Below are 55,615 nucleotides of genomic sequence, written 5' to 3'. Positions count from 1 at the left end.
ATCACCACCGTGCGGCTGTCCGTCGCCGCGCCCGAGCTGGCGGCCGCGCTGGACGCGGTCCGTTTCGCGGCGAGCACTGATCCGGAACTGCCCGTGCTGGGCGGGGTCCTGTTCGACATCGAGGGGGAGAGCCTCCATGTCGTGGCCACCGACCGGTACCGCATGGCTGTCGCGCGGGCCCACGTCGCCGGACACGACGGGAGCCGAGTGCAGGTCATCGTGCCCGCCCCGCTCGTCGACGCGATGCGGGCGCTGTCGGACGGCGAGGGACCGGTGCGGCTGTGCGTCGACGGTGGCCGCGTGACGCTGGAGGCCGGGGACAGGCAGGCGGCCGGCCAGTGCCTTGACCACGGCTTCCCCGACTACCGTCGTCTCCTGCCGGCGGCCGGCGGACGCCGCGCCCTTGTCGAGGTGACGGCCTTCCGCAAGGCCCTGGAGAGCGGTCCTGTCCGTGCCGGCGAGAGGGGAGCGCCCGACCTCAGCGTGCTCAAGGTGGAGGACGGCGGCAGGGTGACCCTCTGCGCGGACAGCGACGACGACCCGAGGCGCGTCGCGGTCAACCGTGAGTTCCTTGTGCACGCGCTGGCCGCCGGAGGCCGGGACCGACTGTTTGTTGAGCTCGGGGCCCCCACGGCGCCGCTCGCGATCCGCCGGCCCGACGACGAGGACACTTTCTCGATCCTGATGCCGGTCCGCCTGGAGGACTGACGGTACGTTCGCGCTGGGCCCCGGACGGCAACCAGAACGATGTCGTCGGGATTCCTCATCGCAGAGGGTCGTCGGGAACAGGTCACAGGAAGTGCCCGCTGGCCAGGTAGGGCTCGGGGACGGTCATGTCGCGCACGGCGACGTAGCCCTCTTGGACGATGTCGAGGCCGGCCGCCAGGCCGACGTCCATCGCCCATTCGTTGGCCGCGGTGATCGAGGGGACGAAGGCTTCCTGCGGGCAGGAGGCCAGGGCCTCCCACAGCAGGGCCTGGGCCGTGTCGGGACGGGCGGCGGCCAGCAGTGCCACGTGGCCCCGCTCGTCGAGGTAGGCGTATCCGGGCCGGTGAGGGGAGCGGGACACGATCAGCCGCAGGGTGGACAGCATGAACGTGTGGTCGGGTCCGTGGCCCGCGCCGCGCAGGTTCGCATCGAGGCGGTCCATCCAGCCGAAGTCGCCGCTGTCGCCCTCGTCCAGGCCGGTGACCGCGGCGAGCGCGGACCGGTTGACGGGGCCGGTCATCCGCACCTGGGAGTGGAGTGAGAACCCGGCCAGCCGGTAGCGGCGGGTCGCGGCGGGGTGGACGCTGGAGATGAACAGGCCCGGGCGGTCCCCGGCGTGCGTGAGCGCGGCGTCCATCAGGCCCTTGCCGACGCCTCGTCCTTGCCGGCCGGGCAGTACGCCGTAGGTCGCCAAGTACCAGAGGCGGCCGCGGTTTTGCGAGACCGCGAAGCCCACGACCTCCTCCTCGCCCTCGTGCTCGTCCACTGCCACCCAGCAGCCTTGGGGGTCCACGGTGAGGAAGAAGGCCATCCGGTCGATCCACTGGGCGCAGGCCTTGGCCGAGCGGGGCTGCGCCGGCGGTTCGACGGCTCGCCTGTTGAGCTCCTCGGCCTTCAGGAACGTCGCCTTGGAGGCGCGTTCCGCGCGGGGAAGGTCGTCTGGCCTCATCGGTCTGATCTGCATGTGCGCTCCTGGATTCCTGAACGTTGCGGCTCCGCACGTCCTACCTGAGAGGGCGGTTCGTGAGTTGATGCCCATTTCCGGGTGAGGCTGGGCAGGCTGCCGTGCCTGAATTCCTCACTTGGCCAGTTGAGCGGGGGCAGCGGCTGCTCCAGCGGTTCCTGACCGACGGTGTGATCACTTGGCGCTGGGCGACGGGATCGCCTTGTCGGTGGTGCGGCATAGGGTGCACCCGACGATCACTGTCTTATGGGTGGAGGGCGAAGACATGCGCGACGGGATTCGGTGGCTGGTCGATCTGGAGCACTGGATGTCCAGCGTGGTGTTCGTACGAGGGATATCCGCGCAGCAACTGGCGGTGCGCATGGGAGGCGACCGGGACGGCGCGACCGAGCCGATCACCGACGCCGAAGCCTGGGACCTCGGTGAGTGGTACCGACCGGGCGCGGAAGGCGACGGTGTCGTACGCGTCGGAGAGCAGGAGGGTTGGGCATTCGCTCTGGAGTACGGGGACTCGACCGGCGGGGAGCGTTTGGCAGAGATCTCCCGGAGGGGCGTCGAAGCCGTCCACTACGTGCCGATGCAAGAGCACCCGCCGGCAACGGTCTTCTACGCTCGGGACGGCGTGGAACTGTGTGGCTTCGGGCTAGGCGAGGAAGTGTGGCGATGGGGCCGGGAGCCTGACCTGCTGCTTCCCGACCTCGTTAGTGGGCACGTGCTGCAGCCCGATGGGAGAACGCTCATCGCCCCCGAAGGTGAGCGCTACACGGATACCTATCGGCGCACCCTCGGCGTCATCGAGCAGCGGTTCGGCCTCTCGCTCTCCCCGGCCTACCTGAAGGAATCCCGCCTGCCGGCGTATGCAGTTCGCGGCACCCCAGACATGCACGTCTGAGCGATCGCAGGGGTCGCCAACTCATCTGCTCACACTCGTCAACTGAAAGCACAGCTGCTGGCCGTGCTGCTCGGTCGGCTACTGCTTCCTGGTGAAGCTGCCGGTGCCGGCTTCGGTGAGGATGCCGAGCTTGACCAGGCGTTTCAGCTTGGCTCGGGTGCCTTCGATGTTGTTCGGCAGCAGTTCGTGGTCGAGGGCATCGCAGACGTCCCGGGCCCGCAGCGGTCCGGTTGCGTCGTTGAAGACGGCGAGGATGCGGGGGTAGTCCGGGTGCTCGGGCAGGTCCGGCAGGGCGGCCGGGAGCCGGTCGGCCAGGCCGGTGACGGTCTTGGGCGGGGCGGTAGGACTCGGTGCCGGTCATGGTGATCGTGCTGTTGAGGGTGGGCCGGTCGACGGGTGACGGGGTGACGGTGTGCCGGGGTGACTGTCCGCTGTCGCTGAACCCCGGGTTGATCGCAGTCCCTGGTGGACCTGCGACCTGAACTGGTCGGACAGCTCCGTTGTTAGGGTCCGGTCCTGTGACTCTTTCAAATCCCGCAGTCAAAAAGCGGTTTCTCGTCCTGCACGACTATGGGATGGGCGGTTCATGGTGGTGGGTCCACGCGCGGTCGGCCCGGGAGATCCTGGAAACGTTCGCATGGACCGAGGTGGTCACCAGGCAGGAGTCGGTGACCTGGGCCGAGGGCGGCAAGATCGAAGAAGTCGACATCGATGCGCCACTCATGCCTCCAGGTCTGGACGACCTGCGGGCCGAACGCGACCTGCAGCGCGGGCTTGCGGGCTTCGGCGCACTCGCGGACAGAACCATCGTGTACGTGCGCCGTCACTGGGACGGCGAGGACGACGGCGGCCCGGTCTACCTCATGGAGGTGGGATCGGACGGGCGCCGGACCCGCGAAGTGGAGCTGGCTGAGGACGGGAGCGGCCGCATCAGGAGCGGACCTGACGACTGGCCCTTCAACCCGCCGGTCGTCGACTTCTTCGACCCGGAGCTGGCAGGCCAGGAGATCACCCGGGAAGAGTTCGAGGAGCAGTGGGAAGGGGCCGTACCCGCTTGTGGCCTGTAGCCGGCCACGGAACGTGATCCTGCTTCGATGGCAAACGGTCCACGTCGGGTGACGGAGAACGGTGGGGGCGTGGCGGTGTGGCCGCCGCCCCGGGCCGCACACCGCCCGCTCCGTCCGCAAGGGGCGCCCGGTGCCCGCCCGTGTCCGGCGGCCTGCCGGGCGGCGTCCGGGCGCAGCGGTAGGGCTTTGCCGGCCGCGCGCACCCGGCTGTCCGTGTCGTGGCGGCCGAGGGACGAGGAGCTGCGGGGGCGGGTCTGGGGAGGGGCGGTGATCGCGCCGACGATCGTCTCCGTGGTGTCCCGTCTTCTGGTCCTCTCCGGAACGGGGCAGCCTTGGAGGCGCCGGTGCCGCATGGGGCAGGCCATGGTGTGGGCGTACTGCCGAATGTGCTCAGGCGGGGGGAGGTGAACCTCAGTTGAGGTCAGTCGTGGACGCGAGGAAGGATGTGACCGCGGGGTTGAAGAGTGCCGTGCTCTCGAGGTTGATCATGTGGGCTGCCGAGGCGAACCGTTGGTGCCTGGCATGGGGAACGGTGTGGGCGATGGCCTGAGCGTTTGACGAGATGTCACTGCTGTCGAGTTCTCCGTCGAGAACCAGGGTGGGCACGCCGATGGAGGCCAGCCGGTCCGCTGCACCGATTTCTCGTGGTATCCCGGCGCCGAGCCCGCGGGCGTGGCGCATGACGTTGGCGGTCGCCGACGCATGCATCCGCTCGCGCAGTGTGCGGCTGACCTGGGACGGTTCACGGTACGGCCCGTCGACCCACATCCGGAGAAAGTGCTCCACGAACCGCTCCGCTCCCCCGTCCCGGTCGCCTATCGCGGCCATCTGCTGTGCGGCGTGGTGCGTGAGGTACGGGTCGGCGAAGGGCCGCCCGCTCACCCCGGGCGAGGCAAGGATCAGTGCCGACACGGACTTGGGACGGGCTATTGCCGCATCGAGGGCGGTCCGCGCCCCGAGGGAAAGCCCTAGGAGCGTGGCGCGCGGGACATCGAGGTGGGTGAGCAGAGCGTGCAGATCGTCATGGTGGGCGTAGTTCCCAGCCACGGTGGAGGAACGCCCGTGGCCGCGGGCGTCATAGCGGATGACGCGGTACCCCAGGCCCGCGAGCCAGGAGAACTGCTCGTCCCACATGGTCAGGTCGAGCATGCCGCCGTGGAGCAGGACGACCGGGGGGCCTTCGCCGGCCGACTCGCAAAACAGCTCGCCCGCCTCGACCGGTACGGTGGCGGCCGTGACCGTGTGTGTCCGCGCGTGCGTCATCGTGGGTCGTCTCCTCGATCCGCGGGGTGTGGCGGGGCATCCTGCGCGAGGTCCCGAAACTCCTCTGCGAGGCGGCGCAGTACGCGCAGAGCCGTCGTGACGTCACCGGAGCTGAGATCGGACAGCCGCCGCCGCAGTTCGGTTTCCTCGGTTTCCTGGATGCTCCTGATGGTGGCTTCCCCTTTCGGGGTGAGCCGGATCAGGCGCGAGCGCCGGTGCTCCGGGTTGGGCGCGCTCTCGGTCAGCCCCAGGGCTGTCGCATCGTTGACCAGACGCTGGACCGGCTGGCGGTCCAGGCCCAGCAGGCGGGCCAGCTGAGGAACCGTTCGGGGGCCGCCCCTGCGCAGTTCGTCCATCACCGCATGCTGACCAGCCGTCATTCCCGTGCCCGACAGCTCCCGCTCCACGGCACGGACGACCGTGCGGTGCAGCGGCCACAGACCGCGGATCACTTCGTACAGCGCAGGCCCCGGCGGGGGTTCATGCTTCGCACGCTCATCGACACTCACGATGTCATCATGACACCTTCAGTGTCTATATGGCCGCCGGTTCAAGCGGTTGAGCCTGCACACCACCCCACGTACGCGACGGGGCATGTCGTCGTACGCCGACACGCCTTGCCGGGCCCCCCGGCGGGCCGCAGGCGCCATCGCGTGACAGCGGGCAGCGGGCAGCGTCCTGAGGATGACGGAACCGCGGTGGACAAGCTCCGCAGCCCATCGCTGCGCCGCGCCCATCCCGCGCCGTGGATCCGCTGGCACGGAGCGCTGCGCGCCGGACTCCCGGCAGTGTCGCCCGGACTCCCAGGTGTCGCCCGCCTGCAGCTGCCCCTCCGGTCGGCCCGATCCGCCATCCGGTACGCGCTGGCCCCGGTCACCGATGCGGCAGTGATCACCCACGGCCGACGGTCGCGCTCTGGTACGGCCGACGGTCGCGCTCTGGTACGCAGGGTCGATCCCGCAGCCGGAGGAGGCTTTGAAGGCAGCAGACCAGCCGGAACGCGGTTCTGCCTGCCGGCACCTCGGTCAGGCGATGGATCTCGCCTACGCCCTTCACCCTGAATCTGGTGAGGCCTACAGCGAGGCGGTCAAGGCCGTGGAATGCGCCCTGCACGCGGTGCCCGCCGCGCGAGATGAGCGTCCCAAGCCGCCTGGCCGCACGTACCAGCAGACGCCGGCGTCGCCGTACCGCAGTTCGCAGATCCGGCCGAGGGCACCGTGCGCGGCCCCACGGCGCTCCCTGTCGTTCCTCAAGGGCAACCCATGCGGATCCCGGCGGTATACGCGCGCACGGAGCGCGCGATCGCCGGCCGGCATCACAGGGACCTCGGCCGCGTCGTCGTCCTGGCCGTCGGGGTCAAGCGGCAGCGACGCCGTCGTACGAGAGGGCACCGGCGCCGCCTTGGGCCGCGCGGCGTTCGGCTAAAGCAACTGCATGGGCCCTCACCGGCCCCCGGCAGCGGCACCGGCCCCGGGTTGATGGAACGCGCCACCCGGCAGGTCCTCGGTCCCGGCGCAGGCGACGTGGTGGCCAGGCTCGTTGACCGGACCGAGGACGGGACGGACGAGGGCGGGACGGACGAGGACGGGACGGACGAGGACGGGACACAGAGCGTCGTGGCGGCGCTGGCGGGGCAGGCCCGCGAGGGCGGGCCGGCTAGTGATCTTGGGCGGCCGGCCCTCGTTCGGTCGACGGCGCGGGCGGCGCCTGGCTCGTTGTGCGGGCTCGTTGTGCGGATGTGGACGACGGACGCAGGGTCCCGGACCGGTGGCCATAGGGGGCGGGGCAGCACCGTCGCGCGCTGCGGTTGCGTACCGAGTCCGCCCTCGCCCGGCGCCTGGGGGTGATGACGAGGCCGTTGGTGTGGCCCGGCCTGGTGGGCTCCGGCGGGCCCAGGCGGTGCGACGGCTGGTGCCGACTCGTAGGCTGCCGCCATGACCGAGATCCAGAACCCGACGCCCCGCGACGCCTTCGAGCTGCTCATGGCCGGTAACCAGCGCTTCGTCTCGGGCACCCCCGAGCACCCGAACCAGGACGCCATACGCCGCACCGAGATCGCACCGTCCCAGCAGCCCTTCGCCGTGCTGTTCGGGTGCTCCGACTCCCGGCTGGCCGCGGAGATCATCTTCGACCGCGGCCTGGGCGACCTGTTCGTGGTGCGCACCGCGGGGCATGTCGCCGGTGCAGAGGTCCTCGGTTCCGTCGAGTACGGCGTGAGCGTGCTCGACGCCCCGCTCGTCGTCGTGCTCGGCCACGACTCGTGCGGGGCCATCGCAGCCGCCCGTGCCGCAGCCGACGGTGGCAAGGTGCCCGCCGGCTTCGTCCGTGATGTTGTCGAACGGGTGACTCCGAGCGTGCTGGCAGCCCGCGCCGCCGGACGCGACCAGGCCGACGAGATCCTGGCCGAGCACATCGAGCACACGGTGGACCTGCTCCTCGAACGCTCCCGCGTCCTGGCTGAGCGGGTGGCCGACGGCCGCCTGGGGGTGGTGGGGCTGTCCTACCGGCTGGCCGACGGCAGTGCACAGCTCGTCGCTTCTCGCGGTCTCGGTGCGGGGGTCCCTGCCGCGTCCTGACCCTCCCGGCCGTGGCTGCCCCTACGTAATGTGCGGCGGTCGCAGGGGCCCGTATACGGGGAGGGATACGGGAAGGGGGAAACCCGCCGGGTTCAGCGCTCGATCAGCCCCGGAGGGCATCGCCCGATGGCTCACGGAGCCGACCGCGCACCCGGCACCGCCCCCCGCGCCGACCTGGCGCGGGCCGCGGGCCGCGAGGTGCGGGCCGCGGGCCGCGAGGTGCGGGCCGCGGGCCGCGAGGTGCGGGCCGCCGGCTGCGAGGTGCGGGCCGCCGGCTGCGAGGTGCGGGCCGCGAGGTGCGAGGTGCGGGCCGCGAGGTGCGGGCCGCGGGCCGCGAGGTGCGGGCCGCCGGCTGCGAGGTGCGAGGTGTGGGCTGCGAGGTGCGAGGTGTGGGCTGCGGGCTGCGGGCTGCGAGGTGTGGCGGGGAAGGGCAACGGTCCACCGGCGACGGGCGGCGCGAGCTGTGCCCGGCCTGCCGGACCGACGCAAGCTCAGCCGAATCCGCCACGCATCCTTACGGCTCCCCCATCCGGGAGCCGTAAGGGCATGGCGTCGGCGCTGGTCACACGGTGGTGCGGGGTCCCGCGGCGCGGCGGAGCCGGTTGGCGATCGCCAGTCCCAGCCCCTCCTGCGCCGGCAGTGACGCGACGATGAGGTCGCACCCTTGCTGGTCGAGCTCGCGCAGGAAGCCGTACAGTCCGCGCGCGTAGGCGGCCATCGAACCGGGGACCGTCACCACCGCGTGCGCCTTCACCTCAGCGCCGGCGAAGGCGGCCGGAAGGAAGACGCCGACCCGGTGCCCCAGTTCCTGCGCCAGCTCGGCCTCGGCGACGACCTTCTCCGGCTCGACCAGGACGACCCGAGCACGCGGCGCATAGTGCGACGGATGCTGGCCCGGCACCCGGATGTTGCTGGCCGCAGGGACCGCGAGCGGGCATCCCAGCACCGCTTCGAGGTCCTCGCGCGTCACCCCGCCGGGCCGCAGGATGGCCGGGATCTCCCCGGTGGCGTCGACGATGGTCGACTCGACACCGACCTCACAGGGGCCGCCGTCCAGCACGAAGTCGACGGCGTCGCCGAGCTCGGCACGGACGTCGTCCGCGGTCGTGGGGCTCACCGAGCCGAAGCGGTTGGCGGACGGGGCCGTGACACCGCCGCCGAAGACCGACAGCAGCGCGAGTGCGGCGGGGTGGTCGGGCACGCGCACGGCCACCGTATCCAAGCCACCGGTCGCTTCAAGGGGCACCCGGCGGCCGCGCCGCAGGACCAGCGTGAGGGGCCCCGGCCAGAAGCGTTCGGCCAGTAGGCGGGCCGTCGCGGGTACCTCCTGGACCCAGTCGTCCAGGTGCTCGGCGCCGCTGATGTGGACGATCAGAGGGTGGGAAGCCGGGCGCCCCTTGACCTGGAAGATACGCGAGACGGCGGCGGGGTCCTCGGCGTTCGCGCCCAGTCCGTAGACGGTCTCGGTCGGCAGAGCCACCAGGCCCCCGGCGCGCAGCACACCAGCCGCCTTGTCGATGTCACTGGTTTTTACCCTCACCCTCGCCATCCTAGGGGTCTCAAGGACCGGCGACAGCCGTGATCCATCTCAGCCCTGGCGTGCCAGCCTCTCGGCGCGGCGCGCCGCCCACACCCCCTTGATCCTGGAGTCGCACCGGCGAGCCGTCCCCACTCCAAGCCCATCCGATGGCCCGTTGTGACGTCTTGCCCTTCGCATCGTCGTTCGCGGCTCCCATCCTTGGCTTTCTTGACGGGTCGCGGTTCTGGCTCGACGTGTGTGGAGCTGCAGCATCTGCTCGAAGACGGGTGCGGCCAGGGGGGTTTGAGCCTCGCGCAGGGTCCGGCCGCTGAGCTCGTGGCAGTCAGGCAGGGTGCGCAGGCACAGCGTGCGCGCCGTCGCCTCCGCCTCCGCCTCCGCCTCCAGCAGCCGGTCCGGCAGGAGGTACAGCCCGAGTACGGGGTGGGGCAGCGGGTGCGCGTGGACGGACACGTGCTCGACACGATCCTGGGGCAGGGCCTGGCCGAGGACGAGAGCACGGGTGTCGGAGGGAAGGGCTGCGGCGCCACCGAGCGCCTTGAGGCTCGCGTGGATGAGGTGCATACAACGGCTCAGACAGGGATGCGGGCCGGGCGGCACCACTGGGGCGCGGGCCCCTTTGGGCCCCTGGCCCCTTCCCGGCATGCGCTGAACGGAGGGTGACCGCTCAAGAACCGCTACGGCACGATCACGGACCCCGAACAGGATTGCTGGTGAAGTCTCCTGCGGGTGGCTGGAGATGCCGGCCGCACTCGGTCTCGGCACACGTGCGGAATCCGTCTAGCGCGCCCTGCCGGCCCGTCCGCCGGACGGTGTGGCCGCTCTGGCGCAGTACACGGGTCACGCCGAGGAGCAGGTGCGGGACACGCTCGGCCTGCTGAGCGAGCTGGCGCTCGTACGGCCGTCCGCCGAGCAGGAGGGCCGGCTCCAGGCCGTTTTCTCCGGGCCGTCTCCGGGCCGTCTCCGGGCCGGCTCCGGGCCGTCTCCGGGCCGTCTCCGGGCCGTCTCGCCGGACATCGGGAGGGAGATCCTGATGGCCCGCCAGCAGGCGGAACTCGCCGCCCGGCAGCAGCGGGTTCAGGCCTCGCGAGCTGCCGCGGCGCAGCTGATCGCCGAGTTCGCCGACCTGCGGCGCCGCAGGCACCGAGCCCCGCCGTGGAGCAATGGGACGGCCTCGACCAGATCAGGGATTGCCTGGCCCGGCTCACCCGTGAGACGACCACCGAGGCGATGACCTTCGCGCCCGACGGTGCCCCCACCCCCGCAGTCCACGACGGTGCCCACACCCCGCAGTCCATCGCGGCGGCCCGCTCGCTCAACGCGGAGCTGCTGGAGCGCGGGATCCGGATGCCGGCGATCTGCCTCGACAGTGCCCGCAACAGCCCGCACACAGTCGGGTACGTCAACTGGCTGTCGGAGCGGGGCGCGCAGATCCGTACCGTGCCCGTCCTGCCCGCCCGGATGATCACCACGGACCGTTCGGCCGCCGTCATTGCGGTCAACAGCCACGACACGGCCGCCGGGTCCGTGGTCCTGACCGGGCAGGGCACGCTCACCGCGCTGTGCGCGCTGTTCGAGACCCGCTGGGCGGCCGCACAGCCGCTGGGGCAGGCGGGAGTGCGGGATTCCCAGGGCCTGACCAGCCCGGAAACCACCACCATCCGGCTGCTGTCCGGGGGCTCCCGGACGAGGCGATGGCCAAACGGCTCGGCGTTGGGCAGCGGACGGCGCGGCGGATCGCCACCGATCTGACGGAACGGCTGGGGGCGCGCAGCCGGTTCGAGGCGGGGGTGCGGGCGGTGCAGCACGGGTGGCTGCCGGCACAGCCCTCACACAGCCATTTGGGCTTGGCCCTCCAGCGCTCCAGCGCTCCACCCCTCCAGCCCTCCGGCTGGTCCGCCGGGTTCCCGAACCTGTGCGCGGGACAAGCGCAATGACACGACGGACGAGTCGGACTCCGGGATCACAACCGCGCACACGTGCGACAGGCCGGGCCTCCTGGCGGCCGGCGGTGATCGTGCTGGCCTGCGGCCTGCGGGCGCCGGGGCGGGGGCTGCGGCAAGGGCGCATCCGCGTGGCGGCCGGCCGTGACCGCCTGGGGGAACCCCGGCCGTGCGCCGGCCGGGGTTCGGTGTCCTGTGCCCCGGGCGCGCTGCGCCGGCGGTGTCAGCGGCGGCGTACCGGCGCGGGTCAGGGCTGGGGGTCGGGGCGCTCGGGAGGGGCCGGGTTGGCCAGGGAGCGGCACCACGGGCAGCCGTGGGCGTCGCTGGTGACGCGTGCTTGCCGGGGCAGGTGCAGGGGGAAGCCCGCCCGGTACTCATCGTGGAGGGGACCTGCCGGTCCCGTGTCCCGCGGGGGTGGGGCGGCGGCTTGCGCTGCGCCCGCAGCGAGGCGGCGCGTCACCCGCACCAGCGCCGCTCGTAGCGTGCTGGCCATCCGCGCTGCCGCCGGCCGGATGCGGCGGCGGGCGGCCGGCCGTGGACCGCTGTCGGGCAGTTCACCACAGGGGTCGTGCTGGCTTCCCTTCACGAAACGAGTTGCTCCTTGCGGAAAAAACAACAGGTGGATGATACTTTTTTTACTTTGGGCACTTCTCACCATTTCGCCGACGATTAGCGCGGAGGTGCATCGAACGTGAATTACATGGGTCCGTCATTCGAGACCGGCACTGTTGCGAGATCCGGCAATGTACGGATTGCCGGGGTTTTTGCGCAGCCGGAGTTGCATGGATTGCCGGGGTTTTTAAGGGATGCGCGATATCGGGCACACTTTTCGACTGGGTGCACTATCTGCCGGGGTGAGGATTTCGCGGCATTGCGGCCGGGCGCCCCGGCGCATGGCCGTGGCGCGGCAGCGGCGCGCACGTCACAGGTGGGGGGGCGCCGCCCACGGCTCGTGGACGGCCCCGAGCGGCTCCGTGGGCAGGCAGGCCGATACGCGGGCGGGCCTCTCCAGGGGTGCCGCGCCTTGCCGGCGGGCCAGGCGGACGGCGTCGACATGGCAGGACAGGACGTGCCGGAAGCGCTGCTGGCGCCTCAGTTCGACCGCGTCCACGTGCCACAGACAGCCGGTCCCTGATGAGGTCAAAGCGGTGCAACCTGTGCCCAGGGCGGCGGAGATCAGCACGATCCACAGGAGAAGGTGTCCCACAGCTGGTCCTTTCGAAGGCAGATGCCGGAGGGGACCCACACGTTCGGGCCCCGTCGAGTGCCCGGCATAACGCAGCGGCATATGCAGAGTTGCGCCCTGCCGTCGGATTGCAGCCATGCGCAGCAATCCGCCCGCCTTGGCCTATCAGCCTCTTTGCCGATGATCAGCCGACGTCAGGGGCCGCGCCTGGGGCCGTCGTGCCTTTGTGGGGCGGTGGGGCCGTTGGATGCCGGAAGGCGGCACGGGGCGATGAAAATATGGGTATGAAAATATGGAGAGCCGGCGGCGTGCGCGGAGGCGTCCGGCCGGGGAGAGGGGCGCCGGGCGGACCGGCGCGCGCGGCAGCAGGGCGCCGCGGGCTCGCCTCTACCGGCGCTCACCGCTCGCCGAGCTGCGGATTGCCGGGACGCGATGGCGTGACTGCCGAGTTCTTGTCGCGTTGCAGAAACGGAAAGGGGCGCGGTCACACTTGTTCATCCGCCCCCATCACCCGGATGGCGCATACCCAGACCAACATCGGCAGCGTTTATGGAATATGACAACAGCAAAGCCCCCCTTCTTCTTCCGCAGGCCTCCAGGAGAAGACGGACGGGGAGGTGGTTTTCGAACCGGGCCTACCCGGATCGGAAAGTGGACATTCACCCCGGGATCAACCGGCGGCGGCGAGGTCAGGAACGCAACGCTGGGCGACGAGGGCCGGGAGATCGACCTGCGCTACACGTCCTCGGTCTTCGAGGACTTCCTCCACACGATGAGAACGATCCAGGCCGAGTTCGACCGGAGGTCGGCGACCACCGCGCCGTCGGCGACGGCCCTTTGCGAGCGCCCGGGCGGCAGCTCCCGTGTATGAGCCGTACGGATACCCGGACCTGCACGGCTCCCACCCCCCGCCGGACACCACCGTGTTCTGGCGCCGGCCGGAGCCCGGGGAACCGCTCGGCGGGACCGGAGAGGACAACCGGCCCTGGGATCCGGTGGAGGAGCTCGCGAGCCTCCTGCAGGAGAGCGCCGCGCCCGGCCCGACAGAGCCGCCCTTCACCCGCGCCGGCTACGACGGCTACGACGGCTACGACGGCACCGGTGAACCCGTCAGCGCCATCGGGCTCGTCGCGGGACTGAAGCAGAGCCCCGCCGAGCCGCCGCCCACACGAGCCGTCAGCGGCCACCGCCGCAACGCCTCACGGACGCCGGTGACCACCCTGCTGCAGACCGGCAGCCTCTTCACCGCCGTGCTGGTCGCCGTCATCGCAGCCGTGGTGAGCGTCCTGAGCGGGCTGGTCATCTGCGACGCACTGCGCCACAGCGCAGGACCCCACACCGCCAGCGAAGTGGTGAGCTGGTGGCCCCTGCTGGTCTACGGACCATGGATGGTCGCCTCCCTGTCCATCCTCAGGTCCGCCCTGCACCAGCGCCGCGCGCTTCACTCCTGGTCGATCGTCCTGCTCTTCTCCACCCTGGCGACGCTCCTGTGTGTAGCCCAGGCACCCAGAACACTCGCCGCCGCAACCTCCTCCGCGCTTCCCGCCGTCGCGGCACTGGCCTGCTTCCAGCAGCTGGTCCGCCAGATCACCCTCACCCGGCCACCCCGCCAGGCCGCTCCACGACACCGCACCCCCTCCCCCTCCGTCCTGCTCGGAGCGGGACCAACACCCGCCGCCCGACGCAGCCCGGAAGGCATCCGGCCCGCCCGCTCCGTAACAGACAGAGGAACCGACCACTCCGCGTCCAGCAGCCCCAGATTCGGATACGGCGCATGAGAGCCGTACCCGGACGGCGGTGTCCTTCCCACAGGCCGAAACTACAGCTACACACCCGGCAACAGGCACACAGGCACGGGCAGGGACACGGGCAGAGGAAGGGGCAGGGACATGGCCAGCGAGATGGGCAGGGACAGGGACACGGGCAGGGGAAGGGGCAGGGACAGGGAGATGGGCAGGGGCAGGGAGATGGGCGGGGGCAGGGGCAGCGAGCCGTGTCGTGGCGGCGGCCCGGGGGTAGCCGCGGCGTTCCTCCGCTGTCCGCCCGCCGCGAGCCGGTGAACTCCCCCCGCAGGACCGGGCCCTCAAGTCCCTACCGCCGGTGGCCTCTGACCGGCCGCCAGCCCCGCCCCCAGTCCAGATCCAGATCCAGATCCAGGTCCCGACGAGACGAGGTGCTGATGGGGACGCTCAATACAGGTGACACGCGGCGGGGTTCTGCCGCCCACCTGACGGCAGCCACCGTCCCGCCGGACCACGAGACCGCAAGGCCGGGCGTCCCGTGCGCGGCGACCGCCAAAAGCACAGGCGGTGACAGCCGCTGACTTCCTGGACAACCCGGGTCCTTCCACACGATCAAAGGGAACGCACGCCTGCACCTTTGAAACGAAGATCGAAACCGATGGTCACGGGCCGGACACAGACTCTGCCCGACAGTGTTCGCCCAGCCAGAAACCCGCCCACAAGGCTGTGACCCCAGGGTCTGCCCCGCATGGCGGACATCCCGATGCCGCGAAGCGGTCCGACAGCTGCGGCGAGGACGCCCGCAGCCCGCCGAGCGACCGCCGCCGCCCAGCAGACCCGTGCACCCACGGGCCAGTACCGGTGTACCCAGGGACCGGTACCGGTGTGCCCAGGGGCCGGTGTGCTGGCACTGGGGCCACACCTCGACGGACCAAGCCCGGCCGACCCACAACGCGCTCCGGCCCCTACCCCCACCTCCCACGCCTACCACGAAAGGCAAGAAACACCGTGTACGAAATGACCTACACCGAACGGATCCAGTACAAGCAGCGCCAGGACGCCGCCTACCAGGCCGGCGAAGACGCCGTCACCAACCTCCGCACCGCCCTCGCCCTCGCCGGCATGACCCTCCCCTCCCTGCACAACGACGGACCAGTAGCCGGCCACGGATTCGTCCGGCTCGGAGGATGCAACGCAGCCTTCGCCAACCAACTCGCCGAACTCATCACCGCAGGAGCCAGCGCCCTGCAACACCAACGCTAAAAAGACGAACAGCCCCCTAAACCACAGGCAGGGGAGCCCCTGCCAGCACCCGCTCACAGTGCCGCCACGAGGACACTCCCAGCCGGGAAGCGTCCACGGGCGGCCAGTGGGAACACAAGAACGGTCACCGCCCATCCGGTCCATCAGGAGATCCCCGACGCCGGACACGGACAAGAACACCGCACACACGGGCCACGTCGAAGCCAAGACCGAGGAAAGTGGAGGCGACCGAAGCCAGAGGTGGGTGGGGACGATCGCCTGCCGGAGGGAGGGGCGGCCGACCGAGCAGGCGGACAACTGGCTCCGGGTGATCCGGTCCCCCCCGGACGCCGGATAAGCCATCGGATCCCCGGCAACGCAACGGCGGGGCCAAGGGGGCGCACCACGCCCTGGCCCCGCCGTGTTCCCGCGCCTCGGGGGCTCGCACCCGGCTTCCCACCTGTCCCTGGCTGGGAGGATGGGCAAGGTGCCGGGGAGGCTGGTGTTCGCCCCCACCGAGGCCGGCGGTCAGACTTCGCCGCGCCAGGAGCCGCTCTCGCGGCCGCGGTCCTCGATGTACTCCTTGAACCGCTTCAGGTCACCGGTGATCTGGCGCTTGACGACCCCGAGCTTGTCGCCGACGTTCTCCGCGAAGCCCTCCGGATCGTAGTCCAGCTGCAGCATCACCTTGGTCTTGTTCTCGTCCAGGCGGTGGAAGGTGACCACACCGGCCTGCTTCACATCACCGCCCAGCGTGGTCCACGCGACCCGCTCGTCGGGGATCTGCTCGGTGATCTCCGCCTCGAACTCCTTGGTCACCCCGCCGACCTTCGTGACCCAGTACGTCATGGTGTCGGTGCGCTGCTCGATCCGCTCCACTCCGTCCATGAAATGAGGGAACGACTCGAACTGCGTCCACTGGTTGTAGGCAGTACGCACGGGGACGTTGACCTCGACGGACTCTTCGACCTGCGACACCGGAACATCCTTCCTTTTCGCCGACCGGGCAGTGCCCGGCCGTACCCGGGGAGCCCTTCCCCTGCCCATCCCAGTGCCCCCGTTTCCCGTGCCCATGACCCCCGAACAGACGTACCAGCGAAACGGCCCGCCGCTACGGTGCGGGATCAGGACAGGCGTGGTAATGCCGTCCGGGCAGAAGTACTGGACGGTTCTGGAGGACGACCTGGAGGTCGTCGCGGTCGCCCTGCGCTGTCCCGACCGCAGGAACTGGGCGCTGCACGTCCCCGCACCCGGCGTGCTCGTCTGCCGTTTCTGCCATCGGGTCCACAATCCGATCCACGGCGCCGAGGCCTACTCCATGGAGATCCTCAGCCGCACGTGGGAGGCGGATATCGAACACGAAGCACCGAACAGCACGCCGCGCTGCGGGCGCTGGGCGTCGAGTGGACCGTTTCGTGATTACCGGCTCTGCAGTTTCGCGCGCTAGTTGTCAGTTGGTCGAGGAGGTCGGCGTCGCTCTCTGGCACTGGACGGCCAAGGCGGCGGCACACATCACGGTGGAGCCGCAAGGCGGCGGCATGGTCAGCAGGGTCCATAAGGGCCGACAAACGAGGATTTTCCGGCCGGGCTTGGGCATCCACTAGCGCGAGTATTTCCAGTTGGTCCAAGTATGAGAGCCTGTCCAGCTCTCTGCGGCCTGTCTTCTGGCCAAGTTCCAGCCAGGTGGTCACACGTCCCTCGCCGGCGGCCTTCCTCAAGGCGCCGCGGACGAAGTCAGCGAGGGACACCTCCGGACGCCTGCACCAGGTGGCGGACAGCGTGACGGACACGGCCAAGGACGTCGGCGGCACCGCGCAGGAGACCGTCTAGCAGGCCCCGGCCCAGATCAGGCGGCGGACCCAGGGCAGCCCCTGGCCGCCGGTCTGATCGCTTTCGGCGCCGGCATGCTCGCAGCCGCGCTCCTGCCGACCACGGAGCCGAGGAGCGTGCGGGACAGCAACTGCGGGAACACTCCGACGAGCTCCTCGAACCCGTCAAGCAGACAGCCCTGCAGGCAGCCCAGGAAATCCGCGAGGAGATGAAGGAACCGGCAGCCCAAGCCGTCGAATCGGTGAAGAGCACCGCGCAGGAAGCCGTCGCGACCACCACCGACCATGCGCAGAGCGTCGGCCAGGAGACCGCCGACGGGCTGCGCCAGGTCGGCCGTGACACCGCCGACGGGGTACGCGAAAGTCCCGGCACACAGCGGCCTCCCATGCAGTGAAGACTCGACGGAGCACGCGAGCGTCGCCCGCCGCCGGGTTGGGCAACGGGCGAATTCGGGTCGAAGCTCGGATCGTCAGAGGACGGTGCTGCGCCCGGTGGACGCGCCTTCCTTCGCCGTGGTGGCGTGCTCGTCAGCTGCCGACGGCGGTGACGCCGAACATCAGGGTGCGACGGCTGACGTCGTAGTGGACGGTCGGTGTGCTGCGCAGGAGGTCTTGGAGGACGTCGGCGTCGTCGGCGTCGAGGGTCAGCACTTCTTCCCAGGCGCCTTCGTCGAGTACGAGTTGCAGGGTGAGGGTGCCTGGGGCAGCGGGCTCGCCGGCAACCCAGCTGAACTGGTAGTGGCTGAGTTGGCGCACCTTGATGCTGTCGTCTGTGACGGGTTGCGTCACCTTGGGCGTGGCAGCTCTGGGCATGGCGTCTCTCCTCGCGTGGAGTGGTGGCAGGGCTGGTCCGGCCCCTCCCCCGGGGCTTGGCCGGAGAGGTCAGCAGCGGCCCGTCATCGGGCCGTGGTGGCTGGCCCGGCGTACGGCGGCCATACCTGCACCGCCTGCCATGGCCAGGGGCGAGACGGCCCGCCGCCACATGCCCGCCTGCTGCTGCTCGGGGCGCTGCTGCTCTCCGTGCAGGGCGTTGAGTACCAGCATTCCGGCCGTCAGAGCCGGTACGGCCCACTGCAGCAACGCCAGGTGGCGGTGTGCCTGGTTCAGTTCCACGGGGTGGTCGGCTGCCGCCTCTTGATCCTCGGAGTCCGGGGACGAGGCCAGTTCGACTTTCTTTCCGAGGACGCGGCTGTAGGCGGTGGCGGCGAGCGCGGCTCCGGTGAGGACCGTCTTGGCGATGGTGGAGGCACCGACGCCCTTCTGGTAGGCCACCCGGGCGCTGTTGGCACCCAGAAGTCCGGCCCCACCCACCAGATGCGCGCCGATTGCGGCCGCGTTCACCGGAGTCCAGGCGGCCCAGCCGGCACTGGCGATGCGTGAAGCGAGTCCAGGCTCATTTACGGCGTTGCCCGCCGCCTTGTTCAAGGCGACCGCTCCCATCAGAGAGCCCCCGAACCAAGCCGCCAAGCCGATGTCATGCAGACTGCGCATGGCCGTGTTGCGGTCAGACATGTGAATCCTTCCAGACACACGTTCCTGCACTTGCAGGGCACGGCAGCCAGCCTCAAGGTGGGTGGCCTCGTCGGCCACCGGAGGCAGGCACATGGGCGAATGGCTTCCGTCTGCGGATGTCGGGCTATGTCTGGTCTTGCTCGGCTGGTAGTTAATCCGCCTTTCAACCATAGGATGAACATCCGGTGCGAGAGGGGCTTTTTGCCCTGTAATAAGGCGAAACAATGCCTGAGCGTCTTCTTGGCTGGTCCTCGACCATGGGGGCGTCCTGGATCGGGACGAAGGATTCGCTGGTCCCGAACAGGCCGGCCTTGACGCTGACCCATTCCGGCTGGCCGGTGGCGTCGTCGAGGAAGACGCGCTTCGCCTCGCCGATCTTGTTCCCGTCGGTGTCATAGACCGGGTGGTCCAGCACAGCCGGGGTGGGCGCCGCAGCCGCAGTGGGCTGGTCGGACGCGTGCCCCGCGGGCCGCCGGAACGCCGACTTCCCATGGGCCCAGCCGGCTCCTTACAAGATTCCCGGGCCCTCAGACCAGTCCGTCTCCGGCGCCGAACAGCGGTGCGTAGCCGGGTGGGAGCTGGGTGAGGAGGCGGCGCAGCAGGTCCTTGTTGGTGATGTCTGCCAGGGTGCTGAGGACAGCGCCGGCGTCCCACTGGGCAGTGTCAGGGGTCGCGCCCTCGATGAGGAGGGCGAGGGCCTGGACGAACTCCGGCGGTGTGAGCGGCTCCGTGGCCGGCAGCGGGTCGAGGAGCAGCGGCATGCAGGAATCGGGAAGTTGGCCGGCGAGTTCCTTGCGCGTGGTGTCCCCAAGGTGGGCCCCTAGGGTGCTGAGCACCGCACGGGTGACCCGCTCGGCTTCGCGCGTGGTGGTGTACTGGCCGCGGTCTTGGACTTTGGCCAGGAATGCGTCCCATGCGATTGCCACGGCGGGTCTCCCTCATTGACGTGCGGGCTCATGTCACCTCTGCAGGACCAGCCTGCCCCGGGCGGCCACCCCCAGTCCCGCAAACTCGCCGACACAGGGCGCACCATCAGGGGACACACACTGGCCGCACAATTTCCGCCCTCGTCAGAGTTCCTCATCGCGCAGATCTTCCGCGTCGCGCTGCCGGTCGTCCTCGCGGCGGGGGGAGGACGCATCGACTCCTGGTTCGGGGGACGGATGGGCCGGGTACAGCAGGTCCTTCCCGGGACGTCCCACGCGCCCCTGCTCCTGGTTGCCCTTACGGGGCCCGTGCCGCTTGTCCTGCTTACCGTCGCCGCGATGTGAATGTGGTCGTCTGCGTGCCGCACCGCGATCCACCGGCAGGCCTGCTCGTCACCGTGCTCCGCGATGCCTGCGGCGTCGACCATCACGGCCGCGACCTCTGCCCATTCCGCGTCCGACAGCACGCGGTCGCCGGGCGCGTTGCGGACCGAGACGTGCCACACGTGCTCCTCCGGTTTCGGGCCGCGCAGTGCCTCCACGGGGGCATCCAGGAGCAGCGCCAGATCTGCCAGCGCCCCATGCGGTCCGGGGCGCGGGCCGGGCACGGCAGATCCGGATCCCAGGCGGCGACGAGGTGCGGGTCGATGTGCTCGTCGCGGTCGCCCGGACCGAAGAGGTAGTCCAGGAGGTCGATCGTTGTCGAGCCCGACTCCGCCTTCTTCGGCATCACGACCGGGGGCGCCTCTCCCGCATCACCTGGGCCGTCGCAGCGTCCACCCGCGGCACCGCTTTGAGGGCCTGCTCCAGCACCGCGGCTGCCGGGTCCGGGACACCGGCAGCCGGCTCGCTGGCGGCCGGAACGCCGGCGGTCAGGGCGCGGAAGCGCGGTCACGGTCTCCCGCAGGTGGACCCGGGCCTGGATCAGCTCCCGAAGGACGTCCGCGGCGTCCCGCGAGACCGGCACCAGCATGTGCTGCGCGACCGCCATCACCTGACGTCCCCGACGGTGGCTACAAGAGCGTCCGCGGGAGGGCCAAGGGAGAGGTGATGCGGGGAGCGCGCTGGATACGGAACCGTGCGACCCATGCGCTGCCCCTCACGGTTCAGCGGACGGGCGGTCTCAGCGTCCCAATTCAGTTGCCGCTCACCGTTGAGCCCGTGGTCGTGCGCTGGCTTCGAGCCGACCGGCTGCCGCCTGAGCCGCCGGACTATGTCGACGCCGGCGGTCGGGCGGCGTACGACAAGACCTTCGCCGACCGGCCCGTGAACGACCCCGTGGAAGGCATCGCGCAGTGGTTCGCCAACGAGCACGGCCGAGCCGGATCACACCTGCGCGGGATGTAGCCGCGGAGTGTGCCGCGCGCTACCGCGTGGTGGCTGCCTGTCGGCATGCCACCTGCCCCTTTCCATTGACTGAGGTCTGGCAATCCGAGTCGAAAGTCCGACGCAGCGGCATAGGATCCGGTGGGCGGGACAGCGGTTTCCTGCCCCTTCGGTCTGGCTGCTCGCCACGCCCGGTGTGCGGTCTCAACGACGGCCGGTGACGGCGGCGCCGGCGGTCGGCGACCCGCCGGACTCAAGCCAGCGGTCCACCCAGGCAGGCACGCAGTGGGCGAATTCCTCCTGGGCGGCATAGACCGTCGGCCGGTCCTGTCGGATCCGCCCCAGGCGGTCCCCGCGGCGGTGGATCGTGCGTACTTCCAGCGCTCCCGGCCGGTCCGCCCGTGCGGAGGCGACGGTGGTGGTGCACTGGTCGGTGTATCCGGGTGGCAGATGGCAGTTGCACTCCTCGTCCACGACGATGACGGGCAAGCCCCACTCCGGTGCTGACAGCAGCGCCGCCAGCCGCCGGTGGCCGGCGGCGCCGTGGCCTTCAGCAAAGGTGGGATCGATGATCCAGCGCTCACCGCCGCCGCGTGCGCGGCTGTTGAGCCAGCCGGTCACAGCCAGCGAGATCCCCAGCGAACGGACCAGGCCGGTCCAACGCAGCAGACCGCTGGTCAGCCAGGCCGACGCCGCGGCGCCCCGGTGGCCCGGCCGCAAATAGGGGCGCTCGGCCGGGTGCCACCGGTCGGTCCGCCCCTGGTGGCACGGCGTCGTCCCCCAGGTGCTCATCCTCTGGTCCTGGGTCTCGACCGCCCGCCGCCATTCATCGGGGTCCAGGCCCAGCAGGGTGACGGAGGCAGTCGTACCCAGCAGGCGCAGTACCACCGTCCCGTTCTCGATGTGAGGGCGCGCCCCGGGCGCTCCCGTGATCTCGCCGTACTCATCGGCGCGCGGCAGCAGCGCCTTGGCCAGTCCAAGGCCTGGGTGTCCTCGCCTTCGCGGCGATCGTCCACGTCGGGCTCGAAGCGGATCGTCAGGCGGTCGGGGCGCGGGTCGACGTACGTGATGCCCCACGGGTGGACCGTGGTGGTTTGCCTCCAGGCCAGAGCGGCCATCACCCGTGCTTCCAGCATCAGCTGGCTGGCATCGGGCTCCGGGATGAGCAGGGAGCCGGGTGCGGCGGCCTCGACCCGCGCGAGGGCGGTTTTCCATGGCAGCCCGGTGTACAGGCGCAGCAGCTCGGCACGGCGTTCAACGACGGTGGCCTTCATGACTCGGAGCCCCTTACAGCGCGGAGCTGTCCCGACACAGCGCGCGCGGCAGAGACCACGAGAATGTACGGAGCGTGTTGCGGTGCCAGCCGAGTTGGCTTTCCCACGGTGTGCTCGATGTCGGGTCGCGCACAGGGACTGGGACCCCGCCGGGCCCACCGCAGCGGATTCAACCACACCAACCGCAGACGGGACCTGGCCACCGCGATGCCAGACCGCCACGTCACCCGAACGCCGCAGACCCGCTGCCGTCCGCACCGGAGCACTCGAAGGAGTGCACCTGACGCGCCGGCGAAACCGGGGGTGCGGCCACCGTGTGGCGGTGAACGGGGATGCCGGCCGGCGAGCTGCTCCGAGGCGGGCGGCTATGCATTGCCGGAGACGGACGTGGCGGAGCCCGGCCCAGGGCACGGCTACGTCGCGCACGGATGATGCCGCTGCGGGAGACCGAGTAGGGCTCGTAGGCCGGGACCGGCCGCTCGGCCACCGGCACGCCGCCGGCGGCCTTGCCCCTTCAGGCGGCCGGGCGCTGGTACTGTCCGCGCTGCGGCAGGAGGCGCACGCCGCGAGCCTGACGGCCGTACCCCACGACGGCCATTCTCAGGTGAAGGACACCCGGGCCGTCGTGCCTGAGGGACGGTCCCGTCGCTGGATCAGTCCACCGCGCTATCGACTCTGCGGGGCGTGTGGGGGCCCTGGAGCGGAGTTCGATCATGCCGAAGGCCGGGGCCAGCGGGGCCAAGAGCCGAGCTCGCAGGACGCAGCAGGCGACTGGGTTGAAGTACACCAAGCTCCGGCAGCCCGGGGCTGCTGATAGGCGGTACGGGCGCGTCATCCAGTTCCTCAGCGAAAGCCATGAGGTCGCGAGCCTGCCGTACCAGCTCGCCGCGGCCTGGGCTGGGCAAGGGCTGCGTGTGCTGTTGCTGCACGGCTACGAGCCCTACCGGGGGAACCTCCGGCTGTATTCGAAGCGCGCGAAGGAACGCAAGGCCGCCGAGGCCAGGGCCCAGGCTCACCCCGGCCCGCGCAGCACCATCCTCCTGCTTCACGATGCGGCAAAGGGCCGGGGCCAACTCGTCGAGCAGCGCACCCCCTGGAGCGAGCGCGAGCCGGGCAACTCGTGCGGCAACGATGCCCCGCTGCGCGAGGCAGTCGAGACCGGGCGGCGCCACTTCGACATCGTCGTCCTGATGGGCCCGGGGTCCTTCCCGCGGGAGCATCTCGTCGACGACTTCGTCGTCCTGGCTCATACCGAGGGATTCCCGACCGAAGGAGGATCTCCCTCGTCGGCAAGGCCTCGACACCCGAACTGAACGTGTTCCTCTGTCGCCCGAGCAGAGCGCCGCGCTCCTGCGTGACCGCCACCTGCGCTTCCTGCTGCACCCCGTGGGTCTCCTGGGCATGATCACAGCCGAGACCCCGTGGGACACGGACCAGAGCGACCCGGATCCCGAGTTCGTGAAAGCCGTGGTGGCCAACATGGATGCGGTCGGACTGCCCCTGTTGGGGCATATCACCCTGCCCAGGAGCAGAGACTTCGAAGTCCGGATGGAACGTGATCGCAACCCATCCACGTTGGTCGCCGAGCCTCTTGACCGCGGTGTGATTGCGGCAGCACAAGCCATCCACCCCGCCGGGCTTGCCTGCTTCCCCGGGGCCCAGGTCAGGCCTTCGGTGGGAATGGTGGTCTTGGTCGAGACCGTGCGGGGGCCGGGGCGCCTCAGGCGGCGGGGACTGCCGCGCCGTCGTGTCGCCCCGCGTCTCCGCGAACGTGCACGCGCCGGTCAGGCGGCCGTGCCGACCTGGAGCACCAGGAGGTCGTACACGGGCCCTCCGGGCTCGCTGCGGCACCAGGGCCGCCACCCCTGCACCTTCTCCCCCGCTCCCAGCCCCCACCGGGTCCGGCACTCAGAGCAACTGCTCAATGTCCCGGCTGTACGCGGGGGAGCGCCGCCGCTTCGAACACGGAAAGGTGCTGAGTGAGGCAGGGGATGAGATCCGCATCCTGGTAGCACCCGGCATCGGATGCCGCTTGGTGAACGTCGGCTACGAAGAACTCGCCGAGTGAGGAGATCTTCCGAAGGCTTTGAAAGAACCGAGCGGTCTCCTCCTGTGTCGGCTCGACCATGCTTGACGCTGTGTACGTAACGCGCCAGAGCTCTGCAGCCTTCGACTGCCAGCCGCTGATCCCCGTCGCCTCAAGTTCGGAGTCGGCCAGTCCGTGATATATCCGAGCCGACTTGTGTGAACCCGCGTGACTGGCCGCCCGCACGAGGCGGTGCACGGAAGTTCCGGCGTCGAGGAGCTTCGTCGTCTGCTCCCTGAACCAGTTGATCTGGCGGTCCGTAGGGCCACCGATGAACTTGCCGCCCCACTCCTCGTCCCCGGGGACCCACGTTTGGGGCCATGCTGAATTCCACGCGCGGGCGACGGCGTCGTGGTCCATGTCCCGCCGCGCTTCCGCGACATTGCTCATCCCGAAGTAGGTGGCGTACTGAGCGGCCTGCACGATCCGCTCGGGTTCCGTCAACTCGGCCTCGGTGACGCCCGCGAGGCTTCCGCGGAACTCAGCAACCTGCTCAGGAGTCGGTGCATCCTCTCCCTCGCCCATACCGCAGTGCCACACAGCAAAGGCTGCTTCTAGCACCGCTTGACGCATGTCGAGAGGGGGGAGCGAACCGCCGGCGCCGACAATCTGCCGCGCACTTTCCTGAAGAATGCCAACCTTCTTCCACGCGATGCCGCAGCAGTACTTGAACTTGTTGGGGTCGAGGACCTTTTCGTAGCCCATTGCGATGTCGATGATCTCGCCCCAGACCCAGGCGGGCAGTCCGGCGACTCGGAAGCGTTCGACGCTCGGCTTCCAGTCTCCAGGCAGCTCGATGGCTTTACGGTCGTCGCCTTCGCCGTAGCCCCAACGGTTCCACTCCCTCAGGAATGCGGCGCGGTAGTCGAGCTTGGGCCCTTCCTGTTCGAGAAGGTTGTCGGCGGCCTGCTGCATGGCGGCAGCCCAACGGATCGCGTCGTTTGCCACGTCTTGAACCAAGGCGCTGTCAACGGTGGCGGAGCTCTTCCCGCTGTTGCAGGGCTCGCAGCTCGTGACGAGGTTGCCGGGGGTGTCCGTACCACCGAGGGCAACGGGGGTGACGTGGTCGATGCGCAGCGGGACAGCGGGCGCACTGGCGCCGCAGTAGCGGCAGGTGTGATTGTCCCGGCGGAAGACTTCGTAGCGGAGGCGCTTGGAGACGGCCATAGAGCATTCTCTCTGGCTGGTGCAGGGTGGTCTAGGGCCTGTTGTGAAAGTGGATCTTGCTCGTTGACGATCAGGGGTTGTGGGACGTGGTGATCTGACGGATGGGCAGTGGGCCCGGCTTGAGCCGTTGCTGTCGCAGGGCATCAAGCCGGGTCGTCCGCAAGTGTGGATGCGGCGGCAGTTGATAGACGGCATACGGTGGCGGACCCGGACCGGTGCCCCCTGGCGTGACGTGCCGAACGGTATGGGCCGTGGGACCGGGTCTATGACCTGTTCCGGCGCTGGCAGCGGGACGGGACGTGGGCGAGGATCCTTACCGGCCTCCAGGCCGAAGCCGACGCGAAGGGCCTGATCACCTGGGACGTCAACGTCGACTCGACCTTGTGCCGAGCCCACCAGCACGCCGCCGGGGCGGCAAAAAGGGGGATCTCCAGAAGGAGCCGCCCGGCGGGATCGTCGTCGAGCCGACCAACAAACGGACTCGGACGCTCCCGAGGCGGTCTGACCAGCAAGATCCATCTTGCGGTCGAGCAGGGGCAGAAGCCTCTGGCGGTGGTGATCACAGCGGGTCAGCGGGGCGACTCCCCGCAGTTCGAGCCGGTCCTGGAGGCGATCCGGGTCCCGAGGTTGGGGCTTGGCAGGCCGCGCAAGCGTCCGGACCGGGTGCGGGCCGATAAGGCGTACGACTCCCGCAGTAACCGGTCCTACCTGCGCCGACGCGGGATCAAAGCCACGATTCCGGTCCCGGCGGACCGGATCCGTAACCGGCTCCAACGCGGATCGCGGGCGGTCGGCCGCCGAAGTTCGACAAGGACGACTACAAGCAGCGGCACGCGGTCGAGTGCGGGATAAACCGCCTCAAGCGCCACCGTGCTGTCGCCACGAGGTACGACAAACTCGCCGTCCGCTACGAAGCGACCGTGCTGGTCGCAGCCATCAACGAGTGGCTGTGACCAGCACGCTTGTCCCGTGATAGCAAAGGTTGAGCGAAGACCGTCACGCTTCCTGCATCGAATCGAGATCGAGGATCATGTCGAGCGACCGCACTCCGTCGGCCCCGATGAAGGAGCCAGCCGACTGGAAGCCGTTCTTCTGGTAGTAACGAATGGCGCGTGGGTTGTCGGCGAGAACGCCGCCCAACAAGATGATCCTCTTCCTGCCAAGGCGCCGTGCGACGTCCGTCACGAGTGGGAAGACTTGCGTTCCCACCCCTCTCCCTTGGTAGTCGTCAGCCAGGGTGGGACCGAAGCGGCAATCGGTAGCTGCAAGGCGGATGCCGGCCTCCCGATAGCGCGCGATGTCCTCGGTGTGGAGATCGAGACTGAACTCAAGTAGGCCGACAATCCTTCCGGATGGCACTTCCTCAAGCACAAGCCGGAGCTTGTCGTAGCGCGCGATCGCGTCACACAACTCCAACGCAGTTGCGAGGCCGTACCCATCGAACGTACTCAGCCGCCTCGATTCAACCGACATAGCGCTCAAAAAGCCCGCTAGACGCTCCGCATCGGCGCGTACGAGAGGGCGGAACACCACGTCCGAACCGTCATTCAACGTCAGGCGGCTTGTCAGGATCACCGGGTCGTCGGCGACCTCCGTCAACGCAAGCATCCCAGCCCCCCACTAGCTCAGATCCGGTGGCACGAACCTACTGGTGATCAATCTTCGGGGCAACGAACAAGCTAGCTGTGACGGCATGGGGCGACTTTCACAACAGGTCCTAAGCTTGACGTTTAACGTCTCAGGCTGACAACGGCTCTGTCTCTCAACGGTCGGGGCGGCCGGGGCTGGAGTCCCTGGGTCAGTTGGTTTTGCCGATAACGCTGCGGGCGGCGAGGCGGAAGTCCTTGACTGCTTGGTAGAGGGTTCGCTCTCGTTCGGCAGTAAGGGCGGTGTCTTCTGCCTTGTGGGTGGTGTCTCCCGCGTGGGCGTTCTCGGCCATCCGTCGCATGACGTGCGAGAGATCGCTGGAGGCCTTGGCAACGCGTTCTGCGACTTCCGCGAGGGATGTCGGCCCTTCGAGGATGACGACTTCGCAGGCGCGGTGGACCTCGCGGGCCAGGGTGATGAAACGGCCTATCTTCTCGTCGATGTCGGGCAGGTCGGGTTGGTCTGAATGCAGCGCGTCGAGGACGGCGTCCATGGCGATGTCGCGGTCGTGGAGAGCGCTGAGGTAGCCGGCGTATGCGTCGCGGCGATGCTGGCGGCTCCATTGGGCGTGCTGGGACCGTGCCTGAGCACGGCCGTTGACGATCGCGGCCCCGAGGGTGGTGGCGGAACCGACGGCGGCGCCCAGCAGTGCGGCGAGTCCTGAGTCCATGGGCCCCAGTCTGCCGCTCTTGTTGTTCATCCAGTTCGCCGGGGCTTCGTGCCCTTCTCGTGGTGGGCGGGTCGGCTGTATCCCTCACCGGTGGCGAGGACCCGTCCCACGTCGTGACGGGTGGCCTGGTGACGGTTCTTCGAACCAGGTGGCCGACCTGGCCCGCGCCGGGACGGTTTCGGTGCACTGGCTGGTGACCCGGCCTTCGTGCACAGGTGCCTGAACCCTCTGCGAACGCGGGCGGGTGTCCGTTTGTTCGGCTCGGCCGGCTTCTCCCAGGGCCTGCGGAGGTCGGTCGCCAGCGGGCGGGCCAGCCGTAGCTGGGCATAGGCGGCGATCACCAGCCAGGTCCACCGGTCCGCCGCTTCCGAGCTGCGCAGCCGGGGCTTGGTCCACCCGAGCGTCTGCTTGAAGAGGCGAAACGTGTGCTCGATGTCGAAGCGGCGGAGAAAAGACTGCCAGCAGCGGTCGGCGTCGGCCTTGGTGGCGCCGGTGCCCGACCACCACAGCCATACCGGCTTGTTGACTCCGCCGCTGGGCAGCTTCTCTACGACGAGGCGGATGTTGGTGCCCTCGATGATGGGCAGAGGTCCGTCGTGGTCGAGCCATGCGGCCCGTCGGGTCAGCCGCGGGTGCAGCCGGTCCCACGCCTGCGCGGTCGCTTTCCCATAGAGCCGGGTGTCCGTGGCCGTCACCGCCAGCTCGGTGCCCCAGGTTGCCGGGTCGCCGAAGACGAACTCGCCACCGTGCTTGGGCGGCCGGCCGCCTTTGGGGTCGTAGACCCGCGGTGGTGTCGGCCGCCGCATCACGCGGTCCGAACGGAGCCGGCCGAGGATCTCGACGGGCAGCCCCACCAGCAGGTGGGCGATGCGCGGAGCGTCGTATCCCGCGTCCAGCACGACCAGGACCTCCGGGTCACCCGGCCGCCACTGGCCAGCGGTGACCAGCCGCTCGACGACCTCGCGGATCTGCGCTGTGGTTACCGCGGCGACATCGGCGCCGGGCTGCAAACGGACCGCGTCCAGCACCGCCGTCCAGGACGTGCGGCCGGTCTCCAACGCGGCCACCACCGAGTACGGCCAGCCGGGCACCATCTGATGCTTGCCCTCACCCCGGCCGAACGGGTGACAAAAGGCTCAGTCAGCACACGTGTTGGCATCCGGCCGCAACCACGGCGAGACATCCACCACCAGCACCAGCCGACCATCTGCCGCCCTCGGCAACGGCACCCCGACCAGGGCCCGAGGCAGCCGTGCGACGTCGATCCGCCCCTGGTTGAGTCCGCCGTACAGAGCCCCGTGACCACGACGGTGTTCAGGCGCGAGTGCGAGATCTCAGCGTCCGCACCGGCCCATCCGTGCATAGAAGCGCGTCGCACAACTCGAACAACGCGTCGCCCCGCGCGGTCAGGCACGCGTACAGCTCCGACCTGAACTCCGCCACCACCGTCACGCGTCTCGTTGAACGTCGTGCTCGACCAGTCCCACGATCCCGGCCTCCGTGCTGCATCGTCGCTCAGCACAGCATCGGCCGACGGCCTCTCAAATCTCCGGTGAACTGGGAGAACACCGAACAAGTACGAGCCCCGTTCGATGCCGGACCATAAACGACAAGCTGAGCGACGAAGAACTAACCGGAGGTGCTGGGCAGCCAGCTGGTAGCGCCCAACACCTCGCGCGCTATGTCCACCACTGAACGCCCGTCGGTCGCCACTCGCACCGTGTCCAGAGGCGTCTGCTCATCCAGAATCCGCGCCTTACGGGCGCTGCTCTCCAGTTCGTGCTCCAGCTCCGAGCCCAGTTCCCGACCGGTCAGCCGCTCACGAGCGGTGGCATCGGAGGCAGTAAGCACAACCCGCACGATCCTGACATTCGCACCCATGGCGCGCTGGAACATGGCCTCGTTCTCAGCCAGCACGCTCACAGTGTGCGTGTAGATCAAGCGGCGGTACCCGAGCTCGGCGTAGTTCGACCAGAGTGCCGTCAGATTGCGCTCCGCGATCTTTCTGCGCCGGGGGTCCCCCTCCGGAGCAGGATGTGCCTGCCCCATGAAGTCGCCTTCGACTACGCAGTGAGCAACCATCGCGGCGCGCAGACGCGCTGAGACCTCCCACCCCACTGTCGTCTTACCGACGCCCGCGCGCCCTCCGATGAGCAATACCTCTACTTGATCCATAACGGCACCCTGCCACCAGGGGGTCGAACTGCGCGAACCAGATGTGCGCGGATCAAGGAGACAGGCCCGAGAAGCAGCTCGGCGCCCAGCAGCAGACCCACCTCGCCAAGCTGGGCGTGATACCGGCTGCGGAGCCGGCCGCTCCGGCGTCGCGGCCGCGCCGGGCGTCGGGTTCGGCGTTCGAGCGGGGCGTCGACGCCCTCGCCCAGTACGCAGCCCGCGAAGGACGTTCGTCGTCCCCCACGGGCACACCGAGGAGCTGCCGGACGGGACCACTGTGCGGCTCGGGGTGTGGCTGTCCAACACCCGTTCCCGCCGCGAGGGCCTCACCACCGAACAACGGGAGCGCCTTCCGCGCTCGGCGTCGACTGGGCCCGGTAGATGCCGCTGTCCGGCCGGGTGCCGCTGTCTCCCGCAGCGCCCGAGCTCGCCGCGCTCGGGTTCTTCAAAGGCGTGCTGTCAATTCATCCGCCCAGTGCGCAGTCGTCTCACCGGGGTGTTGGATGCGGCACCGATCGCGCCGGGCCGGGAGGCAGGTTCACCGGCGAAATGGCGCTACACCCGCCTTCATTCACTGTCACGCTGGCGCGTGCGGGGATCACGTAGGTTCGTCCACCAGGTGAGCCGGTCCGAGGAGTCCTGAGGGAAGACGCTCTGCAGGGACGTCGCGGCAAGGACCAGGATCAGGCAGATCACGACACCCCACCAGGGGGCGCCGGCCATCGTCGCGGCCAGGCCACTGGCCGCCGCGACCGATGCGGGGACCAGGTTGGAGGACACAGCCATCGTCAGACCTCACTTCGCTCACATGTGCGATCCGCCTCTCGCGTTCGCTGAACTCAGACTTCAGCCAGGACAGACCGTGCGGGAGTGGGAAGGATGCGTTCCCGGCAAGCCGGCAACACCGCCCCTCCTCTGCTTTCTCCGCGAAAGACGTTCCCGGCCTGTCACCACTGCGTGACAATCAGTCAATGCGCCCTGCGGGCGCCGGTCTTTGACGTCCGAAGGGAAGCGGGCGTGGAGGAGTCCCCAGAGGCGCTCGCGCCAGGAGCCGCGTACGCGGCCGCGCTGCGCGAAGCGGTCAGCGAGTTCCTCCCGGGCGGGACACAGGCACAGATCGCCGAGGCGCTGCACTGCTCGCCGTCCTCCCTCTCGCGCTACTTGAACGGCGAACGGGTCATGCCCCGGAAGTCGCTGCGCGCCTTGAGGGTCTTCCTCGCCGAGGAGGGCGCGCCCCTGTCTCCCGACGTGTATGCGGAGCTGGACAGGCTGTGCGGGAAGGCCCATGCCGCCAGCGGCGGCGCCCCCGGCGTGAAACTCGCCCAGCTGGAGGAAGACATGCGGCACCTGCGGGCGCAGCACCAGCAGGCCCAACAGGTGTCGGACGCACGTCTGGTGTCACTGGAGGAGAGGGCCGACCGGCTCGCCTCACAGCTGGAAGCAGCCCTGGAACACGCCCGCACGGCCGAAGGTGTGGTCGAGCTCTTCGAAGCCCGGCTGAAGGAACAGAGCGACAGGTCTGAGGGGCAGTTGCAAGAAGCACTCGAGCGGGCCCGCACGGCCGAGGGTGTGGCCGAACTCCTCACGGTCCGCGGCCAGGAGCATGACGAGAGTCTGCGCCATGCCCAGGACTACATCCACCAGATCGAGGCGGAACTCGCCGGACAGCGTGAACAAGCCCGCCTGCTCCAGCAGGAAGCCGCGGTACTGCGCGCACAGAACCGCCGACTCATCGAGGAGCAGACCGCAGGCATTTCCGGGGTGTCAACGCAGGCCGGCGGCCCGGGCACGACGCATCAGCAGGCGGGCAGGACCTCCGACGGCGGCCACAGCACAGCAGATGTTCCCGGCCGGGAGGAGGATCGCAGCACGGCACCGGCAGACGGCCGGAGCGCGGCCCCGCAGCCCTCACCCGCCGGCCGCGACTGGGCGTGGCTGTCCACAGCGGGCGGTGTCGCCACCGGTCTGACACTCGTCATCATCGCGGTGTTCAACCACACCCCCGGCCCGATCGCGACGTCGATGCCGACCACCGCCGGCTGGTGGTTCCTCGGCAGCGGGTTCTCCACCCTCCTCGGCACGGTGACGGCTCTCCTCATCCACACCTACAAGAACAGCAAACCAGCCCTCACCAACACACAACCCGACACCACCACCGACCACGACATCGCTTACTACCAGCCACTGGCCTGAAAGAACGCTACGTTTCCGATCTCCGTGACCAGCTCGGGCCGACACGCGGGAGTAGGCTCGACGAGGCAATCACGCCCCTGCCCGCGCCGAAGCCCCGCAACACCCACCACCGCGGCGCCTCAACCCGCAGCCGCGGCCCTTCCCTCCCCAAGGGCCACATCCCCGGCAACGACATCCATGCGCAGCCGCTTGAAGCGGAGCGGGTGGCGCCAGACGCCGCTCCGGTCCACGGCGCGGTCGGCGCTGATCTCGGCCACCAGGTCGGGGCGGACCAGGCGCACGTCCAAGACGTCGCGGCTCCCCCAGGTCGCGGCGAATGTGACGCCCTCCCAGGGGTGTCCGGGGTCGGCGGCGGCCAGGTGCTCGGCGACCAGGTGGGCCGCCTCGGTGCGCAGCGGGATGGTGCGGCCGACCGTGCGCAGCCGGCCGTCCTGGTCGTGGCGGCCGAGGACGAGGAGCTGCGGGCGGGTCAGGGTACCGGTGATGGCGCCGATGATCGCCTCGGTGGTGTCCCGTCGTCTGACCTTGGTCCACGCGCCCCTGTGACCTGGCATGTAGCGGCTGGTCTGGGGCTTGCAGAGGATGCCCTCAACGCCGGACACGTCGGTCCACGACTCCAGCCATTCGCGGGCCTTGGCCGGGTCCGTGGTCATCGGACACAGGGTCCATGGGGCCGTCAGGGCGTGGTCGGCGAACAGGGCCTGAAGGCGGGCGCGGCGCTCCACATACGGCAGGTGCAAAAGCTCTTGGCCGTCGATCTGCAAGACGTCGAACGCCACGAAAAGGGCCGGCAGCTTAGCGGCCAGCGCGGGAGCGCTGCGGGCGCGGGCAGCGGCCCGACGCTGCAACCCCTCGAACGACAGGGCGCCAGCCTCGCTGTCCCAGACGAGCAGTTCGCCATCGAGGACCAGGCCGTGCGGCAACTGCGCCTCGGCCGCCGCGACGAGATCGGGGAACGCGCCCTGGACCAGAGCACCGCGGCGGGTCTGGAGCAACACCCGCCCACCCGGCCCGGCCGGGGTGAACACCAGCGCCCGATACCCGTCGAACTTCTGCTCATACGCCACCCCGAACCGAGCGGACGCACGGGCGGCATCACCTCGGCGGCCTGCGCCAACATCGGCTCAACCGGCGGGTGCAACATCACCTGGCCTCCCTCCTCGGCACTCCCCTCCAGACGCTCGATGCGGGCGCCGAGAGCAGAGTCGATGCGCAGGCAGCAGTCGTGGAGCATAAGGAGTTCGGTGGCGCGGCGCGAGCACGACCGGGTGCCGGTACAGCGGTTAGGGCGAGTTCCCGCCCGCCGCGCCTTCACCATGGAGCCGCTGCCGCTCGGGGGCAGGCCAGGACCTTGTGGACGGGGCCAAGGGGGAGGTGACGCGGCCCCGACGCCAGAGCGCGGAATCAGGGGCCGCGGACTGCACCGGCCCGACATGGGGGCCAAGCCAGCGCACGCGTCACATAACTCAACGCCCCGCAACCCCCCATGGACACGCTCCACCCCACCGCAACATGCGTCAACCTGACGCCGACGCTGAATGGGCACACGCACTTCCTGACCGGCAGCGGCACCGGCCACAGGTGAAGAGCAGGACGGCCGCGAGCGGTCCCGAAAGTGGAAGCAGGACCAGTGGGCGGCCGACAGGGCGCAGGCCCTGGCAGGACAGTCCGGTCTGCGCCCAGCAGACCCGCGCCTCGGGGTGCTGTGCCCCGCCAGAATGCCGGCCATCCCGCCTCGGACACGAGCGGCTCGCGGAGCCGCTCCGGGACTGCGGGGTGAACTGGCGCACGTCTGCGGCCACCGCGACTTGGTGGTCGTGGCGGCCGCAGAGGTGCGGGCGTCGGCTCCCGGCAGGGCGGCTGAAGGGGGATCCGCCCTTGCCGGGATGTCCGGGACGGGTCAGACGCAGATGCTGCCCGCGCAGATGCCGACGTTGACGGGCAGGACGGCGATGCCGAACTTCGTCAGGTACGTGTTGATCGCGGCGGTCTCCAGGTTCAGGAGCTGGACGGTGACGGGGGCGTTGACGTTGTTGTCGGCGACGTTGGCCAGGGCCACCTGGAGGTCGTTGAGCTGAATACCGGTCAGGACGTTGACGTCGCCGATATTCACGGTGGTGCCGTTGAGGACGTTGTTCACCGTGATCAGGCCCGAGCAGTTGACGGTGTGGCTCGGGCCGCCGCCCTGGTTGGAGCAGGAGTAGGGGTGCGTGGTGGTGGCGCTGTTCTGCTGGGCTGCTGCCGGCGCGATGGCCGCACCGGCCAGGGCGGCGGCGAGAGCGGTCGCGGTCGCGAAACGGGCAAGCTTCACAGTCGTCTCCTTCACGGGGTCCATCGGTCACCCCCAGGGGGCGTCTCCAATGGAGCGGGTTCTTGCGGGAACGGTGGAAGTCTTGGCGATCGGACCGGGTCCGCCCAAGGCGGTAACAGGGCGCACTGCCGCCCCGACGCCTCCTCGGCCGTCGGCCGAGCCGCCTCTGCAGGCCACACCCCGATCGCATCACGTGTCGGAGTGATCGCTGTAGGTTACCTTTCGGCTCGGCGCTGCGGAGGGGTCCTGGCCGTGGCGTACCCCAATCGACTGGTCACGCCAGGGATGCCGTCTTCTCGCCGACGGGCGTAACCAGCCGCACTCCATCCTTCAACCACGTCTGAAAATGCGCTCGGGACTGACCTGCGTCACGTGCCGAACGACTCGGGGGCGTCCCAGCCCTTGCATACCGGTACGAAGTCCAGCCCCTGGCCCGGGATGACCCCGATCAGGATTGTGGCGCTCACGGTGGAAACCTCTGGGCGGGGTACGGCCGGATGCGGTAGTGCCGGCTATCAGGAGCGGCCCTGTCGGCGGCGTACCGGGCGGTCTCGACAGGAGCCCGGGTCATTTTGGATGGGGCGGGTCGAGGAGTGCAGCGTGCTGCTCTGCGCGTGAGCGGTGCGGGCGCCGGTGGGGTAGGGCGGTGTCCGGCGCCAGGGTGCCCTCGCGGCGCTGGCCCCGTGATCCGCGCTGCCTGCGCGGCGACTCCTCCACCATCGGGCTGCCACAAGGGCGCCGGTAAGAGCGGCAGCGGTGAGGGCGTGGAGCCCTGGGTGCGCGGCTACGGATTCCTCCCAACTCACGGCTCTGCAGGGACGATGGCGCCGGCCGCAGAGGCCGGCGCCGTCTCTTGTGCCTTGTCAGCCGGGCCAGGTGCCCGTCAGGCGTCTGACAGTGGTGGCGCCTGCCCGGTCGACGGCGGCCTTGACGACGGCGAAGATCGCGCCTTGGAGGGCTGCGGCCAGAAGGATCTCCTGCCAGGAACGGTCCTGGTCGGTGGCGTCGGGGGCGTCATCATCGTGCCCGAGCAACTTCCACGCCTGCTTGAACGCCGCGCCGGCGAGCATGCCGCTGGCCGCGCCCAAGGCCAGACCGACCGGCTTGTAGGCGATCTTCGATGCCTTCACCGGCACCTCCGGCTGCGCCGGATGAGCAGGAAGACCACGAGCGCGGCCGCCGCGGCGAGCAGCGGGGTGCGCTTCGCCCGCGCCATGCTCACAGCCTGTCCGGCCTTCTCGCGTACGGGGTCGGGGGTCTTGTCCGCCGCAAGCTGTCCGGCACGGGACGCCGTGTCACGGACGTGCGTCGCGGCCGCGGTCGCCTTGTCGAGGACGGGGTCGGGGGTCTTGTCCTTCACCAGTTGCTTGGCCTGTTCCGCCTTGCCGCGGACCTGGTCGGTGAGGTGCGCGGCCTTCTCGGCTGCTTGCTCCTTGACCGCGGCGGCCTGCTCCTGCGTCCGGGCTTTGACGTCGGCTTTGGCGGCCAGTGCCTCGACGGTCTGTCCGAGGCCCTCGCGGGTGTGCTCGACCTGCTGGCGCAGCTCCTCGGGAGTGGGGGCGGACTCGCTGTCGTGGGGCTTGTCGCTCATCGCTGGGTCTTCTCCTTGATCTCGGCCACATCGGCCTTGACGCTGTCGATGGTCTGTTCAGGCGCGGGCGGCCCGGCCTTGGCGATCTGCTTCTTCCCGGCCATGGCCATGACGGCGGCAACCGCTGCCAGCACGGCGGCGACGATCAGAGCCGACGCCCATACCGGGAGCAGCAGCGCCACGGGGCGGCGATCACGGCCCCTGTCAGGGCTTGCGCGGCCAGGAACCCGGTCAGGCCGGCTCCGCCGAACAGGCCGCCGCCCACCCCGAACCGTTTGCCCTTGGCGGTCATCTCCGCCCGGGCCAGCTGCATCTCCTCGCGCACCAGCTCTCCGAGATCTGCTGCGACGCGCGGGTTACCAGTGCGCCCACCGAATCATCGGCGTTCTGTGTCTTCATGCTGTACTCCCAAAACTGCCTTACTGCACTGACCGGTGATGGCTGCACGATGGCGGCCATCGACGCCGCATAGGCGGCGCCGCGCCGCTCAGCTGCCCTGGTGGGTCCCGGTGGTGTCCTGGACGGGGGCGTCGGCGTTGCGTTTGACCGAGTCGATGCCGTTCAGGCAGGAACGATGCGTCTCGTAGTGCTCGCTGGTAGCGATGACCTGCCCGTTGGTCGCGATCAGAACGAAGTGATAGCCCTTGCCCGGCTGGTGCCGGACCTCGAAGCGAGCCGCCATGACAGATCCTCCTCTTTGAGATGTACACGTTGCTGTCAGGGGCGCGGTTACCCCGCGACCGGCCAGGCACCCGCCCCTCGGCGGCTTTACCCCAGGCGGCGTATGAGCAGGCGGGGTGTGGTGCGTACCAGTGCGGCCGCGGCCAGGCCGATGGCGGCTCCCGCTGCGACGTCGGAGGGGTAGTGGGCGCCGTCGTGGACGCGCTCGATCGCCACCAGAACCGTCGGTACCGCGCAGGCGGCGCCCGCCCACGGCCAGGTCGGAGCGACGGCGGCGGTGAACGCGACGGCCGCGGCGGTGTGCCCGGAGGGGAAGGAGGAACTGTCCGGCCGCTCCTCCACCTCCTCGTGCGGGAACCATTGCTTCGGCGGGCGGCGGCGCTCGATGAGCTGCTTGGCGACCCCGTTGGCCAGTACCTGCCCGACCGCCATGCTGGCGATGCCGGCCGCCGCGGCCCGGCGGCCCCTCCACCCGCCGACGGCCGCCATGAGAACAGCCGTGGCCCACCAGAGTTTGGTGTGTTCGGCGGCGTCCTCCACCGGCGGCAGTAGGCCGCGGGCCCAGACGGAATCCCAGGCCGCCATGCGTTTGGTCAGCCGGTTCTCGCCCGCGCGCAGGGCCTCCACGATCCTCATGCTGATCAGCTTCCCCGGCGCCAGCCGTTCAGACGGTGATCACGGCCGTGCGCGCGTGCCGCTGCGGTGGCCGCCTTTGCCTGGCCGCCACCGCAGGGGTCAGGCGGTGGTTGTGTCGGGGCTGAGGGTGTGCGCGACGAGAGCGTGAGCGACGGTGGGATGGGCTGGCAGCAAGGCTCCCAGGCTGGTGAGGTCTAGTAGCCGCTCAAGGCGGTCGGGGACGGCGGCAAGGACCAGGGTGCCGCCGACGGTCTTGGCGCAGCGGAAGATACCGACCAGGGCGTTGAAGCCGGAGGAGTCGCAGAAGGTGACGGCCCGGAGGTCCAGGATCAGGTGCCGGTGGCCTTGCTCGATCAGGGCCAGCGCCTGGGTGCGCAGGTGGGGGGCGGTCGCTATGTCGAGGTCTCCGGCGATGTGGGCCAGGGCGAGGTCGCCGTCGGTGTGCTGTGCGGTGAGGCGGAAGTCGGTCACGGTCGGCTCTCCGGCGTCTCGCCGACGGGGGCGATGGTGTGGGCGGTGGCGGTCGCGGTAAGGCCGTCTGCGGTGTCGGCGAGGGGGACGGACAGGGCCAGCAGGGCGACGTCGTCACCGGCTCCGTGGGGCGTGGCGTCGAGGAGGTCGACGGTGTCCCCTATGACCGCCGCCGCGCTGACGGGCCCGGTGCGCGCGGCGAGGAAACGGGCCAGGTCCTCTTCGCCGATCATTTCTCCGCCCAGGGTGCGTGCCTCGGTCAGCCCGTCGGTGTAGAGGAGCAGTCCTTCGCCCGGGGCGAGTTGGAAGGTGTGGGAGGCGAAGTGCGCTTCGGCGAGGGCGCTGATGAGCGTGCCTCCCTGGGGGCGCACCGCCTCCACCGTCCCCTGCCCGCGCAGGTGGTAGGCCGGGGGGTGGCCGCCGGTGGCCACCATGACAGTGAACCCGTCCCGCTCGTGCGGTTCCAGGATGCTGAAGACGGCGGTGCAAAACCGGGTGCCGACGGCCGGATCGAGGAGCAGTGCCGTGTTCAGGGACGTGAGGACTTTGTCGGGGTCCGGGTCGATCTGGGCGGCGGCGCGCAGGGTGTAGCGGGTCAGGGAGGTGACGGCGGCCGCTTCGGGGCCCTTGCCGCACTGCCCGTGCGGTACTTGAACGTGATCGCGTCGATCACCTGCCGGTGATCCCGCCACCGCCCTCCCCGCTTCGGACTCCGGTCCGGCAGCAACGGCTCGATGCGTGCCCACTGGGCGTCAGTCAACGACACACCAAACCAACGATCCGATGATCTGAAGGAAGCGGCCTAGAAAAGGGGTCAGGCGTCCCGATGAGCGCTTGGCACAACGATCCGGATGCTGCGTGGTCACCTGCCTGGCCAGCGAAAACGGGTCCTGCGCTCGGTTCGGTACCCGGTAGTTTCGACGGGACGGAGTGCGGCCTCGGCCATCAGGGCCGCGACGGGGGCCGCACTCCGACGCGTGCCCCGCGGCGACCGGCGCGGCCCTCTCGTCACGCCCGCCTCGGCGGGGCAGATCTGAAGGATGACGGCTGAGTTGAGGGCAGAGACCGTCGTGTGCCCGTACTGTGCGGCGGGCCCGGCTGACGGCCAGGCTCGTACGATCGCGGTTGTGGCCGGGTGTCGCCTGACGGTGACGTGGCATGTCCTGTCTTGTCCGCACTATGCGGCGGATCGTGTCCTGGCGGGGAAAGAGGACTGAGCCCGGGTCCTGTTCGCCTGAGCCGCGCCGAGGCCGAGGGGTACGGGCATGCGGCCTGACCCCCGTGCAGGTCCCGCCCGGCCTCTCGATACCGTCGGCGGGCCGGGCGTGATCGTAGCGCGGCCCGTCCTGTCGTTTCGCGGCGGTGGTGACCTGGGACTACTGCGGTCCGTTGGGGGATGACATGACGGCAGCGGACGGGGTCCCCGACGACGAGTGCCGCGGCGAAACGGCCGGCCTGGCGGGTAGGGACCCCCGCGCCCGCGCGGTGATCGAGAACATCGTGCAGGCGGTCCGGGAGGGCGACGACGCCCGCATCCGCGCCTGCTGGCCACTCTGGCCTCCGTCGCGGACACCACGGCCCTGCTGCACCTGCGCGAGCGGCTGTACGCACCGGAGTGAGGATGTGGTTCAGGCGGCAGAACAGGTCTGGGGCGTTCACCGGGCGCCGACCACCCCACGCCAGGCCGGGACGGCGGGGCACTTCTCGGCCTTCCGCGAGCCACTGGCGTTCGATGGCGTCGTAGATCGGCGCTTCGGACACCTGCCAGAACTCCTCGGCCAGCCGGGCGAATCCGGCTCGCTCGGGTGGCGAAACGGTTTTCTGCTCCATGCCCGGTTCCAACGAACCCGGGCGGCCGCTGTGGCGGCGCGTGACCGTTTTGTCATCGTGGTGCCGGGACACGTCGACGATCCGGCCGGCCACCGACGGAGACAACGAGACCCAACCGATGCCGTGACGGCGGCGGGATCCCAGGAATCCACGACGGCCCCTGCCGCCGTGGGCGAGGCAGGGGCCGCCACACGGACTCCGGCCCGGGGGGAGCGAAGGGCCGGGGGCACGTGTCGCCGCTCTCAACGCCTGCGGCTCCCCGGGGTTACGCCGGTTGGGCTCTTCAGGTGCGTACGCGGCTGTTGAGGCCGTCGTGACTGTCGGCGCTCTCCTCGTCGAACCAGTAGTCGCCGGCCGCGAGGTAGCGGAAGGAGTGCTCGCTCTTGCCGGGCAGGGCGACGGTGACCGCCCGGGTGCCATCACTGCGCGGTGTGAGCGTGTGGGTGCCGGGCTGCCAGTCGTTGAAGTCGCCCACCACACTGACCGGTCCGGGCGGGGTGTCGGCAGGCAGGACGAAGGTGACCTCGGTGCGGTCCTTGCGTGGCTTGCGTTCCAGCATGGCGATGCACTCCTGACAGCGGGCGGGCGGGCGGGGGGATCCCGCCCATCCTCGGCAACAGAGACGCGGTCCGCATTCCGACGCAGCCACCCCGGTTCCCGACGTCACCCTTGCGCCACGATCCGTAGCCGAAATGGTGCGGATCGTGACTGTCCGTGTGAACGTGAGGACGAGGAGTCCCTCACCCCCACATCAAGAGGAGTCGCCGTCATGGGCGGTACGCAGGACAAGCGCCAGGAGCCGGGCAAGGGCCGCGAAGAGCAGCAGCGCCCGCAGCGACCCGGCCAGGACCCGGTCCACCCCCAGCCCGGCCAGCCGTCCCGCGGCAAGAGCCCCGAGGAGACCAAGCGGCGCCGCGAGGAAAACCCGCTCCACGACGAGCGCGACCTGCGCGACGACGAGCTCTAGAGCAGGGCAGCACCCCACGCACGCAGGGCCCGGCCGGTTCACAGTCACCCCGGCCGGGCTCTGTCACGTCCCGTCCACCGCCGACCGACAGGCCCGCCCGCTCTGCCTCCGGCGAGCGCCCGGAAAATGAAAGGAAGGCTCTGCGCCCGCTGACCCGCAAGCGGTCGTCCTCACCGTTTGAGCGGGCCCGCCTCGCCGTCGACGCCCTGGCACGCGGCGCGCCGTGCGGAGCGTCTGGGCTCCCGCGCCCGGCCGCACACTGACGCCGTGCCCGCCGCCTCGACTCGCGTCCGTACCAGCCACCGGGTCAGGGAAGTCGTCATACCGGCGGCGCAAGTTCACCACAGCGGCCCGGCCCACCCGGGCGATCCATGCCACTTCCGCATGGCCCCGCGAAGGTCGGTGGAGGGAGGTGTCAGAGACCGTCTTCAGCGCGGCGTGGATCTGGTCGGTTGGGGTTAGGCCGGGTTGATGTTCTCCGCCTGGGGGCCCTTCTGGCCCTGGGTGACGTCGAACGTCACGCTCTGGCCTTCCTGGAGCTCACGGAAGCCCGAGGAGTTGATCGCGGAGTAGTGGGCGAAGACGTCCGGGCCGCCGCCGTCCTGGGCGATGAAACCGAAGCCCTTCTCCGCGTTGAACCACTTCACAGTTCCCGTAGCCATGTCTCATGCCTTCCAGTCGATGAACGCCTCCCGCACCATGCGGAAGGCGGAGGTGATCGCCCTGGTTCCTGCGGCACAGCACAGCAAAACGCCCACGCCGAGGCGTGGGCAAAGGGGAACTTCCGAACCACGACAGCTGACACGACGCTACACGCCCATACACGCTGTCACCACAGGAAACGAGTACGCGTCACGCCGTGGCAGGGTGCGCGCGGACCGCCGAGGACCGGCATGCGCAGCCCCCGCTCAAGCCGCGGCCGGTGGATTCGCTGATTCGGCGGCGCGGCGGTATTCGGCGTTGAGGCGCTGGGCTTCTTCGAGCTGGTCTTCCAGGATGACGATGCGGCAGGCGGCCTCGATGGGGGTGCCCTGGTCGACGAGCTCTCGCGCGCGGGCGGCGATGCGCAGCTGGTAGCGGAGCAGCATCTGAGCCGCGATCCGCCCGGCCCGGCCGCCGCGCATGCTGGCGTCGTTCAATCGTGCAGTAGCCAGTCGACGGTGACGCCGGCGGCATCAGCGATGAGGGCCAGGTCGCGCTCGCAGGCCGGGAGCCGACCACTGGCGAGGAGGAGCAGCCGGTCTCGTGTCATGCCGTCCACACGCCAACGCGTGATGCTGACCGCGTGGCGCAGCCGGTCCATCCGGCGCGTTGCGACCGGGTCGGCGGGCACCATGGTGTGGAGGTTTTCGATGGTGCCGGTCGCGCCGGCGACGTCGTCGGCACGCACCGCGTCTGGGAGGCCGTCACACCCCGAGCGGTCCTCGGGATGCGCTGCGCGGCCTCGTGGGGAATGTGAGGTATCGGTCATGGCAGGCACCTCGCAGGTATCGGACCCAGTCACAGCACTGCCGCCAGCACGGGCCAGTTCTTCCAACTCGGTCCCCGGTGGCGTCCCGTGACCGACCGGCCCCGCAAACAGCGCGGGCTGCCACCGCCTCCTGGCAGGACGTGGAATGGCAGGGAGCCGTACCCGTGTCCGTCGGACTCCCTGCCAGGCAACGGGCCTCCCCGAAAGGAACACCGCGGCATTCCTATAACGCCACCGGGGCCTCCCAGGACACGCCCAGATCCTCTGGGACGCCGATAGAACCGTGCGCGTCCGGATGGGAGGGGCTGTGGGTGCGGAAGGATGGCGGACTGCGGAAGAACTCCCGCAAGCCGCGTGGCCCGGGCATGAGCCGAGCAGGCGATGGTTCAGTCGCTGCGGCAGGACCCCCGGACTAAAATCCGGGCCCGCGATCGGTCCCCGCCGCGTGAAGTCCGGGCCGTCGTGGCAGCCCGGCCCCGAACCCCACCTCGGCGTCGGCGGCGCCCTGGCGACCGTATTGGGTACGCCCGCCGCCTCCCCTGGAGGGAGGGGAGGCGGATTTGTTCAGGGCGGTTGCCCTGCGGCTGTTTTGAAGCTGGCGGATCTGCGGCCGGCACCCTGCTCTCAGCAGGACGTCACACCGGTGGTGCTGTCAGTACTCGCCGTTGTGGTCGGCCTTGTGGTGGCTGTCCTTGAAACCGCCGCCGCCGTTGTTGATGCAGGTGTTGCCAAAGGCCGGGTTGAGAGCGCCGACGACGTTGACCGTGTTGCCGCAGAGGTTGATCGGAATGTGAATGGGCACCTGGACGACGTTGCCGGACAGCACGCCGGGAGAGCCAATGGCAGCGCCCTCGGCAACGGCGTCAGCGGCGGCCATCCCCGCACCCCCGGCCACCATGGCACCAGCGGCGAGGCTTACGGCTACCGACTTCGCGAAACGCGACATGGAGATCTCCTTGGAAACTGGACCCGCCGCAGATGGTGCGGCATGGACGCCCTCCCAACAGCACGACCCTCCCACCGGTCACAGAAGTTGGGCCGAATGGTGGCCCGTCCTCCCCTGCCGCCAATCCGGAGCCCCCGCCCCCGGCCCCGGCACCGGACGCGACGGAGGTCCTGGCGGCGGCGCAGCAGTGCCCTGACCGACCCGGGCGACTTCCTCAGCTCCGAGGCGTCGGAGGAGGTCCTGACCGTGGCGCTCAGTCGCCGGCAACAACGTCAACGCCCCCATCACCGTCCAGCTCCTGAACTTGGAGACCGCCGCGATCACCACGTACCTGACGATGCGGCCGTCCGCTGACCAGCCACGAAGTCATCGTGCAGTCGATCACCGCGACCACCACCCGCACGGGCCTATGTGTGAGGGCCGAACTGGGCACCAACACCTATCCGACCGGAGTCCGCATCAAGGACGCGGAGATGGCCGCCCTGCCGCTGACCAGGCATGCCTTCCATGGGGACTGGAACTATGTCCTGCACCCCCAGCCATCCCCCGTGATCCCGGCGGCCCGGACCGCACAGACGCCGGAGCCGGAGTGGGACCAGGCTTTGCTCTCCGATCCCGCACTGACTGGGATGGCCCGTCGGCAACTGGCCGACCTCACGGCGACTCTGGCACCAGACGGGGATATCCGGCGCGGCCGCCCGCCCCGGCTGACCTTCCCCGACCAGGTCCTGGCCACCGTGCTCCACCTGCGGGCCGCCCTGGCCGCGGAACCCCTCGCCGTGCTGTTCGGCACCAGCCGCACCGCCATGCACCGCATCCTCTCGAAGAACCGGCAACTGCTCGAGGCACACGGCATCGCCATCCCACCCGCGACAACCCCACCCACGGCCCTCGCCGCCCTTCATGCCCGGGTCCAGGCTCAGACCGGCGAGGACAACAAGATCAAAACAACGTGTTAATGATCTGCAAGCCTCAAGGGCTGTCCCGTGATCCCCGGTGGATCAGCGCACGGCGTCAGATGCGGTGCATCGCAAGGCGGAGGGGCGCCCCCATACTGGGCGTATTCGGGTGTTCTCGACAACGCGGCGAGGTGCCGTAGCCGGCGTCGTGCGCCCGCCGGGGATTACGGGACAGCCGTTAACCTTGCGACGTATGATCACGGTTGCCAGCTGGAACGTACTGCACCGCGTCCACGCCGAGAACTGGGGCGAGGACGTCCCGAGGCGTTGCCCAGACGAGTCGGAGCGGATCGCTGCGGTTACGGCGTTGCTGCTGGGACGAGACGAGCACGTCATCGCCCTGCAGGAGGTCAGCGGTGACCAACTGGCCAGCCTCCGCCTTGCCCTGACCGGCCGGACCATCCACGCGTTCAGGTACCCGCGCGTCCCGGTACCGCGCCATGGCAGTTGCCCACTGCGCGATCCAGACGAGTACCTCGTGCTCCTGGTCGACGGACCGAGCCGGGAGGTCAGTGCCGAATCCTTCGAGGATGACCCCGGGAAGGGCGCGCTCGCCGTCGAGACCGCCGGAACGCTGATCGTCGCCACGCACGTGAGCGGTGATCAGCGGCACACGCGTCAGCTGGCACGTCTGGCCGAACTGGCAGCCTCTCCCCAGGGGTACGCAACAGTGCTTCTCGGGGACTTCAACACCGACCGAGCCACCGTGGCGTCGGCTCTGGGTACTGGCTTCGCCGTCGCGGACCTTCCACCAGACGGCCTGCCGACACGGCCGCGCATGTCAGGCTCGAAGTCGCAGTGGATCGACCACGTGGTCGTGCGGGGCGCTGTTGTCGGCAACGCCGCGGTCGAGAGCACGGAGGGCCTCTCGGACCACCATCTGGTCCGCGCGACCGTCACCATGTGAGCTACCCGCGCCGACTGTGGGCAACGAGCCGGGGAAGAGACCCGACAGGAGGCCGGCAGCCGACGCCCCGGCGGTGACTCACCGCCCCGTGCTCAACAGGCCCGACCTGCGCGGTTCACAGAAAGGGTCATGCCGACTGCAGGGCTGGCGCCTGACGCAGAGACTGCCGCCTCACCATCCACCCACGCTGCGCCCCCGATGTCAGTGCCGGATCGTAGTCTCGGGTCCATGAGCAAAAGACCAGCGAAGGACCCGCGCGACGTGCATTCCTTGCTGTCGAATCCCAGTCTGCTTCTCACGACGGAACCGGCCCGTGTCATCGAGCTGTTGGGCCACGAAGACGACTCTCGGAGCCGGGCTGTAGCAGCGGTGTACCTGGCTTCGGCGGAAGTGCACCGGACGCTGGTGCCGGTTCAGCGACGCCAGGTGCTGATGCTGGAGGCTGCACGGTTGGGTGACACGGAGCTGGCTGCCTGGTTCGGGAGCGCGGATGTGCCGGGGCAGCCCGGTCCGGAGTGGGGTCCGCAGTGGGCGAGCGGCTCTGCTTCCGACCCTCGGTTCCTGCGCATGTTCACAGGTCACGATGCTCCTGTGACGGCCGTGTCGACGGCGGTTGTCGACGGTCGGCCGGTCGTCGTTGCGGGAAGCAAGGACGGGGCGGTGCGCGTATGGGACTTGACGACCGGGAACCTGCGGCACGAGCTGATGACGGGCCGTACCGACCCGGTGTCGTCGATGACGGCCGAGCTGCTGGCCGTGGCCACGGCTCTGGTGGACGACCGTGCCGTGGCGTTCACACTGCACGCTGATGGGCCGGTGGGGGTGTGGGATCTGGAGACGGGCCGTTCGGCGGGCGAACTCGTCGACATGGTGGAGTGCGCGACCCCGGCCGGACGCCGTGTGGCTTTGACCATGGGGAAGGACCGGACGTTGCGGGTGTGGGATCTGCTCACCGGGGCCCAGATCAGCGCGTTTGCCTGGGTCACGGACATAGGTGTGCTGGACGGGCGCCTCGTCGCCCTCACCGCCGCTGTGGACCAACCGGTCCAGGTGTGGGATCTGGTGGCCGACCGTCAAGTCGCCGAGCGTCTGACAGTCGTGGATGCCGTCCTGGTCGAAGGGCAGCGTCCTATCGCTGTGGTTGCTGAGGAAGGCGAGGTGGCGCGCACGTGGGACCTCGTCACCGGTCACATGATCCAAGGCGCCGAGCTGGCAGAGCTCGAGTTCTCTGAGGCGGAGCGCTTGTCAGGCGTGTCAGCTCTGACGGCCGTCAACGGCCGAGTGGTCGCCGTCACGCTCGACTATCAGGCCGAACCAGAACTTGTCGGGAACTGGACCGCCGACTACCGCGACAAGGGGGCGTCCGTCCGAAGACGTGAGACTGCGGTCCTGGGCGCGAGCCGGGTCGTGCTCTGTGCGGGAGCCGATCAGGCACTGCATGCCTGGGACCTGACGACGAGTCCTCAACGCAGCATCGACGGCGTCCGGGCCCTTGGGAGTGTCCCTGCCGGGGACGGACTGCTGGCCCTGGCCCCCGACCCAGGCGGGCGAACCGACCTGTGGGACCTGATCGCGGGCCGCAGAGGCGGTCGGATCAGTGCCGGGAACGCGGTAGGAGTCGGCCCTCGGGCCACTTCCCGGCCCCTGGTACTGCAGGAGCGAATGGTCTCGCTCGCCGCCGAAAAGGACGGCACGGTCACGGTGTTGGACGCGGTGGAAGGGTGGCCCTCGGGCCGGCCGCTCACCGGCCACACGGATCGGGTGTGCGCCATGGACACTGTGACCGCCGGGCAAGGAACGCTGGCATTGACCGTCGGCCTCGACCGGACCGTGCGGGTGTGGGATCTGGAGACCCGGGAGCAACAGGGCGAGCCCCTTACCGGGCACACCGGCCAGGTGTGGGACCTCGACACCACCGTCGTGGAGGGACGTCCGGTGGCCCTGACCGCTGGCGATGACCGCACGGTGCGCATGTGGGATCTCACCCAGGCCAACGGTAGCGGCCGGCACCGCTCCGGACATACCGGCGCCGTCGCCGCCCTCGCCACGACGATTCTCGACGGTCGACCTGTGGTCATCACCGCAGGCTCCGACAAGACCATACGGACGTGGGATGTGATCACCGGTCGGCAGGTCACCGATGCCCTGCGAACCGAGGCAGCCGTCATGTCGACAGCGGACGTGGACGGGCGCCCGGTCGTCGTAACCGCCGGCCCCGACGCGACCTTGCACGTTCTCGATCTCGTCACCGGCCGAGAGGTGCACCCGGCAACGCCCAGCAACCACGGCAGAGTCCTCGCTATGGCCACGGCGATCCTGGACGGAGCGCCCATAGCAGTCACCGCGGGCAGCGACCGGACCGTGGGGGTCTGGAATCTCAACACCGGCAAGGCGTTGTGCGCACCTCTCACCGGTCACTCCAGCCGTGTCACAGCCGTTGCCACCACTGTTCTGGACGGACGGCCCGTCGCGGTGACGGGCGGCTGGGACAAGTCGGTGCGGCTGTGGGACCTCACCACCGGCCGCCAGGTCGACGAGCCATTGACCGGCCACACCGACTGGGTGACCTCTGTGGCCACCGCGACGCTGCCCAGCGGTCCTGCCGCGATGACGAAGGGGCGGGACGGAACGGTCTGCCTGTGGAACCTCAGCTCCATGGCCCAGGTCGGCAGCCACGAACTCACCGAATCAGGTGCGAGCGGGGCGATGGCCGTCACCAGGACCGATGACGGGCAACTCGTGGCGGCCATCAGCCATGACAACACCGTGCGGTTCCTCGACCTGGCCACAGGGCGCAGGGCCACCACCGACTATCTGCTCCCTCTGCCCGTGCACGCGCTTACAGCCGGACCGCATGGTGGTCTCGTGGTCGCGTTCGGCCCCGAGGTGGCAGTGCTGCGGCTCCAGGCGTCCGGCGCTGTCGAAGTCGCGCAGGCTGATGCTGCCGCGAGCGGAGCCATACGCCCATGAGAATCCGGGTTGTCTCACTCGACGTGTGCTGCGGGGTTTCGTCCCTGCTCCCCCCGATGAAGGACCGCGCGGTCGGATCCTGTCAGGCCATCGAGTTCGCCGCTTGCCGACCCGGTACTTGTGGTGGCACCGGTCTGCTGTCGCGGTGATCGCGGACCGGGCGTACTCCTCACGCATGATCCGGTCCCACCTGCGCGAACGGCACATCCGGGCGGCGATCCCGCAGCCGGTGGACCAGATCCGCAACCGGCTGCGACGTTGTAGAGGAGATCCCGGGCACCCCCCTGGCGGTTCAACCGGTCGGGCATCGAGTGACGCTGGCCGACTACTTGAGCCGTATCCGGCTTCTCTCGAATCACGGGAACATCCGCGCCACCTGATACGGATCCGCTGCCGCCGAACCGCTACTCATTCTCACGAACAGAGCCAGAACGCCGTTTGTTCGTCGAACACTCCCACTCGCTGGACCGAACCCGTGCGGACGGCGCCGGAAACCCTGTCGGCGCGGCGTCTCGGCGGTCCGCTTCGGAGCGGGCCGCCGGTCTGGTCAGGCCAGGGCGTCAGTACGGCCGAGGGGGTCTCGGCGCCACGAGAGGCAACGGCGACGACCGGTCAGGCGCTGTCACAGCCCTTGCGCGGCTCTGACTCAACTTCTGTGGCGTGATCACTCTCCGTGGCTATCGGGAGAGGCCGGTTCGAACGCGAAGTTGCCTGAAAAGGGGCGGGCTTGATGCCCGGCAGGGTGAAGCTCCAGGACCGTGACCTGCCTATCGAAGATGTTGTTCGCGCCGCTCGCCGACGTTGCCGTGACCTCCGTCCACACAGGTGACGAGCGCTTATGCGTCGAGATCCGCAGTACGACTGACGGTGCTGTGTGCCCGCCCCGATTGTGGATCATGGTCGTCGCGCGTTCACGGCTCGTACCTGCGGTTTCCCGGCGATCTGCCGGTCTCGGGTAGACCCGTGGTGTTGTCGTTGAGAGTGCGTCGATTTGCCTGTGGGGCGCCTGGGTGCCCGCGGCGGACCTTCATGGAACAGGTACCAGGGCTGACGCGTCGGCATGGCCGCTGGACCGAGCGGCTGCGGTCGGCGCTTGCTTCGCTGGGCCTGGCGCTTGCCGGGCGAGCGGGCGCGCGGCTTGCTGGACTGGTCGGCGTCCCGGTCAGCCGCAGCACCGTCCTGCGCATCGTCCATGAGCTCCCCGAACCGAACCCGACGCAGCCGACAGCGGTCGGCGTCGACGAGTACGCGATGTGCAAAGGCCGCGCCTACGGCACGGTCCTGGTAGACATAGAGACGCGCCGACCGCTGGAACTCCTGCCAGACCGCGAACCAGAGACGCTCGCAGCCTGGCTTGCCCAGCATCCTCAGATCAAGGTCATCTGCAGGGACCGCGCCCCGTTCTACGCCGAAGGCGCCACGCTCGGCGCACCGCAGACCCTCCAGGTGGCCGACCGCTGGCACCTGTGGCACAACCTCGGACAGGCCACCGAGCGGTGCGTGTCACTGCACCGACGCTGCCTGCGCGGTCACCCGGCGGCGCCTGAGGCGGAGCCAGAACTGTCGGCGGAGGAGCCGAGCACTTCGCCGTGGCCGACCGGGCATCGCTTCGCGGACCGGACCCGCGCACGACATGCCCAGGTACACGCCCTGCTTGGCTGCGTAGGCCAGAACCAGGAACGTTTGTCGACGGGGTCCGGGAACAGGCTGCAGCGGTGTTGCCCGGGGAATGTCGGCGAAAAGGAGCAACGGGAGGCAACCTTTCGCGCGGCGGTAGAAGTTCTGCGGCGTCACGCGGTCAAAGTCTGGGGCTGGTGGCTTGGCCCTCGACTGCTCGTGTCCTGGCGGCGCGGGTCAAGGAGTAGCTGGCGGCTGAGCACCTGGTCGCGGTGCAGGACCTGACCAGACCGGGGAGCTGCCCCGACCGGAACGCATCCACATATTCGCGGCCGTGCTGTGAAGGACGTATCCAACGATCGCCCGGTGATCGACGGGCTCGTAACAGCAGGCGTATCTGACCGCGCTGGCTGGCACGGTGGCTTTCGACTCCGCCATCGGGCGGACAAAGGAGGGGAATCCATTGAAATCCTGGGCACGCAGAACCGGAGTCGCCCTGACGGCCCTGGCTGCCGTCGCGACAGCAGTCGTGGTCGCACCTCAGGCACAGGCAGCGCCGACAGGCACGCTGCGGACCTGCGACGGAAGTGACCCGAGCGGGATGCTCTACCCGTCGACGAAGCGGTCCGTGCGGGCCGCCAGCGGCACGCTGATCGAGCCGCGGTACAGCAGTGATACGGCCTGTGCCTGGGGCCGAATCCAGTACGGCCACAAGTACGACGAGTTGTGGGTGGATCGCGCGGCGAACCTCGCAGAGGCGAACGCCGGCCGGTGGCAGCCCCAGCTGGGCTGGATGATGCTGGGTACCGACACCTGGGGCTACACCCCCGCCTACGATGACGACGGCAGGGTGATGCGCGCCTGTGGCAAGTCGTGGGGCCAGATCGTCTGCACCGGCTGGTACTGACAGGCACCGATAACCCGTGGTGGGCGCTTCTGGCGGTGTCGGCCGCCAGAAGCAGCATCAGCGGGTCCTCTGGCTCGGCGTCAGCGTCAGCTGGCCCTCTGCACGGTCTCGTAGCGACGCCGCACTTCCGCTTGAGAGCGCGCACCGACATGCCAGTCCTGGCGTCACGGCGGATCGCCGCGTACAGATCTACCTTGGACTTCGGCGGCACCCCGGCCCCCTCGTCGTGCAGAGCACAACCATGGTCCCGAAGCAAGCACCACTCCGGATTTTGAACACGTCTATGCGGCTGGAGCCAGGGTAGTTGCTGTCCGCTCCGAGGGCTTGCCCAGCAGAACCGTTGCCCAGTCGGCGGGCCGGTCGTGACCGATCCGTCTCCCACGATCGGTCAACCAGCACGTCAGCGCCCTGACCGGTCCATGCAACTCCCGGCCTGGGCGGTGACCGGTCATCGGTCACGCGTCATCGGTCAGCCGCGCCCTGGCCGTGAAGGCCAGTGGTGGCCGTGACCGATGCCGTCCTGCCCACGAGCCCTGGCCGGGGTGGGCAAGCCGGTGTTCGGGATGGCTTGCCCAGGCTCCCCTTCGGCTTGCCCAGCACCGGTCAGCGGCCGACAGCTTCGGGGTAGCGGGAGCGGCGCCGGTGCGGGTCGTCGACGCCGATCTCGTACCAGGGCTCGCCCCGCTGGAGCCGTGGCAGGGTGTTGGCCCACACCGCGATGGTGATGCCCTGCACGGCGTCGGTGAGCGCTTGGAGGCGGTTGTCGAGGAGGTGCTCGGCCTTGCCCGCCAGGACGACGTGCAGCCGCGGGAAGGTGGTGGAGCGGGTGTAGCGGTGGCGCTGCCAGAACGGGTACGTGCCGCCGCCGATGGTGCCGCGGGCGCCTTCCCAGACGCGGTGGCCGGCGTAGCGCTCGTAGTCCCAGACCTCACGTGCGAGGCGGGCCTGAGACATGGTGCCGTTGTCGAGTTCGAAGAGGCGGACCTCGCTGGTCTTGGTCGGCACGGCGAGGACGGCGTCGGTGTTGAAGGACAGGCGAGTCTCCTTGATGGCGTGGTTGACCTCCACCTGCCAGTCGGTCAGGTACTCCCGGCGGCCGGAGAGGACGGTGTCGGTGTAGGCGAGGATCGTGGCGGTCACCGCCACGGCGTGCGGGCCGAACCCGGCTCTCACTGCCTTCGCGCCGGTGCCGGCCTTCGGACGGGACGGAAGCTCGTTGCCGTCAGCCAGAGCCTTCTGCCCGGCCGGGGTGAGGTTCCAGACCTGGTGCTTGCCGTCCTTGCCGTTCGTCTCCGCCAGCCCGAGCTCCGCCAGTTCCACCATGGCCCTGCGCACGCACGACCGGCCGTCCGACCCTGCTTCCGTGATCACCTGAGCCATCTGCCGGACCGTGGCTATCCGCACACACCCCAGCATCCGCAGGGCATCGGCCCGTACCTTCCCGGCCGTGGGAGTGGACTTCTTCCCCTTCGCTGGTGTCTCAGGGGTAGGGAGAGAGGTGTCAGCGTGCCGGGCAGCCCTCTTGCGGGCGGTGTGAGCTGCGGTGATGGGTACGACGTTGGAATCGTTCACGGCACTGGACACGGCACTGGAATCCGGGGTGTCTGCAGGGCGCTCGGCACCCCTTGACCAGGTCGGGCGCGGCTCCGGATCGGGCTGCCGGGCGCTGCTGGAGTACGTCATCGTCGAGGCTCCTCACGCGGGCGTGGGACTCCGGGCAGAGTCCCGCATTCACCTGCTACAGGTGCCGGGGAAGGCGATGGTGTGACGCCTGTTATCGAGCCGTGATCATTCGGTGGGCGCGGTGCAGAGCTCGGAGACGATCGTGAACGAGGTCGTCACCATCGGCACCGCCATGGCTGGCGGCATCGCCGCGTGCGTGGTCTTACCGTGGGCCATCCTGTTGCGGATCTGCCGCCCGTAGTCGAGGTACTCCGCCTGGCGGACGGTCAGGACGCCGGCCTCGGCGCCCTGCTTGATGAGCTGGTGCAGCGGCTTCTTGCCCGCGCCCGGGATGCGGTCGCGCAGCACGATCTCCACCGCGATCAGGGAGTGCATGACCGCCACGGTGGAGAACTCGAAGCAGTAGTACGACTGGCGCAACAGCTCCCGGGCCGTGCGCAGGACCGTCGCCGCGGCGTGGGGAACGCCGTCGGGCACGACCAGTTCCTCAACGAGGTCGTGCATGTCGGCGTACTGGTCGACGAAGTTGTGGGCTCGTTCGTCGGGGACCGGGAATGGCAGCCACTGCCGCCGACTGCGGACGGGCTGTCCTTGTCGTCGTAGACGCACGGCTGGAACAGGGCCGGGATCTTCTCGTCCTCCACGAGGAACGTGTGCAGCGCGACGGGCTTGCAGTCCTGAAGCCGGTCGATCCAGGTGTCGGCGAAGCGGCTGTCACCCTGCTTCACGGAGATATGGCCGGTGTGGTGGAGAGTGGCGACGTTGAGGCCAGGCTCGTAGTAGATGTCCAGGCTCATCCAGCCCCTGGAATGGTCGAACACGTAGCTCTCGTACGGGTCGCTCATCTGGTGCGTGGCCCCATTCGGCCGGCAGGCGGTTGGCCGGGGTGGGGGGTCGTCTCATGGTGGCGGGCGGGTGCGGTACCTGGGGGCTGGTGGCTGGTTCTGGCGTGGGGTGGCCGGAAGACGCACGCGGTCAGGAGGTGATGGCGAGGAGGATGGAGATGAGGACCCCCGCCACGCCCGCCAGGGTGGCGGTGGTGCGCACCGCGACCATCGGGTGGACTCCACCGCCGGGCGGTGCACCGCACCAAAGTTCGCTAGTGATCACTGATGCGATGTGGGACCGGATCGAGCCGCTGATGCCGGCCGATCCGGTCCGTGGACGACGGTGGGCCGACCACCGGCGCACCCTTGAGGCCATCGCGTGGAAGTACCGAACCTGCTCGCCTTGGCGGGACCTGCCGGATGAGCTGGGCCCGTTTCAGACCGCTCACAAGCGACTGATCAGGTGGGCCGTCGACGGCACCTGGGAACGGATCCTGGCTGCGCTGTTGGCGGCAGCCGACGACGCTGACGACATCGGCTGGACTGTGTCGGTGGACTCCACCGTCTGCCGCGCCCACCAGCACGCCGCTGGCGCCAGAAAAAAGGGGCGCCGGACCGGACCGAACCTGACGACCATGCACTCGGACGGTCCCGCGGCGGCCTGGGTACGAAAGTTCACCTCGTCAGCGACAGCCTTGCACGGCCCCTGGCCCTCCGGGTCACCGCAGGCCAGGCGGGTGACGCGCCGGCCTTCGAGATTGTCATGGCCAGCATCCGTGTTCCTCGTACCGGTCCGGGGCGACCGAGGACTCGGCCGGAGGCCGTCCTGGCGGACCGCGCGTACTCATCCCGCGCGATCCGAAAGCATCTACGACGTCGTGGGATCCGGGCTGTCATTCCCCAGCCGTCCGATCAGGTCGGTCACCGTCTGCGGCGAGGCCGCACCGGCGGCCGCCCGCCCGCCTTCGATGCCGAGGCATACAAGCAGCGCAACGCGGTCGAGCGATGCATCAACCGGTTCAAGCAGTGGCGCGGCCTGGCCATGCGGACGGACAAGCTCGCCATCGCCTTCCAGGCCGCACTCCACCTCGCCGCCATCCTTGTCTGGACCCGGCGATAGGCCGCCCCATGGCGCTCAGCTGCGGGGATGGTTCACTGGCTGGACAGCGTAAGGCCGCCGGGGAGGGTGTGTGGAAGAGCCAGGATTCCGAGTTCTGCTCACGGAGTCAGGAGACCGGAAGGCGGAGGCGATCCGTGCGATCCGAACGATCACCGGCCTCAGCCTTTGGAACAGCAAGCTCCTGCTGGACAGTGCGCCCGTAGCGGTCACAGAACCCGACTGGCTCGAAGCCGCCCAGGACGCGGCCGGTGCCCTTGAGGCCGCAGGTGCCCACGCGACGGTGCTGTGCGACTGGTGCGACCGCACCATCACGCGAGAGGCTGGCCCGCTTGACCCGACCCCGTGTAGCGGGCCATGGCCTCCCGAGACCTGTCGAGCGAGTTGCCCACCGGCCACGGACTGGGTACGCCCACTGCTGACGGACTCACAGCCAGACCTGAGAGACACGCTCTAGCGGTGTGTCCATGGCGGTGGTGTTCAGCTGGTCGGCAATCTCGGCCAGGAGTGCGGCCAAGGGCTCGGGCAGCGGCACGGCCTGGTCGCGGAGGACGGACAGGTGTGCGGTCCAGTCCGCGTGCGGTCCGGCGAGGTCGACGTCCGCCTCGTACAGGGGCTGGTCGCCGATCGCGGCCCAATCCAGCGGATACTCCGCGGCACCCCGCCAGCCGCACGCGCACACCGCGCGGAAGGCCTCGGCGCGCGGGCGGCGCGAGCGGCCGTCATAGGCCGTCCAATGCGTCGTCGACGGCACGTTCGGACCGCTCCCGACATCGAAGTACACCGGGCACCGGGCTCATCCCCCCCCCCCCGATGAGGGCACCCGCCGCGCCCGCGTGGACGTCCCCGAACTCCACCGTCCACCAGTCCCACTCCACCAGCACACCACCCTCCGACGTGGTCCCGCCTGCCACCCTGCCCCGCACGCACACCCGACCACACCGCAGCAGTCCCAACCACACACGCAGTTGGACCGTCCGGCCACGCCGCGGTCAGGAGCAGCCCGCAACACTTCGACGCGTCCAGAAGACCCCCCGGGCACAGACGAGCTGACCGCTACGCCCAGAAACCCGGAGCATGACGAAAAGGCCGCCACCCATCCCAGGTGGCGGCCCTCACCTCCGGGCCTCCCTACGGGGCGGGCGTGAACTCCACGTCCGTCCCGCCGCAACCCACCGGAGTTTCGTCGCAGTCCACTCCGCGCCGTACCGGCACAGCGCCTCCGCCGACTGGGGCAGCCACTCCGCGGGGGCCCGATCCGCCTTGCTGCGGTTCGAACGCGCCGTCACCGCCACCAGCGAAGCCGGCTGGCCATGGTCATTCGCGTACGCCTCCTGACGCGCGGGCGTCCACGCCGACGCCCCAGCTGACAGGGCGCGTCCTACCAGAGGTGCGGTATTCCTCGTCAGATCCTTCAGCGGCGACCGACCTCGGCCTTAGGCGCCGTTTCATTTGGCGAGTCGGCGATGGCAGATGAGGGCTGCGGCTATGCCGACGAAGGCGAGGAAGTGTTCAGCCTTGCGCTCGTAGCGGCGGTGGAGCCGACGGCAGCCTGCCAGCCAGGACACGGTCCTCTCGACAACCCATCGGTGGCGTCCGAGCCGTTGCGATGACTCGATGCCTTTGCGGGCGATGCGGTGGCGAATGCCGCGCTTGCGGAGCCATCGGCGCAGGTGGTCGTAGTCGTATCCCTTGTCGCCGTGCAGTTTCGCCGGCCGTCGCCTGCGGGGGCCGCGGCGCGAACGGATAGGTGGAATGCCACGCACGAGCGGCTCGAGACCGAGGCTGTCGTGCATGTT

General features: G+C 69.6%; 55 protein-coding genes and 10 pseudogenes (1 of these 65 cut by a window edge). 23 read left to right on the top strand and 42 right to left on the bottom strand.

Features of this window, described 5'->3' with window-relative positions; translation table 11 throughout:
• Positions 1-708: the 3' portion of a DNA polymerase III subunit beta family protein gene (locus AC07DU_RS28750; RefSeq protein WP_479037436.1), read on the top strand. Its footprint begins 360 nt before the window's first position; 708 of the gene's 1,068 nt are visible here — the last part of the coding sequence; its start codon lies off the left edge, out of view; the stop codon is at positions 706-708.
• Positions 709-790: 82 nt separating this feature from the next.
• Here AC07DU_RS28750 and AC07DU_RS28745 read toward each other — a convergent pair whose 3' ends face one another.
• On the bottom strand, positions 791-1,672 hold the full coding sequence (locus AC07DU_RS28745) for a GNAT family N-acetyltransferase (RefSeq protein WP_479114570.1): 882 nt from the start codon (positions 1,670-1,672) through the stop codon (positions 791-793).
• A 178-nt stretch (positions 1,673-1,850) separates the two neighbouring features.
• Here AC07DU_RS28745 and AC07DU_RS28740 point away from each other — a divergent pair, with 178 nt between their 5' ends.
• Positions 1,851-2,564, top strand: a complete 714-nt coding sequence (locus AC07DU_RS28740) for a DUF6461 domain-containing protein (RefSeq protein WP_479037442.1) — start codon at positions 1,851-1,853, stop codon at positions 2,562-2,564.
• A gap of 78 nt (positions 2,565-2,642) precedes the next feature.
• On the opposite strand, the pseudogene AC07DU_RS28735 reads toward AC07DU_RS28740, so the two are convergent.
• Positions 2,643-2,891, bottom strand: a pseudogene (locus AC07DU_RS28735) (hypothetical protein); the annotation flags it as partial.
• A gap of 248 nt (positions 2,892-3,139) precedes the next feature.
• On the opposite strand from AC07DU_RS28735, the gene AC07DU_RS28730 reads away from it, so the two are divergent.
• Positions 3,140-3,631, top strand: a complete 492-nt coding sequence (locus AC07DU_RS28730; protein WP_479114568.1) for a hypothetical protein — start codon at positions 3,140-3,142, stop codon at positions 3,629-3,631.
• A 411-nt stretch (positions 3,632-4,042) separates the two neighbouring features.
• On the opposite strand, the gene AC07DU_RS28725 is transcribed toward AC07DU_RS28730, so the two are convergent.
• Both AC07DU_RS28725 and AC07DU_RS28720 read right to left on the bottom strand, forming a co-directional pair.
• A complete protein-coding gene (locus AC07DU_RS28725) occupies positions 4,043-4,894 on the bottom strand; it encodes an alpha/beta fold hydrolase (RefSeq protein WP_479114566.1) in 852 nt (283 codons plus the stop codon).
• The gene (locus tag AC07DU_RS28720; RefSeq protein WP_479114564.1) at positions 4,891-5,403 is read right to left on the bottom strand and encodes a MarR family winged helix-turn-helix transcriptional regulator; all 513 of its coding nucleotides are present in this window, start codon (positions 5,401-5,403) and stop codon (positions 4,891-4,893) included. The genes AC07DU_RS28725 and AC07DU_RS28720 overlap by 4 nt, the downstream gene beginning before the upstream one ends.
• Positions 5,404-6,828: 1,425 nt before the next feature.
• Here AC07DU_RS28720 and AC07DU_RS28715 point away from each other — a divergent pair.
• Positions 6,829-7,470 carry a carbonic anhydrase gene (locus AC07DU_RS28715; protein WP_453372914.1) on the top strand — a complete coding sequence of 214 codons (642 nt, stop codon included), beginning with the start codon at positions 6,829-6,831 and terminating at the stop codon, positions 7,468-7,470.
• A gap of 131 nt (positions 7,471-7,601) precedes the next feature.
• Here the strand turns inward: AC07DU_RS28715 and AC07DU_RS28710 are convergent, their stop codons facing one another.
• From AC07DU_RS28710 to AC07DU_RS28700, 3 genes are all read right to left on the bottom strand, one after another.
• Positions 7,602-7,904: a hypothetical protein gene (locus AC07DU_RS28710; protein WP_479114562.1), complete on the bottom strand. Its 303-nt coding sequence runs from the start codon at positions 7,902-7,904 to the stop codon at positions 7,602-7,604.
• Between the two features lie 128 nt (positions 7,905-8,032).
• Positions 8,033-9,019 carry an L-threonylcarbamoyladenylate synthase gene (locus AC07DU_RS28705; RefSeq protein ID WP_479114560.1) on the bottom strand — a complete coding sequence of 329 codons (987 nt, stop codon included), beginning with the start codon at positions 9,017-9,019 and terminating at the stop codon, positions 8,033-8,035.
• Between the two features lie 39 nt (positions 9,020-9,058).
• The gene (locus tag AC07DU_RS28700; protein ID WP_479114558.1) at positions 9,059-9,571 is read right to left on the bottom strand and encodes a hypothetical protein; all 513 of its coding nucleotides are present in this window, start codon (positions 9,569-9,571) and stop codon (positions 9,059-9,061) included.
• Positions 9,572-10,162: 591 nt separating this feature from the next.
• On the opposite strand from AC07DU_RS28700, the gene AC07DU_RS28695 reads away from it, so the two are divergent.
• On the top strand, positions 10,163-10,759 hold the full coding sequence (locus AC07DU_RS28695) for a hypothetical protein (RefSeq protein ID WP_479114556.1): 597 nt from the start codon (positions 10,163-10,165) through the stop codon (positions 10,757-10,759).
• 1,113 nt (positions 10,760-11,872) lie between these two features.
• Here the strand turns inward: AC07DU_RS28695 and AC07DU_RS28690 are convergent.
• The gene (locus AC07DU_RS28690) at positions 11,873-12,157 is read right to left on the bottom strand and encodes a hypothetical protein (protein WP_479114554.1); all 285 of its coding nucleotides are present in this window, start codon (positions 12,155-12,157) and stop codon (positions 11,873-11,875) included.
• Positions 12,158-12,999: 842 nt separating this feature from the next.
• Between AC07DU_RS28690 and AC07DU_RS28685 the strand changes: the two genes are divergently transcribed.
• The gene (locus AC07DU_RS28685; RefSeq protein WP_479114552.1) at positions 13,000-13,914 is read left to right on the top strand and encodes a hypothetical protein; all 915 of its coding nucleotides are present in this window, start codon (positions 13,000-13,002) and stop codon (positions 13,912-13,914) included.
• A gap of 981 nt (positions 13,915-14,895) precedes the next feature.
• Entirely contained in the window at positions 14,896-15,141 is a 246-nt protein-coding gene (locus AC07DU_RS28680) for a hypothetical protein (protein WP_360897592.1), read from the top strand.
• A gap of 507 nt (positions 15,142-15,648) precedes the next feature.
• Here AC07DU_RS28680 and AC07DU_RS28675 read toward each other — a convergent pair.
• Positions 15,649-16,098 (bottom strand): SRPBCC family protein, encoded by a 450-nt coding sequence (locus tag AC07DU_RS28675; protein ID WP_479114550.1) that lies wholly within the window; start codon positions 16,096-16,098, stop codon positions 15,649-15,651.
• A 94-nt stretch (positions 16,099-16,192) separates the two neighbouring features.
• Between AC07DU_RS28675 and AC07DU_RS28670 the strand changes: the two genes are divergently transcribed.
• From AC07DU_RS28670 to AC07DU_RS28660, 3 genes are all read left to right on the top strand, one after another.
• Positions 16,193-16,567 carry a hypothetical protein gene (locus AC07DU_RS28670; protein ID WP_479114548.1) on the top strand — a complete coding sequence of 125 codons (375 nt, stop codon included), beginning with the start codon at positions 16,193-16,195 and terminating at the stop codon, positions 16,565-16,567.
• Between the two features lie 236 nt (positions 16,568-16,803).
• Positions 16,804-16,950 carry a hypothetical protein gene (locus AC07DU_RS28665; RefSeq protein ID WP_479114546.1) on the top strand — a complete coding sequence of 49 codons (147 nt, stop codon included), beginning with the start codon at positions 16,804-16,806 and terminating at the stop codon, positions 16,948-16,950.
• 208 nt (positions 16,951-17,158) lie between these two features.
• Positions 17,159-17,344, top strand: coding sequence for a hypothetical protein (locus AC07DU_RS28660; RefSeq protein ID WP_479114544.1), 186 nt, complete (start codon positions 17,159-17,161; stop codon positions 17,342-17,344).
• 133 nt (positions 17,345-17,477) lie between these two features.
• Here AC07DU_RS28660 and AC07DU_RS28655 read toward each other — a convergent pair whose 3' ends face one another.
• The 5 genes and pseudogenes from AC07DU_RS28655 to AC07DU_RS28635 all read right to left on the bottom strand — a co-directional run bounded on the left by AC07DU_RS28655 (position 17,478) and on the right by AC07DU_RS28635 (position 19,663).
• A complete protein-coding gene (locus AC07DU_RS28655) occupies positions 17,478-17,762 on the bottom strand; it encodes a hypothetical protein (protein ID WP_479037471.1) in 285 nt (94 codons plus the stop codon).
• 69 nt (positions 17,763-17,831) lie between these two features.
• Positions 17,832-18,461, bottom strand: coding sequence for a hypothetical protein (locus AC07DU_RS28650; RefSeq protein WP_479114542.1), 630 nt, complete (start codon positions 18,459-18,461; stop codon positions 17,832-17,834).
• A gap of 247 nt (positions 18,462-18,708) precedes the next feature.
• A pseudogene (locus AC07DU_RS28645) lies at positions 18,709-18,876 on the bottom strand (PRC-barrel domain-containing protein); the annotation flags it as partial.
• A 112-nt stretch (positions 18,877-18,988) separates the two neighbouring features.
• The gene (locus AC07DU_RS28640; RefSeq protein WP_479114540.1) at positions 18,989-19,387 is read right to left on the bottom strand and encodes a DUF2267 domain-containing protein; all 399 of its coding nucleotides are present in this window, start codon (positions 19,385-19,387) and stop codon (positions 18,989-18,991) included.
• A gap of 144 nt (positions 19,388-19,531) precedes the next feature.
• Complete coding sequence (locus tag AC07DU_RS28635; protein ID WP_479114538.1) at positions 19,532-19,663, bottom strand: hypothetical protein; 132 nt, start codon at positions 19,661-19,663, stop codon at positions 19,532-19,534.
• 891 nt (positions 19,664-20,554) lie between these two features.
• Here AC07DU_RS28635 and AC07DU_RS28630 point away from each other — a divergent pair.
• On the top strand, positions 20,555-20,734 hold the full coding sequence (locus AC07DU_RS28630) for a hypothetical protein (protein WP_479114536.1): 180 nt from the start codon (positions 20,555-20,557) through the stop codon (positions 20,732-20,734).
• 183 nt (positions 20,735-20,917) lie between these two features.
• Here the strand turns inward: AC07DU_RS28630 and AC07DU_RS28625 are convergent, their stop codons facing one another.
• Positions 20,918-21,601, bottom strand: coding sequence for a hypothetical protein (locus AC07DU_RS28625; RefSeq protein WP_479114534.1), 684 nt, complete (start codon positions 21,599-21,601; stop codon positions 20,918-20,920).
• Positions 21,602-22,763: 1,162 nt separating this feature from the next.
• Between AC07DU_RS28625 and AC07DU_RS28620 the strand changes: the two genes are divergently transcribed.
• Positions 22,764-23,300, top strand: a complete 537-nt coding sequence (locus AC07DU_RS28620; protein ID WP_479114532.1) for a hypothetical protein — start codon at positions 22,764-22,766, stop codon at positions 23,298-23,300.
• 608 nt (positions 23,301-23,908) lie between these two features.
• Here AC07DU_RS28620 and AC07DU_RS28615 read toward each other — a convergent pair.
• Entirely contained in the window at positions 23,909-25,240 is a 1,332-nt protein-coding gene (locus tag AC07DU_RS28615) for an HNH endonuclease (protein ID WP_479114530.1), read from the bottom strand.
• 79 nt (positions 25,241-25,319) lie between these two features.
• Between AC07DU_RS28615 and AC07DU_RS28610 the strand changes: the two are divergent.
• A pseudogene (locus AC07DU_RS28610) lies at positions 25,320-26,193 on the top strand (IS5 family transposase).
• Positions 26,194-26,236: 43 nt separating this feature from the next.
• Here the strand turns inward: AC07DU_RS28610 and AC07DU_RS28605 are convergent.
• The 5 genes and pseudogenes from AC07DU_RS28605 to AC07DU_RS28585 all read right to left on the bottom strand — a co-directional run bounded on the left by AC07DU_RS28605 (position 26,237) and on the right by AC07DU_RS28585 (position 30,518).
• Positions 26,237-26,848, bottom strand: a complete 612-nt coding sequence (locus tag AC07DU_RS28605) for a GNAT family N-acetyltransferase (RefSeq protein WP_479114528.1) — start codon at positions 26,846-26,848, stop codon at positions 26,237-26,239.
• A gap of 190 nt (positions 26,849-27,038) precedes the next feature.
• Positions 27,039-27,557, bottom strand: a complete 519-nt coding sequence (locus AC07DU_RS28600; protein ID WP_479114527.1) for a proline dehydrogenase — start codon at positions 27,555-27,557, stop codon at positions 27,039-27,041.
• Positions 27,558-27,583: 26 nt separating this feature from the next.
• Positions 27,584-29,044: pseudogene (locus tag AC07DU_RS28595) on the bottom strand (NF041680 family putative transposase).
• Between the two features lie 142 nt (positions 29,045-29,186).
• Positions 29,187-29,732, bottom strand: coding sequence for an AAA family ATPase (locus tag AC07DU_RS28590; protein ID WP_391937775.1), 546 nt, complete (start codon positions 29,730-29,732; stop codon positions 29,187-29,189).
• 567 nt (positions 29,733-30,299) lie between these two features.
• Entirely contained in the window at positions 30,300-30,518 is a 219-nt protein-coding gene (locus AC07DU_RS28585) for a hypothetical protein (protein ID WP_479114524.1), read from the bottom strand.
• A 93-nt stretch (positions 30,519-30,611) separates the two neighbouring features.
• Between AC07DU_RS28585 and AC07DU_RS28580 the strand changes: the two genes are divergently transcribed.
• The gene (locus AC07DU_RS28580; protein ID WP_479114522.1) at positions 30,612-31,925 is read left to right on the top strand and encodes a helix-turn-helix domain-containing protein; all 1,314 of its coding nucleotides are present in this window, start codon (positions 30,612-30,614) and stop codon (positions 31,923-31,925) included.
• A 119-nt stretch (positions 31,926-32,044) separates the two neighbouring features.
• Here AC07DU_RS28580 and AC07DU_RS28575 read toward each other — a convergent pair whose 3' ends face one another.
• From AC07DU_RS28575 to AC07DU_RS28525, 11 genes and pseudogenes are all read right to left on the bottom strand, one after another.
• On the bottom strand, positions 32,045-32,992 hold the full coding sequence (locus tag AC07DU_RS28575; RefSeq protein WP_479114520.1) for an ATP-dependent DNA ligase: 948 nt from the start codon (positions 32,990-32,992) through the stop codon (positions 32,045-32,047).
• A gap of 833 nt (positions 32,993-33,825) precedes the next feature.
• Positions 33,826-34,236, bottom strand: coding sequence for a preprotein translocase subunit TatB (locus tag AC07DU_RS28570; RefSeq protein ID WP_479114518.1), 411 nt, complete (start codon positions 34,234-34,236; stop codon positions 33,826-33,828).
• An 863-nt stretch (positions 34,237-35,099) separates the two neighbouring features.
• On the bottom strand, positions 35,100-35,366 hold the full coding sequence (locus tag AC07DU_RS28565) for a DUF4235 domain-containing protein (protein ID WP_479037495.1): 267 nt from the start codon (positions 35,364-35,366) through the stop codon (positions 35,100-35,102).
• Entirely contained in the window at positions 35,363-35,827 is a 465-nt protein-coding gene (locus tag AC07DU_RS28560; RefSeq protein ID WP_479037498.1) for a DUF3618 domain-containing protein, read from the bottom strand. The genes AC07DU_RS28565 and AC07DU_RS28560 overlap by 4 nt, the downstream gene beginning before the upstream one ends.
• Positions 35,824-36,226: pseudogene (locus AC07DU_RS28555) on the bottom strand (phage holin family protein). Before AC07DU_RS28555 ends, AC07DU_RS28560 begins: the two are co-directional and overlap by 4 nt.
• An 88-nt stretch (positions 36,227-36,314) precedes the next feature.
• Positions 36,315-36,509, bottom strand: a complete 195-nt coding sequence (locus tag AC07DU_RS28550; protein WP_479114516.1) for a YegP family protein — start codon at positions 36,507-36,509, stop codon at positions 36,315-36,317.
• Between the two features lie 86 nt (positions 36,510-36,595).
• Positions 36,596-37,144 carry a phosphatase PAP2 family protein gene (locus AC07DU_RS28545; RefSeq protein WP_479114514.1) on the bottom strand — a complete coding sequence of 183 codons (549 nt, stop codon included), beginning with the start codon at positions 37,142-37,144 and terminating at the stop codon, positions 36,596-36,598.
• Between the two features lie 99 nt (positions 37,145-37,243).
• Positions 37,244-37,615 (bottom strand): STAS domain-containing protein, encoded by a 372-nt coding sequence (locus AC07DU_RS28540; RefSeq protein ID WP_479114512.1) that lies wholly within the window; start codon positions 37,613-37,615, stop codon positions 37,244-37,246.
• Complete coding sequence (locus tag AC07DU_RS28535) at positions 37,612-38,307, bottom strand: PP2C family protein-serine/threonine phosphatase (RefSeq protein ID WP_479114510.1); 696 nt, start codon at positions 38,305-38,307, stop codon at positions 37,612-37,614. The genes AC07DU_RS28540 and AC07DU_RS28535 overlap by 4 nt, the downstream gene beginning before the upstream one ends.
• Positions 38,301-38,381 (bottom strand): annotated as a pseudogene (locus AC07DU_RS28530) (hypothetical protein); the annotation flags it as partial. The gene AC07DU_RS28535 and the pseudogene AC07DU_RS28530, both read right to left, overlap by 7 nt.
• Positions 38,382-39,728: 1,347 nt before the next feature.
• A complete protein-coding gene (locus tag AC07DU_RS28525; protein WP_214931263.1) occupies positions 39,729-40,004 on the bottom strand; it encodes an isoamylase early set domain-containing protein in 276 nt (91 codons plus the stop codon).
• Between the two features lie 210 nt (positions 40,005-40,214).
• Here AC07DU_RS28525 and AC07DU_RS28520 point away from each other — a divergent pair, with 210 nt between their 5' ends.
• Positions 40,215-40,412 (top strand): hypothetical protein, encoded by a 198-nt coding sequence (locus tag AC07DU_RS28520; RefSeq protein WP_479037519.1) that lies wholly within the window; start codon positions 40,215-40,217, stop codon positions 40,410-40,412.
• Between the two features lie 458 nt (positions 40,413-40,870).
• Here AC07DU_RS28520 and AC07DU_RS28515 read toward each other — a convergent pair whose 3' ends face one another.
• From AC07DU_RS28515 to AC07DU_RS28500, 4 genes and pseudogenes are all read right to left on the bottom strand, one after another.
• Positions 40,871-41,074 (bottom strand): cold-shock protein, encoded by a 204-nt coding sequence (locus AC07DU_RS28515; protein WP_161200952.1) that lies wholly within the window; start codon positions 41,072-41,074, stop codon positions 40,871-40,873.
• Positions 41,075-41,320: 246 nt separating this feature from the next.
• A pseudogene (locus tag AC07DU_RS28510) lies at positions 41,321-41,491 on the bottom strand (MerR family transcriptional regulator); the annotation flags it as partial.
• A gap of 56 nt (positions 41,492-41,547) precedes the next feature.
• Positions 41,548-41,883 (bottom strand): hypothetical protein, encoded by a 336-nt coding sequence (locus AC07DU_RS28505; protein WP_479037522.1) that lies wholly within the window; start codon positions 41,881-41,883, stop codon positions 41,548-41,550.
• A gap of 652 nt (positions 41,884-42,535) precedes the next feature.
• Positions 42,536-42,829, bottom strand: a complete 294-nt coding sequence (locus tag AC07DU_RS28500) for a chaplin (RefSeq protein WP_479037525.1) — start codon at positions 42,827-42,829, stop codon at positions 42,536-42,538.
• A gap of 341 nt (positions 42,830-43,170) precedes the next feature.
• Here AC07DU_RS28500 and AC07DU_RS28495 point away from each other — a divergent pair.
• From AC07DU_RS28495 to AC07DU_RS28470, 6 genes and pseudogenes are all read left to right on the top strand, one after another.
• Positions 43,171-43,788: pseudogene (locus AC07DU_RS28495) on the top strand (ISAzo13-like element transposase-related protein); the annotation flags it as partial.
• A gap of 193 nt (positions 43,789-43,981) precedes the next feature.
• Positions 43,982-44,695, top strand: a complete 714-nt coding sequence (locus AC07DU_RS28490; RefSeq protein WP_479114508.1) for an endonuclease/exonuclease/phosphatase family protein — start codon at positions 43,982-43,984, stop codon at positions 44,693-44,695.
• A gap of 228 nt (positions 44,696-44,923) precedes the next feature.
• A complete protein-coding gene (locus AC07DU_RS28485) occupies positions 44,924-47,665 on the top strand; it encodes a WD40 repeat domain-containing protein (RefSeq protein ID WP_479114506.1) in 2,742 nt (913 codons plus the stop codon).
• A 142-nt stretch (positions 47,666-47,807) separates the two neighbouring features.
• Positions 47,808-47,951: pseudogene (locus AC07DU_RS28480) on the top strand (IS5/IS1182 family transposase); the annotation flags it as partial.
• Between the two features lie 539 nt (positions 47,952-48,490).
• Positions 48,491-49,567: an ISL3 family transposase gene (locus AC07DU_RS28475; protein WP_479114504.1), complete on the top strand. Its 1,077-nt coding sequence runs from the start codon at positions 48,491-48,493 to the stop codon at positions 49,565-49,567.
• A 316-nt stretch (positions 49,568-49,883) separates the two neighbouring features.
• Positions 49,884-50,189, top strand: a complete 306-nt coding sequence (locus AC07DU_RS28470) for a hypothetical protein (protein ID WP_479114502.1) — start codon at positions 49,884-49,886, stop codon at positions 50,187-50,189.
• A 603-nt stretch (positions 50,190-50,792) separates the two neighbouring features.
• Here the strand turns inward: AC07DU_RS28470 and AC07DU_RS28465 are convergent.
• From AC07DU_RS28465 to AC07DU_RS28455, 3 genes are all read right to left on the bottom strand, one after another.
• The gene (locus AC07DU_RS28465) at positions 50,793-51,605 is read right to left on the bottom strand and encodes a replication-relaxation family protein (protein ID WP_479114500.1); all 813 of its coding nucleotides are present in this window, start codon (positions 51,603-51,605) and stop codon (positions 50,793-50,795) included.
• A gap of 372 nt (positions 51,606-51,977) precedes the next feature.
• Positions 51,978-52,376: a hypothetical protein gene (locus tag AC07DU_RS28460; protein WP_479114498.1), complete on the bottom strand. Its 399-nt coding sequence runs from the start codon at positions 52,374-52,376 to the stop codon at positions 51,978-51,980.
• Between the two features lie 471 nt (positions 52,377-52,847).
• Entirely contained in the window at positions 52,848-52,982 is a 135-nt protein-coding gene (locus tag AC07DU_RS28455) for a hypothetical protein (RefSeq protein ID WP_479037546.1), read from the bottom strand.
• A 7-nt stretch (positions 52,983-52,989) separates the two neighbouring features.
• Here AC07DU_RS28455 and AC07DU_RS28450 point away from each other — a divergent pair.
• Positions 52,990-53,819, top strand: a protein-coding gene (locus AC07DU_RS28450) for an IS5 family transposase (protein ID WP_479114630.1) whose coding sequence is annotated in 2 segments (ribosomal slippage) — positions 52,990-53,302 and positions 53,302-53,819 — 831 coding nt in all. Because the reading frame shifts where the segments join, the coding sequence is not laid out codon by codon here.
• A gap of 70 nt (positions 53,820-53,889) precedes the next feature.
• Positions 53,890-54,273: a ribosomal protein L7/L12 gene (locus AC07DU_RS28445; protein ID WP_479037549.1), complete on the top strand. Its 384-nt coding sequence runs from the start codon at positions 53,890-53,892 to the stop codon at positions 54,271-54,273.
• Here AC07DU_RS28445 and AC07DU_RS28440 read toward each other — a convergent pair.
• From AC07DU_RS28440 to AC07DU_RS28430, 3 genes and pseudogenes are all read right to left on the bottom strand, one after another.
• On the bottom strand, positions 54,244-54,600 hold the full coding sequence (locus tag AC07DU_RS28440; protein WP_479114496.1) for a hypothetical protein: 357 nt from the start codon (positions 54,598-54,600) through the stop codon (positions 54,244-54,246). The two genes, AC07DU_RS28445 and AC07DU_RS28440, sit on opposite strands and share 30 nt — an antisense overlap.
• Positions 54,601-54,988: 388 nt before the next feature.
• Positions 54,989-55,183, bottom strand: a pseudogene (locus tag AC07DU_RS28435) (HNH endonuclease); the annotation flags it as partial.
• Positions 55,184-55,264: 81 nt separating this feature from the next.
• Positions 55,265-55,615 (bottom strand): transposase (locus AC07DU_RS28430; protein WP_479114494.1); only part of this gene is annotated, 351 nt, incomplete at its 5' end.

The sequence above is a fragment of the Streptomyces sp. NPDC045695 genome (assembly GCF_056432025.1).
This window is presented reverse-complemented; position numbering and strand designations above follow the sequence as displayed.

Bases quoted from the DNA above. Each gene is read 5' to 3' on its own strand.
- AC07DU_RS28550 (WP_479114516.1), bottom strand. From the start codon at position 36,509: ATGGCGGCTCGCTTCGAGGTCCGGCACCAGCCGGGCAAGGGCTATCAC.
- AC07DU_RS28705 (WP_479114560.1), bottom strand. From the start codon at position 9,019: ATGGCGAGGGTGAGGGTAAAAACCAGTGACATCGACAAGGCGGCTGGT.
- AC07DU_RS28580 (WP_479114522.1), top strand. From the start codon at position 30,612: ATGCGTTCCCGGCAAGCCGGCAACACCGCCCCTCCTCTGCTTTCTCCG.
- AC07DU_RS28505 (WP_479037522.1), bottom strand. From the start codon at position 41,883: ATGACCGATACCTCACATTCCCCACGAGGCCGCGCAGCGCATCCCGAG.
- AC07DU_RS28730 (WP_479114568.1), top strand. From the start codon at position 3,140: ATGGGCGGTTCATGGTGGTGGGTCCACGCGCGGTCGGCCCGGGAGATC.
- AC07DU_RS28585 (WP_479114524.1), bottom strand. From the start codon at position 30,518: ATGGCTGTGTCCTCCAACCTGGTCCCCGCATCGGTCGCGGCGGCCAGT.
- AC07DU_RS28745 (WP_479114570.1), bottom strand. From the start codon at position 1,672: ATGCAGATCAGACCGATGAGGCCAGACGACCTTCCCCGCGCGGAACGC.
- AC07DU_RS28515 (WP_161200952.1), bottom strand. From the start codon at position 41,074: ATGGCTACGGGAACTGTGAAGTGGTTCAACGCGGAGAAGGGCTTCGGT.
- AC07DU_RS28700 (WP_479114558.1), bottom strand. From the start codon at position 9,571: ATGCACCTCATCCACGCGAGCCTCAAGGCGCTCGGTGGCGCCGCAGCC.
- AC07DU_RS28525 (WP_214931263.1), bottom strand. From the start codon at position 40,004: ATGCTGGAACGCAAGCCACGCAAGGACCGCACCGAGGTCACCTTCGTC.
- AC07DU_RS28725 (WP_479114566.1), bottom strand. From the start codon at position 4,894: ATGACGCACGCGCGGACACACACGGTCACGGCCGCCACCGTACCGGTC.
- AC07DU_RS28660 (WP_479114544.1), top strand. From the start codon at position 17,159: ATGAAGGAACCGGCAGCCCAAGCCGTCGAATCGGTGAAGAGCACCGCG.
- AC07DU_RS28680 (WP_360897592.1), top strand. From the start codon at position 14,896: ATGACCTACACCGAACGGATCCAGTACAAGCAGCGCCAGGACGCCGCC.
- AC07DU_RS28600 (WP_479114527.1), bottom strand. From the start codon at position 27,557: ATGGACTCAGGACTCGCCGCACTGCTGGGCGCCGCCGTCGGTTCCGCC.
- AC07DU_RS28590 (WP_391937775.1), bottom strand. From the start codon at position 29,732: ATGGATCAAGTAGAGGTATTGCTCATCGGAGGGCGCGCGGGCGTCGGT.
- AC07DU_RS28470 (WP_479114502.1), top strand. From the start codon at position 49,884: ATGCTCTACCCGTCGACGAAGCGGTCCGTGCGGGCCGCCAGCGGCACG.
- AC07DU_RS28500 (WP_479037525.1), bottom strand. From the start codon at position 42,829: ATGTCGCGTTTCGCGAAGTCGGTAGCCGTAAGCCTCGCCGCTGGTGCC.
- AC07DU_RS28655 (WP_479037471.1), bottom strand. From the start codon at position 17,762: ATGCCCAGAGCTGCCACGCCCAAGGTGACGCAACCCGTCACAGACGAC.
- AC07DU_RS28545 (WP_479114514.1), bottom strand. From the start codon at position 37,144: ATGAGGATCGTGGAGGCCCTGCGCGCGGGCGAGAACCGGCTGACCAAA.
- AC07DU_RS28605 (WP_479114528.1), bottom strand. From the start codon at position 26,848: ATGCTTGCGTTGACGGAGGTCGCCGACGACCCGGTGATCCTGACAAGC.
- AC07DU_RS28715 (WP_453372914.1), top strand. From the start codon at position 6,829: ATGACCGAGATCCAGAACCCGACGCCCCGCGACGCCTTCGAGCTGCTC.
- AC07DU_RS28520 (WP_479037519.1), top strand. From the start codon at position 40,215: ATGGGCGGTACGCAGGACAAGCGCCAGGAGCCGGGCAAGGGCCGCGAA.
- AC07DU_RS28485 (WP_479114506.1), top strand. From the start codon at position 44,924: ATGAGCAAAAGACCAGCGAAGGACCCGCGCGACGTGCATTCCTTGCTG.
- AC07DU_RS28560 (WP_479037498.1), bottom strand. From the start codon at position 35,827: ATGAGCGACAAGCCCCACGACAGCGAGTCCGCCCCCACTCCCGAGGAG.
- AC07DU_RS28650 (WP_479114542.1), bottom strand. From the start codon at position 18,461: ATGTCTGACCGCAACACGGCCATGCGCAGTCTGCATGACATCGGCTTG.
- AC07DU_RS28670 (WP_479114548.1), top strand. From the start codon at position 16,193: ATGACCCCCGAACAGACGTACCAGCGAAACGGCCCGCCGCTACGGTGC.
- AC07DU_RS28615 (WP_479114530.1), bottom strand. From the start codon at position 25,240: ATGGCCGTCTCCAAGCGCCTCCGCTACGAAGTCTTCCGCCGGGACAAT.
- AC07DU_RS28465 (WP_479114500.1), bottom strand. From the start codon at position 51,605: ATGCTGGGGTGTGTGCGGATAGCCACGGTCCGGCAGATGGCTCAGGTG.
- AC07DU_RS28490 (WP_479114508.1), top strand. From the start codon at position 43,982: ATGATCACGGTTGCCAGCTGGAACGTACTGCACCGCGTCCACGCCGAG.
- AC07DU_RS28460 (WP_479114498.1), bottom strand. From the start codon at position 52,376: ATGCACGACCTCGTTGAGGAACTGGTCGTGCCCGACGGCGTTCCCCAC.